The organism is Phycisphaerales bacterium, from assembly GCA_029268515.1.
In the GTDB taxonomy this organism is placed as follows: Bacteria; Planctomycetota; Phycisphaerae; order Phycisphaerales; family SM1A02; genus JAQWNP01.
Genome location: JAQWNP010000011.1, coordinates 1 through 57,671 on the forward strand (window position 1 = coordinate 1; position 57,671 = coordinate 57,671).

The 57,671-nt window shown below is 52.1% G+C and carries 55 protein-coding genes and 1 pseudogene (1 of these 56 running past the window's edge); 26 read left to right on the forward strand and 30 right to left on the reverse strand.

Features of this window, described 5'->3' with window-relative positions:
- The coding region (locus tag P8J86_08245; GenBank protein ID MDG2054684.1) for a tetratricopeptide repeat protein at positions 1 to 2,276 on the forward strand (2,276 nt) is incomplete at its 5' end.
- A gap of 364 nt (positions 2,277 to 2,640) precedes the next feature.
- Entirely contained in the window at positions 2,641 to 3,441 is an 801-nt protein-coding gene (locus P8J86_08250) for a nitrilase-related carbon-nitrogen hydrolase (GenBank protein ID MDG2054685.1), read from the forward strand.
- Here the strand turns inward: P8J86_08250 and P8J86_08255 are convergent.
- Entirely contained in the window at positions 3,392 to 4,153 is a 762-nt protein-coding gene (locus tag P8J86_08255) for a hypothetical protein (GenBank protein MDG2054686.1), read from the reverse strand. The two genes, P8J86_08250 and P8J86_08255, sit on opposite strands and share 50 nt — an antisense overlap.
- Positions 4,154 to 4,269: 116 nt before the next feature.
- Here P8J86_08255 and P8J86_08260 point away from each other — a divergent pair, with 116 nt between their 5' ends.
- The 3 genes from P8J86_08260 (at position 4,270) to P8J86_08270 (ending at position 7,114) form a co-directional block, all read left to right on the forward strand.
- Complete coding sequence (locus tag P8J86_08260) at positions 4,270 to 5,148, forward strand: carbon-nitrogen hydrolase family protein (GenBank protein ID MDG2054687.1); 879 nt, start codon at positions 4,270 to 4,272, stop codon at positions 5,146 to 5,148.
- Between the two features lie 9 nt (positions 5,149 to 5,157).
- On the forward strand, positions 5,158 to 6,465 hold the full coding sequence (locus P8J86_08265) for a hypothetical protein (protein ID MDG2054688.1): 1,308 nt from the start codon (positions 5,158 to 5,160) through the stop codon (positions 6,463 to 6,465).
- A gap of 166 nt (positions 6,466 to 6,631) precedes the next feature.
- A complete protein-coding gene (locus tag P8J86_08270) occupies positions 6,632 to 7,114 on the forward strand; it encodes a hypothetical protein (protein ID MDG2054689.1) in 483 nt (160 codons plus the stop codon).
- Positions 7,115 to 7,121: 7 nt separating this feature from the next.
- On the opposite strand, the gene rnc is transcribed toward P8J86_08270, so the two are convergent.
- Positions 7,122 to 7,850: a ribonuclease III gene (gene rnc, locus P8J86_08275; GenBank protein ID MDG2054690.1), complete on the reverse strand. Its 729-nt coding sequence runs from the start codon at positions 7,848 to 7,850 to the stop codon at positions 7,122 to 7,124.
- Between the two features lie 385 nt (positions 7,851 to 8,235).
- Here rnc and P8J86_08280 point away from each other — a divergent pair, with 385 nt between their 5' ends.
- The gene (locus P8J86_08280; GenBank protein ID MDG2054691.1) at positions 8,236 to 8,364 is read left to right on the forward strand and encodes a 50S ribosomal protein L34; all 129 of its coding nucleotides are present in this window, start codon (positions 8,236 to 8,238) and stop codon (positions 8,362 to 8,364) included.
- 71 nt (positions 8,365 to 8,435) lie between these two features.
- Here the strand turns inward: P8J86_08280 and P8J86_08285 are convergent, their stop codons facing one another.
- Together P8J86_08285 and P8J86_08290 are read right to left on the reverse strand one after the other, a co-directional pair.
- Positions 8,436 to 8,978: a shikimate kinase gene (locus P8J86_08285; GenBank protein MDG2054692.1), complete on the reverse strand. Its 543-nt coding sequence runs from the start codon at positions 8,976 to 8,978 to the stop codon at positions 8,436 to 8,438.
- 39 nt (positions 8,979 to 9,017) lie between these two features.
- Positions 9,018 to 9,473, reverse strand: coding sequence for a transcriptional repressor (locus P8J86_08290; protein ID MDG2054693.1), 456 nt, complete (start codon positions 9,471 to 9,473; stop codon positions 9,018 to 9,020).
- Between the two features lie 126 nt (positions 9,474 to 9,599).
- Here P8J86_08290 and ilvC point away from each other — a divergent pair, with 126 nt between their 5' ends.
- Together ilvC and P8J86_08300 are read left to right on the forward strand one after the other, a co-directional pair.
- Entirely contained in the window at positions 9,600 to 10,616 is a 1,017-nt protein-coding gene (gene ilvC, locus P8J86_08295) for a ketol-acid reductoisomerase (GenBank protein ID MDG2054694.1), read from the forward strand.
- Between the two features lie 67 nt (positions 10,617 to 10,683).
- Positions 10,684 to 11,535: pseudogene (locus P8J86_08300) on the forward strand (undecaprenyl-diphosphate phosphatase).
- A gap of 62 nt (positions 11,536 to 11,597) precedes the next feature.
- Here the strand turns inward: P8J86_08300 and P8J86_08305 are convergent.
- From P8J86_08305 to P8J86_08325, 5 genes are all read right to left on the reverse strand, one after another.
- Positions 11,598 to 12,395 carry a sulfite exporter TauE/SafE family protein gene (locus P8J86_08305; GenBank protein ID MDG2054695.1) on the reverse strand — a complete coding sequence of 266 codons (798 nt, stop codon included), beginning with the start codon at positions 12,393 to 12,395 and terminating at the stop codon, positions 11,598 to 11,600.
- A gap of 76 nt (positions 12,396 to 12,471) precedes the next feature.
- Entirely contained in the window at positions 12,472 to 13,512 is a 1,041-nt protein-coding gene (locus P8J86_08310) for a polysaccharide deacetylase family protein (protein ID MDG2054696.1), read from the reverse strand.
- Positions 13,451 to 14,512 (reverse strand): glycosyltransferase family 4 protein, encoded by a 1,062-nt coding sequence (locus tag P8J86_08315; protein ID MDG2054697.1) that lies wholly within the window; start codon positions 14,510 to 14,512, stop codon positions 13,451 to 13,453. Before P8J86_08315 ends, P8J86_08310 begins: the two co-directional genes overlap by 62 nt.
- A gap of 398 nt (positions 14,513 to 14,910) precedes the next feature.
- Positions 14,911 to 16,944, reverse strand: coding sequence for an NAD-dependent DNA ligase LigA (ligA, locus tag P8J86_08320; protein MDG2054698.1), 2,034 nt, complete (start codon positions 16,942 to 16,944; stop codon positions 14,911 to 14,913).
- A gap of 30 nt (positions 16,945 to 16,974) precedes the next feature.
- The gene (locus P8J86_08325; GenBank protein ID MDG2054699.1) at positions 16,975 to 17,625 is read right to left on the reverse strand and encodes a hypothetical protein; all 651 of its coding nucleotides are present in this window, start codon (positions 17,623 to 17,625) and stop codon (positions 16,975 to 16,977) included.
- Positions 17,626 to 17,890: 265 nt separating this feature from the next.
- On the opposite strand from P8J86_08325, the gene dacB reads away from it, so the two are divergent.
- Positions 17,891 to 19,411 (forward strand): D-alanyl-D-alanine carboxypeptidase/D-alanyl-D-alanine-endopeptidase, encoded by a 1,521-nt coding sequence (gene dacB / locus P8J86_08330; protein ID MDG2054700.1) that lies wholly within the window; start codon positions 17,891 to 17,893, stop codon positions 19,409 to 19,411.
- A gap of 39 nt (positions 19,412 to 19,450) precedes the next feature.
- On the opposite strand, the gene P8J86_08335 is transcribed toward dacB, so the two are convergent.
- The 7 genes from P8J86_08335 to pyrF all read right to left on the reverse strand — a co-directional run bounded on the left by P8J86_08335 (position 19,451) and on the right by pyrF (position 27,820).
- The gene (locus tag P8J86_08335; GenBank protein MDG2054701.1) at positions 19,451 to 20,716 is read right to left on the reverse strand and encodes a TlpA disulfide reductase family protein; all 1,266 of its coding nucleotides are present in this window, start codon (positions 20,714 to 20,716) and stop codon (positions 19,451 to 19,453) included.
- Positions 20,717 to 20,746: 30 nt separating this feature from the next.
- Complete coding sequence (locus tag P8J86_08340) at positions 20,747 to 21,988, reverse strand: TlpA disulfide reductase family protein (protein ID MDG2054702.1); 1,242 nt, start codon at positions 21,986 to 21,988, stop codon at positions 20,747 to 20,749.
- An 83-nt stretch (positions 21,989 to 22,071) separates the two neighbouring features.
- Positions 22,072 to 22,533, reverse strand: coding sequence for a 2-amino-4-hydroxy-6-hydroxymethyldihydropteridine diphosphokinase (gene folK / locus P8J86_08345; GenBank protein MDG2054703.1), 462 nt, complete (start codon positions 22,531 to 22,533; stop codon positions 22,072 to 22,074).
- Positions 22,530 to 23,828, reverse strand: coding sequence for a CinA family nicotinamide mononucleotide deamidase-related protein (locus tag P8J86_08350; GenBank protein ID MDG2054704.1), 1,299 nt, complete (start codon positions 23,826 to 23,828; stop codon positions 22,530 to 22,532). Before P8J86_08350 ends, folK begins: the two co-directional genes overlap by 4 nt.
- A gap of 21 nt (positions 23,829 to 23,849) precedes the next feature.
- Positions 23,850 to 25,340, reverse strand: coding sequence for a pyruvate kinase (gene pyk / locus P8J86_08355; protein MDG2054705.1), 1,491 nt, complete (start codon positions 25,338 to 25,340; stop codon positions 23,850 to 23,852).
- Positions 25,341 to 25,362: 22 nt separating this feature from the next.
- Positions 25,363 to 26,919 carry an extracellular solute-binding protein gene (locus P8J86_08360; protein ID MDG2054706.1) on the reverse strand — a complete coding sequence of 519 codons (1,557 nt, stop codon included), beginning with the start codon at positions 26,917 to 26,919 and terminating at the stop codon, positions 25,363 to 25,365.
- A 19-nt stretch (positions 26,920 to 26,938) separates the two neighbouring features.
- The gene (gene pyrF / locus P8J86_08365; protein ID MDG2054707.1) at positions 26,939 to 27,820 is read right to left on the reverse strand and encodes an orotidine-5'-phosphate decarboxylase; all 882 of its coding nucleotides are present in this window, start codon (positions 27,818 to 27,820) and stop codon (positions 26,939 to 26,941) included.
- 182 nt (positions 27,821 to 28,002) lie between these two features.
- On the opposite strand from pyrF, the gene P8J86_08370 reads away from it, so the two are divergent.
- The 4 genes from P8J86_08370 to P8J86_08385 all read left to right on the forward strand — a co-directional run bounded on the left by P8J86_08370 (position 28,003) and on the right by P8J86_08385 (position 30,740).
- Positions 28,003 to 28,413, forward strand: a complete 411-nt coding sequence (locus P8J86_08370) for a DUF971 domain-containing protein (GenBank protein ID MDG2054708.1) — start codon at positions 28,003 to 28,005, stop codon at positions 28,411 to 28,413.
- Positions 28,410 to 28,955: a thioesterase gene (locus P8J86_08375; GenBank protein ID MDG2054709.1), complete on the forward strand. Its 546-nt coding sequence runs from the start codon at positions 28,410 to 28,412 to the stop codon at positions 28,953 to 28,955. Before P8J86_08370 ends, P8J86_08375 begins: the two co-directional genes overlap by 4 nt.
- 5 nt (positions 28,956 to 28,960) lie before the next feature.
- On the forward strand, positions 28,961 to 30,076 hold the full coding sequence (locus P8J86_08380; protein ID MDG2054710.1) for a glycosyltransferase: 1,116 nt from the start codon (positions 28,961 to 28,963) through the stop codon (positions 30,074 to 30,076).
- A gap of 391 nt (positions 30,077 to 30,467) precedes the next feature.
- The gene (locus P8J86_08385; protein MDG2054711.1) at positions 30,468 to 30,740 is read left to right on the forward strand and encodes a hypothetical protein; all 273 of its coding nucleotides are present in this window, start codon (positions 30,468 to 30,470) and stop codon (positions 30,738 to 30,740) included.
- 113 nt (positions 30,741 to 30,853) lie between these two features.
- Here P8J86_08385 and P8J86_08390 read toward each other — a convergent pair whose 3' ends face one another.
- The 4 genes from P8J86_08390 to acpS form a co-directional block, all read right to left on the reverse strand.
- Positions 30,854 to 32,005, reverse strand: a complete 1,152-nt coding sequence (locus P8J86_08390) for a pyridoxal phosphate-dependent aminotransferase (protein ID MDG2054712.1) — start codon at positions 32,003 to 32,005, stop codon at positions 30,854 to 30,856.
- Positions 32,006 to 32,043: 38 nt separating this feature from the next.
- Positions 32,044 to 32,277, reverse strand: a complete 234-nt coding sequence (locus tag P8J86_08395) for a small basic protein (protein ID MDG2054713.1) — start codon at positions 32,275 to 32,277, stop codon at positions 32,044 to 32,046.
- A gap of 31 nt (positions 32,278 to 32,308) precedes the next feature.
- Entirely contained in the window at positions 32,309 to 33,112 is an 804-nt protein-coding gene (locus tag P8J86_08400) for a hypothetical protein (protein MDG2054714.1), read from the reverse strand.
- Positions 33,113 to 33,233: 121 nt separating this feature from the next.
- On the reverse strand, positions 33,234 to 33,623 hold the full coding sequence (gene acpS / locus P8J86_08405) for a holo-ACP synthase (GenBank protein ID MDG2054715.1): 390 nt from the start codon (positions 33,621 to 33,623) through the stop codon (positions 33,234 to 33,236).
- A 106-nt stretch (positions 33,624 to 33,729) separates the two neighbouring features.
- On the opposite strand from acpS, the gene P8J86_08410 reads away from it, so the two are divergent.
- Positions 33,730 to 34,185 (forward strand): SRPBCC family protein, encoded by a 456-nt coding sequence (locus P8J86_08410; GenBank protein MDG2054716.1) that lies wholly within the window; start codon positions 33,730 to 33,732, stop codon positions 34,183 to 34,185.
- Between the two features lie 25 nt (positions 34,186 to 34,210).
- Here P8J86_08410 and P8J86_08415 read toward each other — a convergent pair whose 3' ends face one another.
- Positions 34,211 to 35,044 carry a hypothetical protein gene (locus P8J86_08415; protein MDG2054717.1) on the reverse strand — a complete coding sequence of 278 codons (834 nt, stop codon included), beginning with the start codon at positions 35,042 to 35,044 and terminating at the stop codon, positions 34,211 to 34,213.
- A gap of 60 nt (positions 35,045 to 35,104) precedes the next feature.
- Between P8J86_08415 and P8J86_08420 the strand changes: the two genes are divergently transcribed.
- From P8J86_08420 to nth, 3 genes are read left to right on the forward strand one after another with little or no spacing between them, the layout of a single operon-like run.
- On the forward strand, positions 35,105 to 35,611 hold the full coding sequence (locus P8J86_08420; GenBank protein ID MDG2054718.1) for a molybdenum cofactor biosynthesis protein MoaE: 507 nt from the start codon (positions 35,105 to 35,107) through the stop codon (positions 35,609 to 35,611).
- A complete protein-coding gene (locus P8J86_08425; protein MDG2054719.1) occupies positions 35,608 to 36,189 on the forward strand; it encodes a hypothetical protein in 582 nt (193 codons plus the stop codon). The genes P8J86_08420 and P8J86_08425 overlap by 4 nt, the downstream gene beginning before the upstream one ends.
- Positions 36,190 to 36,194: 5 nt before the next feature.
- Positions 36,195 to 36,884 (forward strand): endonuclease III, encoded by a 690-nt coding sequence (gene nth, locus P8J86_08430; GenBank protein MDG2054720.1) that lies wholly within the window; start codon positions 36,195 to 36,197, stop codon positions 36,882 to 36,884.
- Here the strand turns inward: nth and P8J86_08435 are convergent.
- On the reverse strand, positions 36,862 to 38,334 hold the full coding sequence (locus P8J86_08435) for a hypothetical protein (protein MDG2054721.1): 1,473 nt from the start codon (positions 38,332 to 38,334) through the stop codon (positions 36,862 to 36,864). The genes nth and P8J86_08435 overlap by 23 nt on opposite strands.
- Positions 38,335 to 38,501: 167 nt before the next feature.
- Between P8J86_08435 and P8J86_08440 the strand changes: the two genes are divergently transcribed.
- The 4 genes from P8J86_08440 (at position 38,502) to P8J86_08455 (ending at position 41,392) form a co-directional block, all read left to right on the forward strand.
- Positions 38,502 to 39,224: a RecX family transcriptional regulator gene (locus P8J86_08440; GenBank protein ID MDG2054722.1), complete on the forward strand. Its 723-nt coding sequence runs from the start codon at positions 38,502 to 38,504 to the stop codon at positions 39,222 to 39,224.
- A gap of 46 nt (positions 39,225 to 39,270) precedes the next feature.
- Positions 39,271 to 39,606: a rhodanese-like domain-containing protein gene (locus P8J86_08445; protein ID MDG2054723.1), complete on the forward strand. Its 336-nt coding sequence runs from the start codon at positions 39,271 to 39,273 to the stop codon at positions 39,604 to 39,606.
- A 41-nt stretch (positions 39,607 to 39,647) separates the two neighbouring features.
- Positions 39,648 to 40,499, forward strand: coding sequence for a phosphatidate cytidylyltransferase (locus P8J86_08450; protein MDG2054724.1), 852 nt, complete (start codon positions 39,648 to 39,650; stop codon positions 40,497 to 40,499).
- A gap of 137 nt (positions 40,500 to 40,636) precedes the next feature.
- Complete coding sequence (locus P8J86_08455) at positions 40,637 to 41,392, forward strand: hypothetical protein (protein ID MDG2054725.1); 756 nt, start codon at positions 40,637 to 40,639, stop codon at positions 41,390 to 41,392.
- An 85-nt stretch (positions 41,393 to 41,477) separates the two neighbouring features.
- Here P8J86_08455 and nrdR read toward each other — a convergent pair whose 3' ends face one another.
- Positions 41,478 to 42,017: a transcriptional regulator NrdR gene (nrdR, locus tag P8J86_08460; GenBank protein MDG2054726.1), complete on the reverse strand. Its 540-nt coding sequence runs from the start codon at positions 42,015 to 42,017 to the stop codon at positions 41,478 to 41,480.
- A gap of 216 nt (positions 42,018 to 42,233) precedes the next feature.
- Between nrdR and thrS the strand changes: the two genes are divergently transcribed.
- The 3 genes from thrS to P8J86_08475 all read left to right on the forward strand — a co-directional run bounded on the left by thrS (position 42,234) and on the right by P8J86_08475 (position 46,359).
- Complete coding sequence (gene thrS / locus P8J86_08465) at positions 42,234 to 44,321, forward strand: threonine--tRNA ligase (GenBank protein MDG2054727.1); 2,088 nt, start codon at positions 42,234 to 42,236, stop codon at positions 44,319 to 44,321.
- A gap of 453 nt (positions 44,322 to 44,774) precedes the next feature.
- On the forward strand, positions 44,775 to 45,500 hold the full coding sequence (gene infC / locus P8J86_08470; protein ID MDG2054728.1) for a translation initiation factor IF-3: 726 nt from the start codon (positions 44,775 to 44,777) through the stop codon (positions 45,498 to 45,500).
- A gap of 94 nt (positions 45,501 to 45,594) precedes the next feature.
- A complete protein-coding gene (locus P8J86_08475) occupies positions 45,595 to 46,359 on the forward strand; it encodes a metallophosphoesterase family protein (protein ID MDG2054729.1) in 765 nt (254 codons plus the stop codon).
- A 7-nt stretch (positions 46,360 to 46,366) separates the two neighbouring features.
- Here the strand turns inward: P8J86_08475 and P8J86_08480 are convergent, their stop codons facing one another.
- The 4 genes from P8J86_08480 to P8J86_08495 are packed head-to-tail and all read right to left on the reverse strand — an operon-like array spanning position 46,367 to position 50,983.
- Positions 46,367 to 47,914, reverse strand: coding sequence for an MATE family efflux transporter (locus P8J86_08480; GenBank protein ID MDG2054730.1), 1,548 nt, complete (start codon positions 47,912 to 47,914; stop codon positions 46,367 to 46,369).
- A gap of 31 nt (positions 47,915 to 47,945) precedes the next feature.
- Positions 47,946 to 48,935: an alcohol dehydrogenase catalytic domain-containing protein gene (locus tag P8J86_08485; protein ID MDG2054731.1), complete on the reverse strand. Its 990-nt coding sequence runs from the start codon at positions 48,933 to 48,935 to the stop codon at positions 47,946 to 47,948.
- Positions 48,916 to 49,824: a HEAT repeat domain-containing protein gene (locus P8J86_08490; protein MDG2054732.1), complete on the reverse strand. Its 909-nt coding sequence runs from the start codon at positions 49,822 to 49,824 to the stop codon at positions 48,916 to 48,918. The genes P8J86_08485 and P8J86_08490 overlap by 20 nt, the downstream gene beginning before the upstream one ends.
- Positions 49,825 to 49,861: 37 nt before the next feature.
- Positions 49,862 to 50,983 (reverse strand): hypothetical protein, encoded by a 1,122-nt coding sequence (locus tag P8J86_08495; protein MDG2054733.1) that lies wholly within the window; start codon positions 50,981 to 50,983, stop codon positions 49,862 to 49,864.
- Between the two features lie 123 nt (positions 50,984 to 51,106).
- Here P8J86_08495 and P8J86_08500 point away from each other — a divergent pair, with 123 nt between their 5' ends.
- Positions 51,107 to 51,769, forward strand: coding sequence for an MBL fold metallo-hydrolase (locus tag P8J86_08500; GenBank protein MDG2054734.1), 663 nt, complete (start codon positions 51,107 to 51,109; stop codon positions 51,767 to 51,769).
- A gap of 83 nt (positions 51,770 to 51,852) precedes the next feature.
- On the opposite strand, the gene P8J86_08505 is transcribed toward P8J86_08500, so the two are convergent.
- A complete protein-coding gene (locus P8J86_08505; protein ID MDG2054735.1) occupies positions 51,853 to 53,712 on the reverse strand; it encodes a DUF885 domain-containing protein in 1,860 nt (619 codons plus the stop codon).
- 48 nt (positions 53,713 to 53,760) lie between these two features.
- A complete protein-coding gene (fusA, locus tag P8J86_08510; GenBank protein ID MDG2054736.1) occupies positions 53,761 to 55,821 on the reverse strand; it encodes an elongation factor G in 2,061 nt (686 codons plus the stop codon).
- Positions 55,822 to 56,125: 304 nt separating this feature from the next.
- Here fusA and P8J86_08515 point away from each other — a divergent pair, with 304 nt between their 5' ends.
- A complete protein-coding gene (locus P8J86_08515; protein ID MDG2054737.1) occupies positions 56,126 to 56,638 on the forward strand; it encodes a tRNA (cytidine(34)-2'-O)-methyltransferase in 513 nt (170 codons plus the stop codon).
- Positions 56,639 to 56,641: 3 nt separating this feature from the next.
- Here P8J86_08515 and glyA read toward each other — a convergent pair whose 3' ends face one another.
- Positions 56,642 to 57,671, reverse strand: partial view of a serine hydroxymethyltransferase gene (glyA, locus tag P8J86_08520; GenBank protein MDG2054738.1) — the 3' portion only. It continues 272 nt past the right edge of the window; the window shows 1,030 of its 1,302 coding nt (coding positions 273–1,302); its start codon lies beyond the right edge, outside the window; the stop codon is at positions 56,642 to 56,644.

A 57,671-nucleotide genomic window follows, 5' to 3' on the forward strand; every position in this document is an offset into this window, starting at 1 on the left:
CGGACGTGGCGGGGGCGGATTTCACGGGCGCAGCGATTGGTCTCCTCAGCGAGCACGTCTTTGAAGGAACGCACACTGCGATCAACGAGCAGTTTGCTGATCAGCCACTGGTACGGGCGCAGTTGCTGCAATCGCTGGCAGACACGCTTCGCGAACTTGGCCTGCTCGAAGAGGCGACTGGTCCACAGGAAACTGCGCTCCAACTACGCAGTGAACACCTGGGCGATGAGCATCCTGAAACGCTGACTTCGATTACCGAAATGGGCAACTTGCTCGGAAACCAAGGCAAGTACGAAGAGGCTTTTGTCTACTACACCGAGGCACTAGAAGGCAAGCGCCGCCTCCTAGGTGACGAGCATCCTGACACACTCACCTCAATCAAAAACATGGGCCACTTGCTTTACTGGCAAGGCTATTACATCGAGGCACTCCCCTATTACATCGAGGCCCTTGAAGGCAGCCGCCGCACGCTGGGTGATGAACATCCCCATACGCTTGGGTCGATCAACGCCATGGGCAACCTGCTCCGGGTACAAGGTAAGTACGACCAGGCAGAGCTGAACTACACTGAGGCGCTTGACGGTCGCCGCCGCCTTCTGGGCAACGAGCATCCGGAAACGCTTGTTTCGATTGACAACATGGGCTCCCTGCTCTTGGAACAAGGCAAGTACGACGAGGCAGAGGTGTACGTTCTCGAGGCACTAGAAGGCAAGCGTCGCGTCCTGGGTAACGAGCATTTTACCACGCTGAACTCGATCAGCGACATGGGCGCTCTGCTCGAAAGACAAGGCAAGTACGACGAGGCGCAGGTGTACTACACCGAGGCGCTAGAAGGCAGTCGTCGCGTCCTGGGTAACGAGCATCCTGACACGCTGAATTCGATCAGCAACATGGGCGCCGTACTCTCTAACCAAGGCAAGTACGACGAGGCAGAGGTGTACGTTCTCGAGGCACTAGAAGGCAAGCGTCGCGTCCTGGGTAACGAGCATTCTGCCACGCTGAACTCGATCAGCAAGATGGGCACCCTACTCTCTGACCAAGGCAAGTACGACGAAGCGGAGGTGTACGTTACCGAGGCGCTAGAAGGCAGTCGTCGCCTCCTAGGCGATGAGCATTCTGCCACGCTGAACTCGATCAGCGACATGGGCGCTCTGCTCGAAAGACAAGGCAAGTACGACGAGGCGATGCCGTACTACGTGGAGGCTCTGGAAACTCGCCGCCGCACCTTGAGTGATGAGCATCCTGAAACGCTGAACTCGATCAACGCCATGGGCAACCTGCTCCGGGTACAAGGCAAGTACGACGAGGCGATGCCGTACTACGTGGAGGCTCTGGAAATTCGCCGCCGCACCTTGGGTGATGAGCATCCTGCCACGCTGAACTCGATCAACAACATGGGTGGGCTGCTCTTGGAACAAGGCAAGTACGACGAGGCACAGGTGTACCTGACCGAGGTGCTAGAAGGCCGTCGTCACGTCCTGGGTGACGAGCATCCTGACACGATTAGCTTGATCGGCAACATGGGCATCCTACTCTACGAACAAGGCAAGTACGACGAGGCAGAGGTGTACTTTCTCGAGGCGCTAGAAGGCCGTCGTCGCCTCCTGGGTAACGAGCATCCTGACACGCTGAGCTCGATCAACAACATGGGCCTCTTCCTCCAATTCCAAGGCAAGTACGACGAGGCAGAGGTGTACTTTCTCGAGGCACTAGAAAGCAAGCGTCGCGTCCTGGGTAACGAGCATCCTGCCACGCTGAACTCGATCAGCAAGATGGGCACCCTACTCTCTGACCAAGGCAAGTACGACGAAGCGGAGGTGTACGTGACCGAGGCGATAGAAGGCATACGTCGCCTCCTAGGCGATGAGCATCCTGCCACGCTGAGCTCGATCAGCAACATGGGCGCCGTACTCTCTGACCAAGGCAAGTACGACGAAGCGGAGGTGTACCTGACCGAGGCGCTAGAAGGTTACCGCCGCGTACTGGGTGATGAGCATTCTGACACGCTGACCTCTATGTACCACATGGGCGTCCTACTCCATGACCAAGGCAAGTACGACGAGGCAGAGGTGTACTACACCGAGGCACTGGAAACTCGCCGCCGCACCCTGGGTGATGAGCATCCCGATACGCTTCTTTCGATCAAGAGCATGATCAAACTCCACGACGCCTGGCATGAAGCAGAGCCAGACGGCGGCCATGACGCCACGGCCGCCCAATATCGAGCCCAGCTTGATGCCATCGAAAACAATTCCAAACAGCCCGAAGCCCCGTAAAGGCTGGCGTATTGGTTACTTTCTTGATTGCTCATAGCCTGCTTGCCGCTGAAAACCACGTTTAAGCCGCTTTCAGAGCCCTGAGACCAGTCACAGAAAATTTATCTCTTTTTTCCAACTAATCGTTTCACCTCCAGCGTGAAACTGACGCTTGTACTAGTGGGTCAGGGAGGCACAACGGTGACTGACTGAGACCCACTTCAAAAGACTTTCTTCTCTCTTCTCGATTCTTCTCTCTTCTCTCTCTGTGCCCCAATGGTCTTCTCAGCCATAGAACAGACAACAACGCCGGCCAAACAGGCTGGCGTTGCTGTTTAACGGAACATCTAAAGCACTTCTGTCTCCAGGCTCTACCATATGAGACATGACGATCGCCGCAGCAGTACAAATGGAACCCGCCTTTGGCCAAAGTCAGCGCAATGTGCAAACAGCACTTGATCTCATCGAGGCCGGCCCCCCAGCCAACCTCTATGTCTTACCTGAGCTTTTTCACTGCGGTTATGTCTTTACCAGCCAGGAAGAAGCCGCCGCCTTGGCCGAGCCTGTCGATGGCCCCACCGTCAGCGCCCTACAGCAAGCGAGCGCCGAAAGGCAATGCACGATCTTTGCAGGTCTTGCTGAACGTGATGATCAGACGATCTACAACAGCTCAGTCTTGATCGATCAAGGCCAGGTGCTCGGCACCTATCGCAAGATTCACCTCTTTGATAAAGAGACGCTCTGGTTCACACCCGGCGCCGCCCCACCGCCGGTCTATCAAACCAGCAGCGGACGACTGGGTCTGATGATCTGCTTTGATTGGATCTTCCCTGAAACAGCTCGCAGCTTAATGCTCAATGGAGCGCAGATTCTTTGCCACAGCGCCAATCTGGTATTGCAATGGTGCCAAAAGGCAACCGTCACCCGATGTGTTGAGAACCATGTGTATACCGTGCTTGCCAACCGCATCGGTACTGAATCACGCGGCGGCGACACCTTGACCTTCACTGGCGCCAGCACCATCGTTGATCCCAACGGACAAGTCCAAGCCGCCGCTCCAGAAGCGAAGGCAACCGTGATTACTGCGGAGATCGATCCTGCTCTTGCCGATGACAAGACCATTGGTCCATCAAAGATCAACAACCTACTGCGTGATCGCAAGCCAGACTTATATTTTCAGCAGTAGCCATTGGCCGATGCGTCTCCGATAACCGAGAACGTAACTGTGCATTTTCACGGGTCGCTGCCACGGCAATATTCGCCAGCATCCGCTGTCGCATGGGCGCTTGGCAAGCAAGTTGCTCCGCAGTCACCCGAAGTACCGGCGCGGGCCAGCTGATAGGACTGCGATCATCAGCAACAGTTTCGCTTAACTCAAACTCCAATAGGCCCCAACCCAGTGGCAGTTCCAGCGGCGCAATCATGCCGGTCGGCGCTGCAATCAAAAGTTGATCCGCTAAGCAATAGCGCGTCATCAAAGCAAATTTAGCATGGCCATAGAGGGCTCGCTCGACCTTCATTAACGCTTGGCGCACATGATCTCGTTGCTTATCTGAAACCCAATGCGAGTGACGGAAGAGCAGCGACTGATCACCCTGGGTTTTGCCAAAGAAGAGTAGCGATTGCCCCGCCTCCATGGCCCGCCCTTCTGCGAGCAACTGCCTTCGCTGGCGAAGCAAGCTTTCGGCGCCACGACGGTCGCGAATAAAGTCAGCCCGCGACTGCTTACATTCGATGATGATGGTCCGACCTGGTTTTGGCCGCCCAGCAAAACCAGCGACATCTGCACGGTAGCGCGAGATCGGACAGCGCACCTCACAGGCCACCGCAGCATAGCCCTGTTGACGTGCGTAGACTGCGGCAGAACGCTTGAGTTGATGATGCTGGTGACTTTCCACAATAAGACCCTCCGAATGGTGTCGCTGATCATCCCCCATCAACTCACTTCGGCAGTTTTGGACCAATCACTCCCAGCTTGGGCGAAAGAGGCGAAAACCGGCTACCTTGATGTTCTATGTCACCACTGCAATTGGCACTGATCGCTGACGTCTTCTATCAAGATGATGGGCAAGAGCGCCTTCTTGCTCGCCTCGAGCAAGCCAAGGCTGCGGGCGCCGACCTAGCGGTGCTTCCTGAGCTTCCCTTGAACCCTTGGTCAGCGGCTACCAAAAACCAAATCGACCATGATGCCGAGCCTCCTTTGGGGCCGCGCCATCAAATTCAAGCAGATGCCGCACGGCAAGTTGGCATTGGCTTGGTGGGCGGCGCTATCGTGCGCGATCCAGAAACTGACAAACGCTACAACACCGCACTTGTGTTTGATCATTCTGGAACGCTTGTGGCGAGCTATCAGAAAGTACATATTCCAGAAGAAGCCGGGTTCTGGGAGTCGAGTCACTATGAATCGGGAACAGCCGCTCCACAACGAATCGATGCCTTTTCGATGCCGCTGGGGATACAGATATGTTCAGACAACAACCGCCCCCAGGGGTGCCAGCTACTGGGCGCCCAAGGCGCTCAGCTCATCGTCTGCCCCCGAGCGACCGAGGCTGCCACGTATTCCATTTGGAGGCCCATCTTTGTGGCAAACGCGCTGACCACCAGCACCTTTGTAGCCTCTGTAAACCGCCCTGCACCTGAACAAGGCGTTCCAATTGGAGGTCCATCAGTCGTGGTCGACCCCAGAGGTCGTATTATTCTTGAATCCCATGAGATGGTCTCAATAATTTCAATTGATCCTGAAGTATGCCAGGAGGCACGGCAAGCCTATCCTGGATACCTTGATATTCGCTGTGATCTCTATGCCGATGCATGGTCAGATCTCGCCAAGACGAAAAACGTCATTAAATCACGCTGGAGCATTCCTTCGCCCCCAGCAAGTTCTGTTTCCTGAGAGGTATTCATGAACACGCACCAGATCCATGAACAAAGAATCGAAGCCCTCGAAAGGCAATTGATCCAATCACGACGGCAACATCGCCTCCTGATTGGCTTGGGTGGAATGGCTCTTGTTGGAATGGCCACCATGGCCGCCACCATGCCTCGCAATGCCGATGTCATTCAGGCTCACCGGCTCGAAATCCTAGACCAAAATGGCGGCTTACTTGCTGCCATTGGGACTGACAAAAATGGTGGCCGACTCGATCTATGGAATAGTTCCGGTGGTAACGTGCTGCGTGCATCCGTTAATGGACATGGCGGTGATTTGGCCATCTGGAACAACCTCGGCGGCACAGCGATGGGCGCATACACCACTGAGTCTGGAGCGACCTTAGGTTTATGGAATGGGCAAGATCAGCGTGCCATTACACTTGCGTCAACCGAATCAAACGCCAGCATCAGCGCCAATGTTGGCGGCCACAGCGCTGAACTGTCCGCCTCGGATCATCTCGCCATGACTTCAATTGCAAATCCCGGTGGCGCCCGGGCAATGCTCGGCGCGAGTGGCGCACTGAATTCTGTCGACATGACACTACAAGGGCCAGGTGGCACAACCGTCTCGATGAGCGCTGCCCATGATCAAGGCACCATTTCACTGGGGCCATCACGATTGAGCCCCGCAGCGGCATTGATCTCAGAAAATGGCACTGCACGGTTTGAAACCCGCCATGAAGATGGTCAGATCACAACCATGCTCGGACATGAAACTGATGGTGGCATTCTGACACTCAATCATACAGACGGACAACACTTAACAGGCATGGCTACTGCTGAGGGTGGCCAACTCCAACTCGGGGCCTCAGACAATTCGGCAGCTGTGGCATTGATTGGCGCTCCTTCGGGCGGACGCATCGACCTGACCAACAGTCAGGGCGATACGGTATCGAGTCTTGGGGTTGATGATACGCAGGGCGGCTTACTGGAGATTCGCAATCAAGGTCAAAAAATTGCTGCTGCAATATCCACCGCCAAAGATGCTGGTGCAATTGCCCTCATGGATAAACGGGGACAAAGAGCTTTTGCTATTGGGGTTGGCCCCGCAGGCGGCATCATGAACCTCATTAATGAACGCGGCGTGCCAGTTGTGCTGCTAGGGCAATCTCCAAATAATCAGGGTGGTGCAATCATCGTCAATAACCAAGGTGGCAACCAGGTCGTTTCGGTGACCTGTGACAGCGATGATGCTGGCGCTATTCGGGTCATGGATGCTGAAGCGAAGAAGTACAACACCGTGCTACCGCGGAGTCGCCCTGGCATGAGTGGCCAATAAGCTCAATACCGGCCTGACAAAAGTAAGAGACCGTACAGATCCTCCCCTCTTTGATCATCAATGGTCAATTTCAAATCCTGCGCGGACAGCTGCCCTGATCTGAGGTACGTTCAAGAGAGCCCACCGGCGCCCCTGGTTGGCGGGCATCGATGGAGGAAATGGAGATATGGAATCTGCAAGGAAGCAACCTGCGCTGCGACTGGTCCGCCCAACTGGATCAGCCGCTATCAGTCAATCCAGCAGTGGCAGACTGAGCGTTGGCGCTGCGCCAGTTGAACACCATGATCCAACCACAGCTGTTGGCCAGGAAAATTGGGCTGCGGCTCAACTATCAGCCAACGACCCCAGATGGGTTCTCGCCCTCCGCACGGTGGCCGAACTCAATGGACCAATCTTGACCAGTGAAGGACGACATCGCGTGCTTCGCAATGCTCAGTCGCTTGGCATTCGCTCTTTTGATGCTAACCTCATTATGGCCTTGGTTCAGGATCGTGCTCGTCGAGGCGAGTCAATTGACCAAACCTGCGGCGCCCTCAAGTTGATTGCAACACCAGCCGCTCAACGGAAACCGCGACTCCCTTGGGTTGCGCTCGTTGGCGTTGTGCTTTCAGTAGAAGCTTTTGGCATCTGGCTGCTCTTAGGCATCTAATCAAACACTATTCTGCTTCGGGGACCAGGTGAACCACGCCTGTTTCGTCACGAGTCGCGGCATCAAGCTCAAGCAAGGTCGCTAAGGCGGCCTCTTGCTCTGCCTGCTTTTTGGATGTTCCCCAGCAGGAAGAAAATCGGCGCGCCCCTATCTCAACCGCAACTTCAAAGGCCTTTGCATGATCGGGGCCTTTTTCATCAAGCACGATATATTGCGGCGTGAGCTCATAAACCCGCTGCGAGAGCTGCTGCAACACAGACTTAAAATTAGACTGATGCCCAGATTCTGCCGCAGCATGAATTCGTTTCTTTAGATTGTTCGTGATCATTTGACGTGCTGGTTCAAGGCCACCATCGATATAGATGGCGCCAATAAGCGACTCATAAACAGCGGCGAGTACTGAGCGAGGCAAGCCACCGCGACCAACCATCCCCTTACCCATACGCAAAAGCTGTTCGAGCCCCATCTCCTCTGCGACATCAGCACACTGATTTCGGCTCACGACTAATGATTTAATTTTGGTCATGTCACCTTCAAGAAGATCAGGGAAGGTCTCATGTAGATACTCGCAGACCACAAGCCCTAGAACAGCATCCCCAAGAAATTCAAGCCGCTCATTACTCTCATGCCTTATGTCAACCAAAGAAGCATGAGTTACCGCACGCTCAAGAAGCGCCTGATCGCGGAATGAATAACCCACTAATTCCTCTGCCGATGAAATATCAGCTTTGTCCATCCAGAATTCCCTTCCAGCAGTCACAGCCATTTCTGACTTGCGACCACTGATTCATTGCGGCCAGATTGCGGCCAGAAATGCCTCAGCAGCATCATATTGGCCCGATTCTAAAGCCTTCTGGATGTGCTCTAGAGACACCCAATGCCTGAAACCCCAAATCCAAAAACGGGGATGCCCCATCGAGGAAGGCTAGGCTTAGGAGGGTCCGAAAAGCTCACTCAGACGACCTTTTCAGTCTATCGACTCGGTCTCCCTATAGGTCTCATGAAATCCTGGGTTCCTCAGCTTTCCTTGACCCAAGAATCCTGTTACCCTGCCACGCCGATTAGAAAGTGCCCCGCGAGCGAGTTGCTCAACTGGCGGGCAGGAGTATTTTGTCATGGCCATGCATTACCCAAGACGAGTGAGCCGCATCAAGAAGGCTCGACAATCCGGTTTCCGGGCACGCATGAAGACCAAGTCTGGCCGTCGCATTATCAATAGTAAACGACGCGTTGGCCGCAAAGTCTCCTAATCGCATTACCAATCGTAAGACCATGCCAGGGCAGGAGCAGCAGAAAACCAGCTGTGTCTGTTCAATAGCGCTCACCATGCCCTCGAAATAATGCACTGAATCACAGATTCAGCCGCCTGAGCCATCGAAGTACCATCAGAACAGAGCTTCCAATCGGCAATCGCTTCGTAGACTGGCTTTCGCTCAGCGAGAACGGCAGCCACCTCCTCAACAACATCAGCCCCAGTCAAACTGGGGCGATCATCTCCCTCAGCCTGCGCCCGCTGGAGCCGAGCGGTTAGCGTCTCCAAAGAGCAATCCAAGTACACCAAAACAGCTTGACCAGCGAGCTGCGCTTCCAAAATGCGCTGCTTTGCTTGTGGAATCATGACGACCCCACCACCGAGCGAGACAATTTGATCGCTGCCCAACAGCACTCTTTTAAGAACCTTCATTTCACCATCACGCCAAGCTTGTTCGCCCAGCTCAGCCCACACCTCTGTCACGGTCGGCTGTTGGAACAAATCAAGAACCAGTGAATCAAGATCGACTAAGGGCCGGCCAAGACTCCGAGCCACAATCCGACCGATTGAAGTCTTACCACTCCCTCTTGAACCTGTGAGCAAAATGTTCATCCCAGTTCCGCTCTCCTCGCGAAAGATAAAACAAACATACTATTCCTGGTCTAATCTAACTTCGTCTTGAACTGTTCGCCCATGCAATTGCACAGAGATAGCATCAATTGACACACCCATCTTGCGTTCAATGCGTTCCAGTACTTCTGACCTAACACGCTCTAACAGAGCGTGCCCAAGATCATCTGGCACATCCTCAAGTGTTGTTTCACGTCCTTCCACTTTGAGGTGCACATGCTCACTAATATTCGCGTCGTAGCGACAGCCACCATCTTTCATTGGCATACGCTGTATTAAACCTGCGTCATGAAGCGCTTCCAACGTGTTATAAACGGTAGCCAGACTCAGACGGGGCATTTCATGCTGAACTTCTGCGTAGAGCTGTTTTGCTGTGGGATGGCTGCGCATCGATCTTAATGTCGAATAGATCGCCTTCCGCTGCCGTGTCCACCGGCCCGCCCCTTCAGGCAGAGAATATTTGTTTGAATGGGCCATCTGCCTCCACACAGGGGTACCAACCAGGCATCACTGCTTCATCGTGACTGAACCACTATTATTGTACTGATCACTCTAACAGGCCAGACCTTTTTCAATGCTAACTTGAAGAGACTCACCTCAACCATGCCTCTAAACACTCTACAAGGCCCCAAACAGATCAATATTGACGCTCTGAAGGGCCAGAAGATAGGCCTCATTGGTTTTGGAAATCAAGGCCGCTCCCATGCGCTCAACCTCCGTGATAGTGGCCTCGAGGTCTGCATTGGCGCCAGAGAAAAATCGATGACGCGAGACGAGGCGGCCGAACTTGGTTTTACCGTCAGTGGTATCTCTGAAACAGTCGCCGCCAGCGATCTTGTCATTCTCTCGCTCCCTGATGAGGTGCACCAAGAAGTATTTACGAACACGATTGAGCCCGCACTCCAAAGTGGCTGCGTCATCGGTTTTCTACATGGATTCTCTGTGCACTTTGGACTCGTTAAGCCACCCAAGGATGTCGGCGTCGTAATGGTGGCGCCTAAAGGACCAGGCATTGCATTACGAATGCGATTTGAAGAAGGCCTTGGGCTACCTTGCCTGCTCGCAGTCCAGCAAGAATCACCCGCTGGCAATGCCAGAGCGATGGCGCTGGCCTGGGCCGCTGGGCTCGGCGCTGCCAATGCGACGGTCGTAGAAACAACATTTGGCATCGAAGCTGAGACGGACCTCTTTGGAGAACAGGGCGTCCTCTGCGGCGGGCTCCTCGCGTTGCTTCAATCTGGCTTCGAAACACTGGTCAAAGCTGGCTATCCACCTGAAATTGCATATCTGGAATGCTGCCAGGAAATCAAGCAAATTGCTGACCTGGTCTTTGAAAAAGGCGTGACCGAGATGCTCAAAGCAATCAGCAACACCGCAGAATTTGGACTCATCAAAGGCCATGAGACGATTAGGTCAGAGCAATTAGCGCCAGGCATGCAAAATCTCCTGGACTCAATCAAAGATGGAAGCTTTGCCCAGGCGATGCAGCAACAACACGCTGATGGAAGCAAGGAAATTCATCGCAATCGCCAGGAGATCGCCGCAAGTGAAATGGAATCTGCTGGCAAAACGGTACGAAGCTGGATGCCATGGCTCAATAATGCAAAGCCATCAGAGTAAACAACGACACCTTCCCTGTTCTAAACTCCCCACTCCAGCAAACAGAACGCTGCGATAGACCAATACTTTGACTGTACTTGATGCCATTATTCTTGGAGTTGTTGAGGGTATTACGGAATACCTACCAATCAGCTCAACTGGCCACCTGATTATTGTCGCCAACCTTTTGGGGCTGGATCAAACCGCCCAAATCAAGGAGGCGGTGGACACCTATCTGATTGCGATTCAGGGCGGCGCGATCTTAGCAGTCGTCCTCCTTTATTGGCCACGGCTCCTTCAAATGCTCAATGGCCTGCGCGGCCGCGATCGCAATGGCCTGAAACTTTTTATCAATCTGGCAATTGCCTTCCTACCTGCTGCCATTATGGGCGTCCTACTCGCAAGTGCGATTGAGTACTGGCTCTTTAGGCCAGTGCCAGTATTACTTGCATTGGGCCTTGGTGGTGTGGCAATGATCATCGTCTCACGCTGGCAAAAGTCTCACTACAAGCTCGTCGATAGCGACAGCGATCAAGCCCAGAATATGTTTACTGAGCTAGACGCACTTTCCTGGAAACAATCGCTCTTCATTGGCCTTTTACAATGCGGCGCCCTTTGGCCTGGAACCAGTCGCTCCATGATGACTATTCTTGGTGGCCTTTTTGTAGGCCTTCGGCCTCGCCATGCTGCTGAATTTAGTTTTCTCTTGGGGCTACCAACGCTGACTGGCGCCTGCGTTTACAAACTCTTCGGCCACTTCTACAAGCCCGGCCCCAGCCTCTTTGAAACCCTGGGCCCGATCGCAGTCATTGTTGGCTTTGTTGCAGCAGGCCTCTCAGCCGCGTTGGCCATTCGATGGCTGGTGGGCTATCTCAACCGCCATAGTTTTGCGATCTTCGGTTGGTATCGAATTGGGCTGACGGTGATTATGACGGGCCTGATACTAGGTGGAATCATTGCCATAGAGCAGCCCGAGGAACAAGCACCCTTCTCACCAGTCGCTCAGGGCAGCACCATGACAATGCCAACACCAATGACCAACAGACCAAACATAATGCGCAGCTGGCGACCGGGCACTTTATTGGCTAACCGAGCGCCCAAGAACGCCCCCAAGATTGAGCCGCCACCTGCAGCTGGAAGTGCTGGCCAGAACACATACCCCAGCGTTCCGGGCACATGAACATCAGACCACCCCGTCATAATAAAAGCAATGGTGCCAACCACAGCAGCACATGGCGTAAAGCTTGAACTAGTGCCACTGACTTTGGCTTGCGGCAATCCCTCGTAGGTCAACCAGGGCACACTGAGCGCGCCACCGCCAACACCAAGTAACCCAGATTTAAACCCTGCGGCAGATCCAATCGACGCGCAAACCTTCCGACTCGGCATCGGTCGCTGGCGTGGTGTCACCTTAAACCCAAAGATCATTAGGTAAGAAACGATAAACATGACGACGCCAAATATTAACTGAAGCACTCGACTGTCTAATTGATCTGAAAGTATTGCTCCAACAATCACCCCAATGCTCATGCCCAAGATAACGCGCCGTGTGATAAGCCACACAATGTTCCCTTGACGTGCATGCGAAATAACGCTGCCAGCCGAAGTCGCGATCATCACACAGAGCGAGGTTCCCGAAGCCACTTGCATCCGTATTTCCTCTGGAATGTCTAAAAGCAGAAAGATCAACAAAAGCGTCGGCACCATGATCATGCCACCACCGATACCAAGCATTGCAGCGATCCCCCCAATCACAATGCCGCTTAGAACCATGAGTGCTAACGCAATACCTAAATCCATTGATAAACGCTTCCTTGATTCAACCTTGCATCAAAATCACGACGAACGTGAAGTGTCGCCAACATAACATAGCTATTTATATACCAACGAGCCGTAACCGAAGACGATCTAAGTGGTCATATCGACCAACCCCAATACGCGGCAGCGCCGTAGCAGGCGCCTCCGGAAACACCAACCGGTCCTCTAGGATCGTTGCAGAAGAAAAGCCCTGTGCCTGTAAAATGTTCATCAGCTCTGGGGTATAATTGCCGTTTGGATAGGCAAAATGATGAACAGGAAGGCCGGTCCAAGACGTCAGTAAATCGCGGGACCGAACAATGCTGGTCTCAGCGTCTTGCAAAGGCAACTGATCAAGCAGCTCATGACCATGGCTATGCGCCCCGATCGTGATCATCGGATGCCGGGCCAAGCTTTGAAGTTGTGGCAAGGTCATCGGCTCAAGGGGCGCAAACCCCGTGGCCTGCGATCCCACTTGGCCCACAACCTGATCGGCCAATGCATCGCGCTGTCTCGTTGGTTGTTCTTTGATTGCCTCCAAGATCGGTCCAATTTGCTGCCAACGCTCTTTGCCCCGTACCGGTCCAACTGTCCAACGACTCAGCCCTTGCGGTGTCAAATCAATCGTTAGCGGGCCCGCGACCTGCAAGGCGTTCATAATCCGGTCAAACCAATATGCGACGCCGGTTTCGATCTGAGATGTCGCCACATAAACCGTAACAGGCAGATTTTCGGCTTCCACCACAGGTAACAAATGATCGTAAAGCCCGCGTTCACCATCATCAAAGGTCAGCACAACACGCGGCCGAGACCCCGAAGCGCGTTCTAAAAGCGCCTGATCAAGCGTGATGATGTCGTAATCTTCTCTCAGCATCGCGATCTGTGCGAGAAAAGCTTCAACCCCTAAAACCGTCCAAGCATCCAGCTGTTCCGCCATCGGCCGCAAGGTGTGGTAACACAGCAGTGTTATTGGATCACCGCGATGGGCCCGGCGCCTGAGGACGCTATAGACCGGCCGGGTTGCCAGACCCCATAGGGCCGCACGCTTCAGCATCACACTAATCACCCAATCTAGTTTGAAATTTTCCCCGCAGCCGCGCCGCTTCTGTTGTGACATCATGCATACGTTGCACGCGATCAAAACCTGCCTCGGCAAACTGACTGATTTCACTTTGAGACATATCGGCACAGGCACACATCGCTTCTACGAGAGGGGCCACCTGCCCAGCTGGAACAAGCCATCCCGTTTCTCCATCTCGGACCAGCTCTGGAATGCCTGCTATATATGTTGAAATCACTGGACGGCGACCTGCCATTGCCTCCATGATCACCACTGGCAATCCTTCGGTGAAGCTTGGATGCACCAAGGCTCGTGCACCTTGCAGTTCCTGTTGCACCTGATCAGACGTCACCCATCCGGCCAGCCGCACAGACTTTGCCAACCCAAATTTCGCAATACGCGCTTCGATTTGGGCGCGCATCGGACCATCCCCCGCCAGCACAAGACGCGCCTCAGGAATGCGCGCATGCACCTCTGCAAAGGCATCCAAGAGAACAAAATGCCCCTTTTCCGGACTGAACCGCCCCACACTCAGAAATACCGGTGCATCTGACGGTGGAGTCGCGGGTGCGGCAAACCGTGATTTTGCCAGCCCGCACCTGACCACTTCGACCTTCTGCCATAGGGCGTAGGGAGTGTGATACATGATCTGGCTGGCAATATACGCGCAAGACGCCGCAACAAATTCTGCATGTTCAACCTTGATCGGAAGGGCTTGATGTTTGGGATCGTCAAGGAACTCTTTCCCATGAATTGTGAAGCTATACCGCGGACCACCAAGCGCCTTGATCAGACAGGCAATCTCGGCAGGATTTGTTCCAAAATGCGCATGGATATGCGTCACATCGCTTTTTTTCAGCCAAGTCAAAATACGGCAGGCGTGTGCTAGATAAATCAGATGGAATGGCCAAGACCTTTCATGGTTTCGTGACATGCGCAGCGCCAATTTTAAGGCCCGCGCAAACGCCCACGGACGGCGCAGCAGCACACGAACCGTTGACATCGCAAGGCCCTTTATACCGTGCCGAAGCGTGTGACGGGTTTTATCAAGCTCTGCCAAGTCAAGCGGGTCAACAAGTTCACTATCCCACCCGCGCAAAGCCAGACGGATTACCTCAACACCTTCGGCTTCCAGTGCGTGAATTTCCCGCCGAATAAACGTGTGACTTACCGTTGGGTAGAGATTGACTAAATAGGCAACATGCATCGTGAAAGCGAGGCTCCTGATTGACGCGAGAAGGTCCAATTGCTAGCGCACATTAAGTCAGATCATGGGCTACTTCGCAACCTAGCACGATGTTCGCTTATGCCACTGCCGCATATGAAAGGGAATCCCCGATACGGCGATCGACGATCTGATTGGGAATATCGCCCCCAAAAACCACTAAGAACTATGAGTGCTAAAGCAATACCTAAATCCATTGAGAAACGCTTCCTTGATTCAACCTTGCATCAAAATCACGACGAAGGTGAACTGTTGCCAAGAGAACCCAGCGCTGAAATTAAATCAGCTTCATCCCAGACCTCAACACCCAAAGATATTGCCTTTTCAAGCTTTGATCCAGGAGATGCGCCAGCAATGACGACATCGGTCTTCTTTGAGACAGAACCTGAAACTTTTGCGCCAAGCGACTCCAGTTTCTCGGCCAGACTGGCTCGAGAAAAACCATCAAGTGAACCGGTTAGCACGAATGCCTTTCCACTAAAGATCGATCCAGCAGCAGACGCTCCATACGAATGGCTACTGAGATCAACACCCAGCTGATCGAGTTGCGTCAAGATATCGCGCCCCTGCTCTGATGAAAGATAGTCATGGAGGACTGCAGCCGTGACATCGCCAAAATCTGGCAGCGCCTTAAGTGACATCTCACTGGCCTGTAACAATGCCTTGGCGTCGACAAAGTGAGAAGCAAGCGCCTTTGCAGCGGTCGCACCGATATGCCGAATACCAAGCCCAGCGATGACTCGAGCCAACCCCCGCCCTTTGCTGGATGCGATACCGGCAAGCAAATTATCAGCACTCTTTTCTGCCATTCTCTCAAGCGACAAGAGATCTTCTTTCTTCAGTCGATAAATATCTGCAAAGTGGGCAATCAGCCCAGCCTCTACTAATTGGTCGACAAGCTTGTCACCCATACCATCAATGTCCATTTGCGAACGGGCAACAAACCACTTGACCTTTTCCCGAAATTGGGCAGGACACTCGGGATTCACGCAATAAAGCTTCGGCCCCTCTTGTTCAACCACACCCTTGCAATCAGGACACTTGCGAGGACCGTTTATTTTTGTTTCTTTTCCACTGCGATGCGACTCTATACTTCGGACAACTTGAGGAATGATCTCGCCAGCTTTTTCAACGACCACTCGATCTCCGACACGGATATCTTTACGATGAATCTCTTCGATGTTATGCAGGGTTGCATGACTCACCGTCGTACCGGCCAAGGAAATCGGCTCCATAGTCGCACGAGGCGTCAATGTACCGCCTTTGCCAACCTGCCATTGCACTTCAAGCAGGGTTGTTTCAGCCTGCTCAGCAGGATACTTAAAAGCAATACACCATCGCGGAGCCTTACTGGTTGAACCCAGTTGCTCTTGCATCGCAAAGCGGTCAACGCGAACGACAACACCATCAATACCGTAACCCAGATCACCACGTTCACTTGCAAACGTATCAATATACTTGGCCACCGCAGCAATATCTTCTACCGGATCTGTTGCTGCGACTGTTGGAAGCCCGTACTGACGACAAGCCACCAGAAACTGGCTGTAGCAAGACATTGCATCGTTTGAATCTGCCTGCCCACGACCATGAACAAGAAAGCGGAGCTTTCTTTTCACAACGACAGCTGGATCAAGGCTCTTCAGTGTTCCAGCAGTTGCATTTCTTGCGTTGGCAAACAATTGCTCACCATCATTCTCTCGCTGCTTATTGATCCTTTCAAATTGCTCATTATCAATAAACAACTCCCCACGAACCTCAAACGAGTCAGGAACGGTGCGCCCCTCAAGCACCAGGGGCACGCTTCGAATCGCCTGCACCTGCCTGGTCACATCATCTCCACGCGTTCCGTCTCCACGCGTCAATGCTTCTGCGAGCTGACCTTCTTCATACCGAAGACTTACCGCGACACCATCAATTTTTGGGTCGCAAACATATTCAATCGCACTTGAATCGCCCAAACCCTTTCGGACACGAAGGTCCCAGGCCTCAACATCATCAATGCTGTATGTATTATCAATAGACCGCATCGGCACCGCGTGCTTCTTAGAAACGAAGCCGGCAATTGGCTCACCACCAACCCGTTGAGTCGGACTGGCAGCATCGTATTGATCTGGATTTTGCGTTTCAAGTTCCTGCAGCTCGCGCATTAATTCGTCGTATGACGAATCAGGCATCAGCATCTCAGCATCGACATAGTATGCACGATCAGCAGCGCGAATTTGCTCACGCAACTCTTTGACACGCCTCTTAACGGCCTGTGTTGTCATTCGCGCCGTCACCTCACACCAATGGTGCGATCATTCATCACCCGGCAGTGGCGTGGCCGAATCTGCACCAACAGGTTGCCACATACCACGAATCCAGGAAACACCATTTTTCAGTGGTGTAAACTCATAAGTCAGAATCACACTGTCGTAGGGCAAACTCACTGCTTGCGGTGACATCACTCTTCGTGTCTCCCCAACTGCAGCATAACCCGACGCAACGATTTCAACTTCCTCGCCTAATTGAATACCGATCATCACCTGGCCACCAGAGATTTCTGCACCGACGTGAGCCATACGGGTTTTTGGTGATATCGGGAATGAAACTTCAAACTGTGCGCCCACCGGAAAATCAGTCACTGCGTAGGCGGTTCCCTTGGGCATATTGCCCACCGGTGATGGACTCTTGTCTCCGCTCGCCTTGGTTGGCACAAAGCTCACATTCATCGTTGGAAAACGAACAACGCTGGATGCACCCGCTTGGCTAATCGTTGCATCCACCAGTGCGGCTCGATCTTGTGCTGACACATCGGTGGAACTCGGCATCGGTGGCGCCTCATAGCCACTGACAACTGGTGAATTGATGGTGACCAGCACCATGACGACAAGCGTGCCCAGGCACACAACAAAGCTCCCAATCCAGGCCAGGATATTGGCTGCACTCAAGTGCGATTTACTGCTCATATGGCATTCCTTTCTACAGCCCGCAATGATCAGACGAGCAGAAGATAGCAGGCACAACGGCTTTCTGTGGGCCACAATTCGATTCCAGGAAACTTCAATTTTTCTCAAATCCAACAACAAGGCCTCCATCTCAACCAATTCGCCCCAATCCGCCGATAGAAGAGCCACCCAGGAGCTGGATCGTCTGGCCCTGGTGATGGGCCCTGAGCTCATCCTCGAAATTCGGGGCAGAACCCTGCCTGGCGAGACTCATTCGGAGGTCATTTTGAGCGTATCGATTGCATTCCAGAGATCTCACAACTCAATCAGCCGCCTTTGGGCTGCCAGTTTCCTATCAATTGCTTTATGTTCAACAGCGTGGGCTGATCTCGCAGGCGAGATCGCCGCTTGCATCGATCGAGCCAACTTGGGCAAAGCAACCATTTCAGTCTCAGTCGTTGATGCCGATACTGGTCGTCGTCGAGCCAGCCACCATGGAAGCAAGAGCATGCTCCCGGCGAGCAATATGAAAATCCTCACCACGGCTGCAGCACTTGACACACTGGGGCCTCAATTCGAATTCCAAACCAAGTTAATCTGGGATGGCAAAAAACTAATGGTGGTCTCAGATGGTGACCCCTCGCTCGCTGATCCCGAACTGGCTGACGAGCTGCGAAGAATCAACTCCAATTGGGGACAACCCGACGCACTGGTCAACGCATGGACTGAGGCAATCAGTAGGCACCAAATTGGCCAAATCGACCAGCTGGTTATCGACGACCGTATCTTTGACCGGCAGCTCAGTCATCCAGACTGGCCTGCCAATCAGCGACTTCGTCATTACCAAGCACAGGTCAGTGGATTCAACTATCACCTCAATGTATTGCACTGCTACCCACGACCTGCTGGCACCGGCAGGAATGATGTATCACATGTTGAACCCAAGAGTCCTTGGCTGAGACACACCGATAAGACAAGAGCAGATCGTTCTTCAGATGCCCCCTCTGGCATTGCGGTCACCCGACCAGACACTTCGAATACGCTCACCTTCACTGGTAATGTCAAGTATGTCCAGCGGGATCCACTGCGTGTCACGATGCATGATCCACCAAACTTCTTCGCTGAGCTACTCGCCCATCGGCTTACCGCCAGTGGCACGACCGTCAAGCAAACAACCACAGCGACAGCTTCACATTTGCCGGCTCGCGGCACCCTCATCGAGCCAATTGCAATGACACCATTGGCGACTGTACTAACACGATGCAACAGGGACAGTGAAAATCTCTACGCTGAGGCATTACTCAAACGCATTGCCTTCGCCACCACCGGCAAACCCGGCACATGGCCAACTGGCTGTGCCGTTATTCGATCCACAATACTCAATCGTATTCCCAGCTACAGCGGCCCTCTCGTTGTCGCAGACGGCTCAGGACTCAGTCGCCGCAATCGCGTATCGGCGCAGCTCATGACCAGCTTGCTTCATTCTATTCATCAAGACGACCGCGTCGCATCAGTGTTTCTTGAAAGCTTAGCGCTGGCTGCCTCAAGTGGCACCATGAAGAAGCGATTCAGAAGCTGTGATCTGCATAGCGCCATGGTACGAGCAAAGTCTGGTTACATCCGAGGCGTCTGCTCACTTTCTGGATATGTCACGGCACCCAACGGTCGCACTTGCTGCTTTAGCATTCTCATTAATGACCTCCAGAAACCACTGGGAACGGCGCAACGTTTTCAGGAGAAAATCGTGGCCCTCATTGCGAAAGATCTGAGTACATCCCAGTCATTGACAGCCGTCGAAGGTGGATGATTTTTCGCCTCCAACACCTCGCATCATAAAACCAACTGTTCAGCCATCCGCTGCAAGCGATTGCTCGACTTCTTGAATAAGCTTCTCACCAATATCAGGCGAAAAGCCGCTGTGATGAGCAATGATTTTTCCTGCACGGTCAATGACGAATGTCGAAGGAATTCCTGAGACACCCCACGCCTGAGCTGTCTGACTTCCTTCATCAAGCAATACCGTGAGATCAAGCCCAAGCTGGTCCCATACCGCATCAATGGCATCACGACGTTGTACGCCACGATGCCGCTCCATGGTATTGACTGCGAGCACCACCAGTGGCTTATCCTCTTGCCTGGCCCATTCAGCAACTTCCTGTAAATGTGGCAAGGCCCGACGGCAAGGTCCGCACCAGGTCGCCCAGAAATCCACGATGACGATTTCACCGCGTAAGTCAGCCAGATTGACGAGCGGACCAGTGAGCATTGGCAATTCCAATGCCGGCGCGGTGTCACCAGCTGCAACAGCCACACCACCATTGACATTCATTTTTGCTCCCGGTCCCAACGAAGCCACCAGATCGGTCCGCTGCCGGCGCTCTGGAGAGAATTGAAGTGCATCATCCAGTACCGTTGAATCCACTGCTTCGACTTGATGACGCTGCCGATAGATCAACACACTATCCGCCGCTACTTGTGGGCCAGCGGACATTCGAAGCGTGCTTTCCTTGAGGAGCCCTGTCTTTGGATCAATGGATAATTCTAAATGCCGACCTATTCCAGTAAAGACAATTGTCTTTTTCGTAATCTCACCCTGTTCATTTGTTTCAATATCAGTCGCATCCAGCTTCATTGCTCCCTGACCAGGCGCCATCCGCGCAAACATATCAGGACTGACCGACTGGGCCAATAACAACTCAACATGGGGATCTGGAATCGAAAGCCACAAGTCTCGCAGTGCCGCCGCGAGCTGGGCACCTTGATCTGCCTGGCTAAGTGAACGCTGATAAAACCGACCTTCAGTATCTTGATGCGTGATGGTGATCTGGCCTGGCTCGACCCGTGTGACGTATCCACCAAAAGTAGCGACCGCCCGACCATGAGCATCACCAATCCAAGTGATTTGCTTCACCTTGGCACGACCCTCTTGGCCCTGTGACTGAACCACCACCTCAATCTCAGTCTGCACCTGCCATGGCCCTTGATCACGATAAGTGGTGACCAACTGCGCAAGGGCAGCATCCATTTGATCTTCCTGTCCAACGGCCGTCTCAACGCCCACGGCGGCAAGAAGGAGCACGGGACCCAACATACATAAGCGGAATATTCGCAACCACAGCCTCCTCATTGGCAATGCCAAAGATTACTTACTTTCTGCAAGAGCCTCACTGATTGCTGTCTTCCAGAGCTTCAAATTATCAGGACTATATCCCTTGTGCCGCCAAGCAACTTTTCCGTCCTTACCAATAATCACCGTGTCGGGAATCGATCGAATGCCCCAGTCACGGCTGACCGGGCTACCCGTTCCCAAAAGAGCGGGCATTGTAAAACCGTTCTTCTTCCAGTACTCCGAAACCGCTTTTTCAGTCGCCGTTGGAGTCATGCGTTCCATAATATCTACGGCATAGACCTCAACAGCACCGCCTTGCGACTGCGCCCATTTCGAAAGCTCTTCGAGCATGGGAAGTCCACGTTTACAGGGGCCACACCATGTTGCCCAGAAGTCCAAAAGAACAACTTTTCCCTTGAGCTCGCTCAAGGTCACTTCATGACCATCGAGTGACTTGAGCTTAAAGTCCGGCGCGACATCATTGACTGCCACAGGCGCCAAGAGCTCTCCAATAGATTCAACGATCCGCTGCTCACTTGTTGCACTCTTGACAAGATCTTGTGGAAGCTTGTCCATGATGGTGGACTTGATCACAAATCGTGTGACATAGTTCGTGTTTTCATCTTGCGTTCGCACGATGATCCCAGTTGGAAGATTGGTCAATGGTGAAATGGTGACCAACATTGAAGCCGGCTTCTGATTCTGCGAGCCCTCACCGGCGAGTTCGACTTCATACTGCATCACCTGCGTGTCGGTACTGGTATCTCCTGAAGCAACAACCTGGAGTTTGTTTATTTGCCCCTGTGACATTGCCTCCAATGCATCACTCATCGGAGCACCCTCATGCATCAGCAACTGAAAGACAACCGGTAGGCCGCCCAAGTCTGCCTGAATCGACTCCATCAATGAGCCCGCCTGTGGTCTCACCAGAATACGGCCAGGTCGACTATCTGCTTTGGCGTGAAGTGTCCCTTGATGAATGCGCACCGCTCCACCATCAAACTCATAGAGAAGATCTTCTTGACCGCCAAAAGCAAAGCGATAAGTCTTGCTATCGATGGTGCCGCCTGTCCTACTCTCTTTTTTGTAAAACTCGTTTGTAACGGTGACCACTTCACTAATGGCAGGCGCTTTTCGATAAGCTTCTTGCATATCATTGAGCCATGCTTCGCCTCGAACAATAGCGGCCTCGGTCTTCTCTCGTTCATCAGCGCTGACCCCACCAGACAACGAGAGAACAAGGACCGTAAAACAAATACCTGACAGTGCTTTCATACCAGACTCCTGAATGCATGATGAGATCGACCTAGGAAAGAAACGTTGCTTCCAGATAGTAGCAACCGACTTCATGGAACACTCTATAGACGCTGAAACAGTTCCTTTATTGCCAGTCCCAGTGTGGGATGTACGAATTCAGGGTCAATTTCATTGAGCGGCCCCAACACAAACAAACGCTGGGCCAATCTGGGATGGGGCAGAGTCAAGGCTGGATCATCCATGACGACTTGACCAAAAAACAAGACGTCTAGATCAATGATTCGAGGCCCATTACGTACATCCGTGGTCCGATCCCGCCCCATCTGATGCTCGATGTCAAGACAGTGCTCCATCAGCTCTAAAGGCTGCAGCTGGGTTTGGACCAGCGCTGCACAATTCAAATAGTTTGGCTGCGGCGGACCTACTGGCTCTGTTTCGATCACCGTGCTGCATCGAATCACATGACAAAGACCGTTGGCTTGGAGTTTTTGAAGAGCCTGTTGAATAACGGCCTCTCGGTCCCCGAGATTACTGCCTAGTGCAATATGCGCCTGGCCTGTCATAGCGAATGCCCCGACACTTCCCAAAGAAGTGGCTCAGCAGGCTCAATACCAAGCAGGTACAAGCGGCAAATCTGCAAAGCCGCATTAACAGTACGCTCACGCACCTGGCTCCGGTGTCCAGAAAAGCAAAACTGCCTCACGGCCACATGTTCAGGATCAGATCGCCGATCACACAATCCAATGAAGACCGTGCCCACTGGCTTGCTTGTCGAACCTCCTGTCGGACCTGCAATACCTGTCACGGACAGCGACAAATCACTTCCTGCCAATTGACAGGCTCCTTTGGCAAGACCAATAGCCACTTCTTGAGAAACGGCACCGGGCCCTCCATCTTGCATGAGCGTTGGATCAACACCTAACTGCGTACATTTCATCTCATTGCGATAAACGACCCACCCACCAACATACCAAGCACTTGAGCCTGCCACATCAACCAGTGATTTACCAATCCAGCCACCTGTACAAGACTCTGCCGTGGATATCGTGAGCTTTTTCTCGTCAAGCAATTCCCCCACGACCTTCGACAATGACCGATCCTCACAACTGAAAGCCCAAGGTGACCACGCCTGCTTAATCCTTTCGACACACGTCTGCACCATCTTTGAAGCGACATCAGCTGAACCCTGCGCTCGCGCCACTGCATGCAAAATCCCATTACGAGCCGTTAGTCCAACACTTGGCATTTGCCCGCGATCCATCAGAGAACCCAGCCGCTCGCCAGCCAATGCCTCCGGCATACCAAAGGCAAAGACGCCGCCCGAAATATTGACCAATGCATCGGCGTCACCACGAAGAATCACATCCCTGACATCGTTGAACATCGTCTGCATTTCAATGGGAGGCCCCGGCAACGCCAGGACTTGAGCACCATTAATCTCTCCGAGCAACCCAGGTGCTGTACCGCAGGTATTGCGAACACATTTCATACCATCTGGGCGCATTGCCTGACTACGGTTGCTGTCAGGCATCTCCGTACCACGATCAGAAAACCACTCTTGGAGCGAAGCCAATGCCTCTTTGTCTTCCTTGAGTGGACCGCCGCCAGCTGCCGCAAGTGCTTCCCGGGTTAAATCATCAGCTGTTGGCCCCAAACCCCCTGTGACAATGACCAAGTCAGACATTGCCGCCAACTGACTGATCGCTGTTGAAATTTGATCTTCGTGATCACCGACAAGGCGGGTCTCATAAACAATCACACCATGCATTGATAGCTCACCAATGAGCCAAGGCGAATGTCTATCTTGAGATGAGCCAGCAAGCAGCTCGTCACCAATAATCAACAATCCCGCCTTCATATCAACACTGCTCCAAGCACTTCAGACTGTCGCATCGCTACCGACCGCATGCACGATGATTCTATTGGTTTTTCCTGACCGCCCCACCGGCTTGCCTGTCATGATGACACAACGGTCGCCAACAGACACCCAACCATGCTCTTGTGCAATTGAATCAACAAGCGCGACGAGCTCATCAACACTCCCTGGCTGGGCAATCCGAATTGGAATCACACCGCGTAACAAACACAATTGCCGCGATACATATTCTTGTGATGTCATCGCAAGAATTGGAACAGAAAGATTGCTTTGACTGAGGCTGAGCGCTGAAAGTCCACGTTCTGACCAGACCGCAACGAGTGACGCACTAATGTCTTGGACAATGGTGTGCACACCATGAGCGAGCCCAACAAGCGTATCTCGCTTACGTAGCACCTGTGGAGCAGCCGATACTGGAGGACATGTTGAAATAAATGCTTCCATTGTTTCAGCAATGCGTCGCATCTGTTCAACCGCCAATGCTGGATACTTTCCCACTGCTGTCTCACCTGACAACATCACCGCATCGGCCAACTGAGCAATAGCATTCGCAACATCGCTCGCTTCAGCTCGAGTTGGTGTGGGATGCTCGATCATCGACTCCAGCATCTGCGTTGCCACAATGCAGGGCTTCCCATTTGCGTGCGATAATTCAAGAAACTGACGTTGCAACACTGGCACTTGCCGACAATCCAATTCAACACCAAGGTCGCCGCGAGCAATCATGATTGAGTCCGTCACTGCGAGAATCTCTTGAAAATTCTCCACCGCCTGCTTGGTTTCGATCTTAGAGACAATGGCCAGTGGTTCTCGAACTGGTTGACAGCACTGCCCCTCTTCTTCTAACAGCGATCGCAGACGGTTCACATCATCTGCATTTCGCACGAAGCTCATGCCAACAAAATCCAGGCCATTTTGCACGGCCCAACTCGCACACTGCCGATCTCGTTCACTCAATGAGTCGACACTCAAGTCTGTATCAGGAAGGTTAATTCCTTTATGCGAAGAAATCCTGCCCCCTGCAGTCACGCGGCAAGAAACCCGATCAGGCGACGTCTCAATAATCAGCATTCGAATTAAGCCATCAGCAACCAGTAGACGATGTCCAACATGAACGTCCTCACCAAGCGGACGATAGGTGGTTGAAAATACATAATCATCGACTGCGGCCGCTGGACCTTTGTGATCACGATCAAAGTGTATTAAGTCACCAATCTCCACGTCAAAACCATCACCTGGCACTTCTCCCACGCGAATCTTAGGGCCTGGAAGGTCACCTAAAATAGCGACAGGGTAACCCATGCTCGCTTCAACTTTTCGTATCGATGAAACGGTCTTGGCATGGTCGTCAAAAGATCCATGACTGAAATTGACACGAAATACTGATACGCCGGCCTCGAGAAGCCGACTGATCATCTCTGGATTGGAAGATGCAGGACCAAGCGTTGAGACGATCTTTGCTAATGGTCGAATGCGTTGTGGTGAGCCACTCATGCCTTTGCTTTACTCCCTCTATTCAGCCCTGCTGCTGAGCCATTTCAATAATCCGCTCACAGTTCTCTCGTACAAAGACACCAAATTGCTGACGAAGCATATCAGCGGGATCTGCATTGAGATTCCACATGCCGTCAGGCCACCAGGCCCCCTTCATAATTAAGCCTGTTGACTCATCCGAAACATTTTTCAGATAACCACGGTTGATGACGGGCAAGTTCGCTGAATCTGCGAGCGACAAGAGCTTGCCATCTGGCGTCAACACGCTTGGCATTGAATCGAATAACTCCAACATCTGCTTGAGTTCGGGATCGCTGACATCGGCTGCCGTTACGAAACCCAATTCCGTCGGAAATCCTGGATGATTAATGATGGCTGCCCACGCCTCTTCAAGTTCGGTACCTGAATCAATGGCCATCGCACCGAAAATGATGGCAATGAATGACCGAGCATCTGAAATTGGATGTTCGATTGGTGTTGCCATTTCAAATGGGTTGACTTGATCGACGAAACGACTCATGTATTGCTGATACATTCCGCGCAGGGCGGGAAGTCGACGCAACTCAAATTGCAGTGGCCCAAGCTCATCACTTGAATCGTCATCAACACGAAACTGCCACATCGCCTGGCCTTGGTCAGAGAGGGCAAACTGCACAAAACGTCTCGCCAGCTCTGGGTGAGGCGGGTTATGAAGCATTGAAATTGGATCTGCATCAATCAGTGTCTTGCCGGCCGGATCGATATAACCAATTCGATCATGACCTGTGGCTTGCCGCACTGCTTGGGCCTCATACCGACCAAAAAAGTCAATACAGACACCCATCGCAGCATCACCCTGACTGACTTCAGTTGGAACTTTCAATGAACTTGCAGCAATACTCCTTGCGTTGGCCGCAGCCCGACGAAGAATTTGCCAGCCACGCAACCACCCCTCACGCTGTAAGATTGCCTCAAAGGCGGTTGTCACTGAGCCTGACTGAGCTGGATTCACAAGAGCAACCCAAGACAGCAGCTCAGGCTGAGCAAGATCAACCCAGGTGGTCGGATCTTTTAGGTTCAATTTCCTTAGAACATCGCGGTTGTACACAATACCGAAGGCAGAGAGCGCCGCTCCAAACCAATAACGCTCAGGATCATAGAGCCGACCGCCACCAATCTCGTTGGGACCGTAAACCGAATCCAGCCAAGATTGTTCAAAGTCGATCGGTGCCGTAATTGATTGGCCAGCAACACCTTTTTTGAGTTTGCTGTGTTCGTAAGAGCCCCCACCAAAAACGAGATCTGCCTCGCCACCAGGCGACTCACCTCGCTCGATCGAACTCGTAAACTGAGACACAAGCATCTTACGAATTTCACTTGTACCACCAGGCACGCTCCATGCAATTCGAGCTGGCGTGCCATAGTGCTCTTGGTGCCACTTTGAAAACCCTTGCTCAAACTCATAACGAATCTGTTCGTTATGGGGTGTCATGATCACCAATGTGGGAATGTTCTCATCGATTTCACCGACTTTGGGCCGGAAGGCAAACGGTACGCCTAACAGCACAAGGAAAACAATAATGACGATGAACTTACTCAAGATAAATACCCAATGCGACTCAACGCAATCCCACCATGCTACCGATCTCATCTGCGAACCGTCGTGCTTCCTGGCCAACTGCTTCCTGCCACGACTGCCCCTGCTGAATATCGGCATAGATCACTGATCGACTTGCTGTCACAACAGCGCCTTTTCCCTCTCTTGTAAAGCAGTTACGAACGGTTTCCGCGCTGCCACCTTGAGCACCATAGCCTGGCACAAGAAATATCTGCTGAGGCATCAGCGCTCGCAGTTTGGCTGCGCTTTCAGGACAGGTCGCCCCAACGACAGCGCCAAGCGCACTAAAACCAGATTGGCCAACATACTTCGCACCCCATTGAGCGACGCAAGTAGCCATGACCTCAGCAATGGTCTGTCCATTGGCCATCGCCGTTTCCTGAAATTCCGTTGCTGATTTATTTGAGGTGCGAACCAATGCAAAACATCCGCCCCCCGTCGCCAGAAAGGGCTCAATACCATCCAAACCCAGATAGGCATTGGCAGTGATCCAATCTGCATGCATCACACCGAAGGCAGCATGTGCATAGTGCTCTGCTGAGATACCGATATCGCCCCGCTTGGCATCCAAAATGACAATCAGATGACGCTCCCGAGCTGCGGCAACCATTTGTTCCAAGATATCAACGCCGGGCGCACCATACCTTTCGAAGCAAGCCGCTTGAAATTTGACCGCAGGAACAACGCCTGCCACTGCATCCAATACGCCTTGACAAAAGTGCCCTATTGCTGCAACCGGAGAACGATCCTGGAGCGACTTTGGCAAACGCTCCAAGACAGGATCGATCCCAACGCAAACTGGAGCAGCTAATGTCGTTATGGCATCAGTCATTGCATCACTGTGATGCATCTGCTGTGAACTTGAAGTGCCATTTGTTTGCATCAAAGAGTCCTTCCTCACTGCGCCTGCCAACCGAGGTCCACGCGCCGGCTGTCGCTGGGACATAGCCTACATGATGCGAACCATGGTCAGTGCTGAGATTTCCAGTAGTGATGGTTGGTATTGCATGTTTTGTGGCCATGCTGGGCAGACCATGATCTGAAGAGCACTTGATTCCCAAGAAAATGAGTCCAGATGACCGTGTCCAGGCTCCTAAATTGCCAATCAGCCATCTCAGCCAGCGTGATAGCAATCCCCACCGATACAATAAGTTCGTGAAAGAAGCACCAATACACCTCGACCTGAATCGCCAGCAAGGCCTGACCATTTCTTGGCCTGATGGCCATGACTCGTTCTACCCCATCGCCTATCTCAGACGCATGTCACCCTCAGCTGACGCCAAACAAATTCGTGAAGAGCTGAAGCAGAATCCATTGACGGTGCTGCCTGCCACCAACAGCCAGGAACCACTGACCGCAGAGACTGCCGAACTGGTTGGCAACTACGCCGTTCGAATTCGATTTTCTGATGGCCACGATACGGGCCTCTTCTCATGGCGATACCTTCGCCAAATTGATCCGGACACAAACTCATGAGTCAACATCTGACCCATGCACTTCGACCTATCACCAAACCGATCGATTTGACCGGCCTCGATATTCCTCATCCCGCTCCCTTTCTTTGCTCAATGACGGTCAATGCCAAACTACTCTCGGAAACAATCGCCCATCTTTCAAATATTCAATATGTTTCACTCATTGATCGCGCCGCAGAATTGGCCGCAGACGCCGCCGGCTTCTGCCGAACGAGACTCCTCGAGGAAGATCGAATGTGGTTTGTTGCACGCCATGAAATCGATTACATCAAAGAAGTCATCGGTGGCCAAGAACTGTTTATTGCGACATGGGTTCGCAATGTCCGGCGTGTCAAGAGTTGGCGCCAAACCCTCATGTTCATCGCTTCTCCAGATACTACTGATGCGAGAGAGAAGCCAAATATAATCGTCTGTCGGGCGGCCACGCTCTGGGTCCTCGTCAACCTCTCTTCACGCAAACCGATGTCAATGGATCAAGAGATGATTGATCGCTTTGCACCTGTTGAGATGGATACCAGAAGAACTTTACTTGAACTTGAGTGAGCCTTATGCACGTTGCGATGCTCATGGATCCCGAACGTATCTTGGCTGAGTATCCGATGCTCAATCGCCTCTGTATCGGAATGATTGACCAGGGCGTGCGCGTGACAAGAGTGATTCCAGATGATCCAATGACGCCTGCAATCATTGCAAGCGAGCGACGCATTGCACTGGCACCTCGTATTGAAGTACCAATACCAATTGCACCCTGGATGCGCCGCAATCGTGCCGCTCGAGTCACAGCAGCGCTCGAACGTCAACCGCCCGATCTCATCTATGCCATCGGCGAGCAAGTCACTGGCCTGGCAATGGACATTGGCCAGAACCTTGAACGACCTGTGGTGCTCGACATTTGGAGCTCGCGCGTTGCCGCTCGTATTCCAAGGGGCAGGTCTGCCCGGCCCTTGGCGGCCTGTGTTGCTGCCACCGAACCATTGCTCAACCTGGCAGCTCAACGATTCGATGGACATCATGTCCACCTGGTACCAATGGGCATACCCATGAGTAGTGATTCTGGCCCCGGTTCCCAACTGCCAAATGCTCGCAAGAATTGTCCAGGCATGACGCCGATTGCTGTGATGGGTACGGCCCACAACGATATTCCAGCCTATCGCGCCATGCTAGGCGCCGTGAGGCGATTGCTTGATGAGTATCCAGATCTCCACCTCTTTCTCGAACTTCGTGGACCGCGCGCCCATGGCATCTGGCAGATTGTGCAACAGCTAGATTTGCTATCCCACGTATCCACGCTGCCCGACGCACAACTCTACCGGGCCCTCCTCACACAGTCAGCAGTTCTCCTGATGCCCGATCCAGCTGGTGAAGTGCGCACACTGATGCTTGAAGCCATGTGGCAAGGTGTTCCAATCGTGACACGCGAAGATCCCTATCTTGACATGCTCCAGGAAGATGTTTCCGCCTTACTCTGCCAAGCTGGAGATATTGAACATTGGACACGACAGATCAAACGACTGTTGAGTGACGATGTGCTTCGCACCCGACTGACTTCAACCGCACGGGCCATGGTCAGCCAACAAAATCGAACGACAGATCAAGTGATGACCCTCATTGAGTGCTTGGATCTCGCAGCACATGGCGGCGTCCATCAGTTCCCAGGCAGCTAGCCATACGCAATAAACGGCCCTTTGGAGCAAGCTATCCCGAAGCTTGCCCCCATATTTGCGCCAAAAATAGCGCTCCACTGGGCTAGGTCAATTGCGGAGAAAAAATATGGCGAGATGGAGGCCTGTGGTCCGACACCATTCCAGGTCACTGCAAGGGCCCATAACTTGATCTTTCTCCCCTCCGCCCCGTTGGTGCATCTGTACCAACGGGGTTTTTCTAGCAAACGACGCCCCGCTCAGAGCAGGACCAAGCATGTTTTAGTCCCCAAGTTGCCCTGATACTAATGCGATTGCTACACTTTTAGTGCTTGAAATGCAGGGAGCCCAATAGCAGTAGCGCCCTTGCTCATCTTATGACGGATACTCTTCCTTCTTGATCCAGGAGACCCTTATGATCACACGAAAGTCCACAGGACTCTTTATTCTTACTCTCTCAGCAGCGCTCGCTGTTGGCCTCACTGGCTGCGGCAAAGGCAAGGGAACGGGCGGGTCAACACCCCCACCAGGCACAACCACATCGCCAAATGGAGGCTCCGCTTCTTCAGGTGGAACGCCAACCAGAAACCCCAATGCTGCACCAGTCGCACCAGTTGGAACGTCGAGCAACGCGAATACCCAATCACCCCCTCCAGGAATGACTGGCGGCGCTGGACGAGGCAACTAATTAAGCTGACTCTTCACGCGCAAGCATTATTCTTATTTGAATAAAGCAATGAATTGGCCGGTTTCGACCGGCCAATTTTTTGCGCGGCTGCGACGCACTGAAGATCCAGCTGCCTAGCGCTTCAACATTAAACGTCGCAAGATTTCAAGCCCTTGCGCCAGACGCTCGTCATCGATCGCAAAGCTGATTCGAAAGTGTGTGTCTCGATGGCTAAAGATATGACCTGGAATCACGATCACATTTTCTGCCATGGCCCGATCTGTAAACTCGGTTGCAGTCTCACCAAGTTCAGGTGGCACCTCAACAAAGGCATAAAATGCACCACTGGGATGAGTCAGATTGGTCACAGATGACAGAGCCTCAACAACCATATCTCGCTTTTTCTCATACGCCGTGATGAATGGCGCAAGATCAACTGATCCAATGGCACTGATACTGGCCTGCACAATCGACGGGGTACACACAAAGGTGTACTGCTGAAGCTTCGCCATCTCATCAATTAAGACCTTGGGCCCAGCAGCATATCCCAGGCGCCATCCAGTACACCCGTACGTTTTTCCCATACCGCGAATCAACAACATCTCTTGCGTACGATGCGCGGGCGTGGGAAAGCGACCATTCTCCAAGCCATCGCTAAAAGTGAAGGCGTCATAGATCTCATCCGAGATCAGAACGAGGTTATGAGCACGGCATAACTCTTCAAGATCGATGAGCTCAGCTTCGCTAAGCACCACACCACTGGGATTCCCCGGGGAATTAACAATGACCAATTTGGTACGGTCGGTAATGAGCGGCTCAACACGATCAGCCGTCATACGAAAATCGGGGTAGGTATCCACATAAACTGGCTTACCACCCATCATCTCTGCCAGTGCAGGATAAATAACGAAGTAGGGATCAGGCATGATCGCCTCATCACCTTCATCGAGTAGCGCCATAAAAGCCAAGGAAATGGCCCCAGTCGTACCGCTTGTGAGTATCAGCTCTGTCGTTTCACTTGGGATCTCCCATCCAATGTCTGAACGCAGATGGGCTGCAAGCAAAGCTGTTGGTGCATCAGCACCTTGGGTCATCGTGTAACCATTTTGACCATTATCAATAGCCGCTTTGACCGCTTCTCGCATCGGCGCTGCCACCTCAAAGTCTGGCTGGCCAATCGAAAGATTAATTGGATCAAACAGTCGAGCAGAGCGCTCAAAGGCGCGGCGTATCCCCGAAGCATCAAGCGAGCGCGCCCGCTTGCTGATAAGACCTTGCAAATCCATTGTTCACCTTCTCGCCTACTGAATCAGCGTAAGAGCAATCAGCTCTTTTCCTCGCCACCCTCAGCTGGGGCATCCTCATCATCGGTCGTCTTCTTTTTCTTTGCCGTTACGACAAGACGATGTGCCACCTTAGGAAGATTCAGCGGTGAGTCTGAGGTTGCATCGAAGCTCCCCTCGCTGGTTAGCTGCGCAATGCGCTCAGCCCGCGTTAAAACATTTCGATGCTGGTTTAAGCCCGAGGGCTTTGTCTTGAGACTTCGATCAAGGCTCATGGCTGTCAATTCCCTTCACATGCACCTGGTATCAACTCGCCGAGCGATAAAGGCTCGGGTATGCATCACTCAGATCACGCCCGCCGCCCGCACGCTTCCACGCACGCCCGGCTTTATGAATGTCGCTCTCGAGTTCGAGCACCCAGGGGTCATTTCGCTGAGTCGACTCGAAGCCCGGCACCGCGATCACACGGTGGAACCGATCATTCTTGCCTGGAACGACGTAGGTTTCAAGCCCCCTGGTGCGACAGAATTCAGCGAGAGCCACCATTTCTTCTCCATGCCACTCAGCGAGGACAAAGTAGTTCAGCCCTGAAACCCTTAAATCGCTCTCAATGGGCCCCCAAGCCGCCTCAATGTTGCCATTGTCCCCAAGACTCTCATCTCCTGCAGCCCCAGGCAGTGGTGGCACCAATATTGAGTTTGTTGTTGTGGCCAATGGATCAACGACTGAAAGCTGACCACCAGCTGCGATCATCTGGCCTGAATCAGAAGCAGTCCCTGTCATCTGTGCAATAGCAACATCGCGGCCGCGACGGTGACCAATCATGTAACTCATCAAGACAACCACCAAAACAAGTACCGCGACTGCCACCACAATACCTGATGGCACACGAAGCGCTGAACCGGCCATCAACCAGCTTGAACCACCATTTGATGACGATCCTTGGGTCGTTACAGAAGGTTTTGATTGCACCGGCCGCACTTGTTTATGCACCGCTCGATGACCTTTGCGGCGTGCTGGAGGCGCGGGCATGCTCTGCCCCCCATTACCTGCGGAACGCTTGCCTATGACCTCATAGAGTGCCGGACCTCTTGATTTCTTACGTGTCATCGGAGTCCTCCTGACGACTTAAAACTGCATCCATGCGTTCGATTACATCTTACAAAGACTAGTCTACCGCGATAAATCGAGACAAGTACCAGTCAATTCAACCTGATCATTGGGCTTCAGTTTACTGATCCGAGGTCGCAATAGCACTCGCCACTGCATACATCGGCGTATGACTCAAGCTAACTAACCATTTTGAGATACCGCGTTCTTGAGCAATCTCTAAACAGCGTCCATGCAGCTCTACGCTGGGTGCACCGCTGATCGCACGCTGAACGCCGATATCCGTCCAGAGCATCCCAGAAACAAGGCCTGTGCCCAATGCTTTGAGGACCGCCTCTTTGCAGGCAAAACGCACGGCATACCTTTCAGCCCGCCTTCGCTGAGCATGATCTGCATGAATACGCTCTTCTTGGGTGAAACAGCGGTGGGTAAAACGCGTTCCATGGGCGTCTAAAAGCCCTTGGATTCGCTCTACCTCAACACAATCGATGCCATGTCCGACAACTGCCATCGCTGCATCCTACCCCCCTTAGAGCAATGACGTCACGAAGCAATGGCATCACTTGCTCTCAGCAGACGGCACCGCAAAAAGGGCCCCTTCCACATACAATGAGCTGGTGAAAGCAATTGCTCTAGAGATTGAGATTAATGCTCCCATCGAACAGGTGTTTGCCATCTTCACAGATATTCAACGATGGCCAGAGATGATCCAGAGCATGACCAAAATCGAACTGCTCACCGCTGGGCCCGTCGGCCGAGGAACGCGTTTCCGAGAAACACGACAGCTGTTCAAGAAAGAGGCTCACGAAGATATGGAGTTCACTGAGTTTCAGCCGCCAAACAGATACGTCCTTGAAGCAACTTCACACAGCACCCATTACATCTCTACCTTTACATTCAGAAAGAACGATGATGGGGCCACCTCTCTGCGCATGACCTTTGTAGGCAAGCCACAGACACTGATAGCCAAAACCGTTGGAAGCTTCTTATTTTTCTTCTTCGCAGGCATGACCAGAAAGATACTGGCGGCCGACCTCAATGCGATCAAAACAACCATTGAACAAGACTGCTAACGACGAGCCTCAACGAACGACTGTTCTACCCCGCGTGTGAGGCCCATGCTTGCTGGGTCTGAATCAAGCCCGCCCAAGGATCTGGCCAGCCCCGTGCGCTGACAACCACTGGGCGCTCAAACCCATTGACAGCCAAGGCCACCTTCAGCGCCAGTAAGTCGAAGCAGCGGGCGCCATCTTCCAGTGGACGGGTAGTGCCATCTGGATTCTGATCTCCCAGACGCAGTCCCAGTAGTCGGTCACCAGCGGAGTGAACTGCTTTCACAGGATCTCCACCGTTTTGCAAGACGGCCAGACAATCGACACCTCGCATCACCAGATCACGCTCAGCCCACAAGCCATCAGTGCGAAAGTCAATCAAGGGCACACCGCGATGAGCAGCCCTTTCGATCACTGCAACAACACTCGAAAGCTCCTGAGCGGAGTCCTCCGACACGGCAGTACCATCGCTTGCTGGTTCATGCTTGCCTTGAACTTTGCCAAGAGCTGGAAAGTGAACGCCTAAACCCACAGCACCAAAACCTCCAGATGCTGTGGACAGATCGCCTGCCAAGTCAATCGCATCCATCAGGTTTGAGACCACCTGATCTACATGAACAGGGTCGTGGAACAATGCAGGGGGAAAAAATGCATCCAGACCCGCCAAGACCAGGCCGCGTTGGCGCAGCAATGAAATCAAACCACGCCGTGATGACGAGTCGAGTGCTCTTGGATAAAAAGCAGGCTGGTCAATTCCCAATTCAAGCGCTGAAAACCCCGCTTCTGCCAATCGATCTATGACCGCACGTGGCGAACGCCCCAAGGTACTCAGGGTTGGGGCTAATGGGATAGCGTTGGCGATGTCATCGAAACCTGACACACCAAGCACCCTAACGGATCAAGCGTCACTTCGCTCTAGGCATGGTCGTTTGGGAGAGCCATGCCTGGTCGGATACGATCTCGTGACCAACCCATGACCAGTCACACCAATATCTCCCCTTCGCCAGATGATGTCGCACTGATTCAAGGACCACTCTGCGCGAATATTGACTCGGCCGGTGAGCCCAATCTTGGTGGTGAAGTCATTTTTCTTGGTCGCACGCGACATGAAGTACATCCAACCCACGGAACACTCAAGGCGCTGACCTACAGCGCCTATGAATCAATGGCGATCTCACAACTCAATGAACTCGCCGCCCAAGCCAAACAACATCACGGAGCCACTTCAGTGCGAATCCATCATGCCTTGGGGCATGTCGCACCCGGAGAAATCAGTGTGTATATACAAGTTCGATCTGGACATCGAGCAGAAGCATTCACCGCCTGTCGCTGGCTTATTGATGAATTAAAACAACGCGTCCCAATTTGGAAGCAGGAAATCTGGGAGGCGAAACAGACATGGGTAACTGGCACACCGCCTGCACAACCGGAGGCTCCCACAAAATGAATGCGTTTCTTGCATCTTGTTACTGGTTAGCACTGACGATCTGGATTGCGGCGATCCTCGCTCCTGCCGCCGCTGGCATGGCGGTCTTTCGTGTGCTCCCACAACTCAATGGCACCTTCCCTGAATTCACCGCTCTAGCGACTGCCAATCAAGCGGCGATTGCCGGAGGGCATATTGTCAATCCACTTTTCATTTTCTCTAATGTTGTACAACTTATTTGCGCAGCTATCGCAATATTTTCACTTGGCATTGAACAACTTTACTGGCGACCAGCCCACCACTCCCGCGCCGACTACGTTCGCATTCCAACACTGCTCACGGCAACCGTTTTGATACTGGTTGAAATATGCATTTTGGGACCAATCGCCAGAGAACATCTCTATGCCTACTGGAATGCAGTCCAAAGTCATTCGATGGACCTTGCCAATCAGGCAAAAAGTGCATTTGATGCCTTACATCCCGTCGGAACAACGCTCTACGCAATTACCTTTGGCCTCCTACTGATAACAGTTGTGGCCTCGGCCGTGGCATACACGCCTTCACACTCAAGCCTCCTGGGCACCGGAAACAATTCCTAAACGCCATGCCAAATCAACGTCGCCCTCGATCTTCTGAGCCTCCGACAGTCACCACTGCCCAGAAAGCTCGGGCCAAACGCATCCTCCAGGCACTCCGCAAAAGATATCCAGATGCCCATTGTGAACTGACTTACACAACAGCCCATGAACTGCTCGTGGCAACAATACTGTCCGCCCAATCGACTGATCGTGCCGTTAACAAAGTGACGCCAACACTTTTCAGTGCCTTTCCTAGCCCCCTTGACTATGCGAAAACAACACCTGAGAAAATTCAACCCTTGATCAAGACGATTGGTCTTTTTCGCAACAAAGCCAAGTCTATTCACGCCTCTATGACACGCATACAGGAAGTATTCGATGGGCAGGTACCGAATAATATGCAAGACCTTCTCACACTACGCGGCGTCGCTCGCAAGACTGCCAACGTGGTCCTAGGAAATGCTTACGACATCAACGTTGGCGTCGTTGTTGACACGCATGTTTCTCGTCTGGCCAATCGATTTAACCTGTCGCAACAGAGTCGCCCTGATTTAATTGAGCAAGATCTCATGGCACTTTTCCGGCGCGATGACTGGACCGACCTCAGCCATTTGTTAATTTTTCATGGACGCCAGGTCTGCAAAGCTCGAGGCGCCACCTGTCGGGATGACGCCATCTGTAAGCACTACTGCTCTAACGCTTCGTCTTCGTGTTGACCCACTCCACCGTGCCAAATCCTGCAGGGCTTGCGTAGGCCGCCCCGCGCCCAGAAAGAAGCGGCTGCAACGCATGAATTGGACCAGGCAATGGCATTGACTCAACCTCAACAAGCGAAAGGGATGTTCCTGCTAATTGAGGCGCCTCCTCGTCGATACTGGCTGCATCCGGAGTGTCCCTTGAGGAAACCCCACCGGTGTCTTGGACCTGAAGCACGATAATCCCATCATCATGCCCGACCCAAAAGTCGCCTTCGACAGAAACAACCGTCGACAACGTACTGCCTGACGGCGCCGCCCAAACATACTGGCGTTGAGCATCTTCGAGGACTGCTGTCTTTCCATCAGCAGCCAGCTTGAGCCGCATCTCATTGATCACTGCTTCACGTACGGGCCCATACAACTCTTCTTTGGGCTCAGGCCATGGCACTGCATCATTGGTTGATGCTTTATAGAGCCAATATCCCTGCCCAGAACCAGCAAGAATGTGACGCCCATCGGCGACCGCATAAGCAAGGCCTCCAGGCGAACGCACCACATTGAAAAAAGTATCTCCAGGGCCAAGCTCATCGGTACCAAAGCGATAAAGGCTTCGACCAAACGAACCAACCACCGCAATATAATTATCTGCAACCGGCATGATGTCTCGCGCGCCACGGACAGGTATATGGCTCTGACGGATTAAGTTGTCACCTCGCAAACGAAAAACGTCAATACCACCATCGCCAACCACCCAAATGGAGTTATCAAAGAACCGAACTGAGTAAACTCGGCCGAGATGAAACAACGTTGCATTACCGCTTGTCGATAGATCTCCGCTACCAGGCACACCGCCAGCATCGTGTACTTCTCGCATGCCCTCAGACATCACTCCAACAAGGCTTCCTTGACGACCTTCACGAACAAAAAGGAAACGGCGCTTTGGATCAAGAACGCCTGGCAGACGATACAGCTGAGTCGCGGATCCGAGGTAGGTCCCATTTTCTGCATCAACAATACGACGGCCAACACAGACCACTGCCCGACCATCCACAAAAACCATCCTGCTTGAGCAACCCTCTAGCGACTGCACCTGACTACCACTGGCAGCTTCATCAATTCGACGGACGCCTTCGTCCCCCGAAACCCACACTTGATTGCCGCGCGTTGTGAGGTAGCGAGGCCTCAAACCCAACTTTTCTTTATCAATCCGCGTCAAAATTTTTGCTTTACGAGGGTTGGCGACATCAACCTCAATCACCGATACGCCATCCATGACCACCCACAATCGATCATCGACAATGACCATATCCACTGCCTGCGACCACAAACCTGGCTCAGATAATGAGATTGTTGCAATTTTCACTGCTGTCACAGGATCAATGATCAACAAATCACTACCTGCCAACTGGAGCCAAAACGCGCGATGCATTTCTGCACGATGGTGGTTACCACCTGCAGTATTTGTCACATGAAGGTCTCTACCTTGATCAAGGTTGTTCCTGGAGGTCTGTGCACAACCCATCACCAGCAAGAACACCAAAAGAGTTACGATATGGGCTGCCCTATTCATCATCTCAGGATACCATCATCAACACGTCCTGATCTAATTGCACATACTTCAATCTGGAGATCTCAATGACAATCCCCTCTCACCGACTATCTCCATCAGATTCTATCGGTGCTCAAGACATGCCAGAGGTCACGCTGGTCTTTAGTCGCCATCGCAATGACCCTGCTTTTTTAAAGGTCCAACTGGGAGATCTCAAACTGGGGAAAGTACACGAGAGCGAAATCGCTGACATGAATTTGACCAACCGAACGGTCTACAAAGGCGAAGAATTCGAAAAGATCAAGCTCTTGATTACGCGTCGCCAAGTTCGGCACAAGTCCATGGCACTACTCGCAAGAAAACCATGGTCAACCAATGCTTTGAGTGACAGGCTGAAAGAGAATTCCTTTGATCCACAAGCAGTCGAAATGGAGATCGCCTACCTCTCTGAAGAGGGTTGGCTCGATGATCAGAAATCTGCTGGACTGATACTCGAATCGCTCACCGAAAAGAATCCGACGAGTCGCACATTGGCTGAAAAGAAACTTAAAGAAAAGGGGTTTGATGAAGAGGCAATCTCTACCGCCCTTGATCATTACTACGCCAAAGTTGATCTTCCCGAAATACTGAAGAATATGGCCATTGAGCGACGAGCATTATTACTTAAGACACACCCCGACTTGTCGGCACAAAAACAAGCGCAACGCATCGCCAGCCAAATCGAAAGGCGTGGGTTCGACGCAGAAAGCATACAAACCGCAATGTCACAAGCTGGGTTTGAACTCGAAGAGCCAATGAGCGACGCTTAAGAAAAATAAAACAGGACACTTTCAAAAGTGATATAGGCCCTTGGAAATGTCAGCAAAACCACTGGAAATAATACCTTCTGATGTAGCTCGATTGATACAAGATGACACCACACTGGTCATGCTTGATTGCCGGACCGACGAAGAACGCCGTATTGCAACCATTGATCAGAGCACCCATATCCCCATGAACGAGATACCGGATCGTATTGATGAGCTGAGTCCATACATGGATGCGCCAATGATTGTGTATTGCCATGGCGGCAAGCGATCATTGGCAGTCACCGCTCTACTCCGCACCAAGGGTTTCAAGAACGCCCAGTCACTTTGTGGAGGCATCGATCGCTGGTCACAAGAAGTTGATTCCTCGATCCCTCAATACTGACCACTCGATAGCAAGATCGCTGCGACAGAGAATCAATCACCATGCTTCGCTACCGACTCATCACTGGACCAATCCTGATTATTGCGTTGCTTGGCGTTGTTTGGTTTGACTGGGCCATGCAGTGCCAAAACGCACCTCCAGGGCTTGTGCTGTATCTGCTTGCGGTGCTCGTGACACCTCTTGCAGCCCATGAATTCACAACCTTGCTCCGCGCGACTGGACTAAAAGCTCAAACCTGGCTGAATACCACCGTGGCATGGATGGGCCTCAGCCTCACTTTCTGGTGGCCCCACGGCATTGATTCGGCCAATGGTGTCGCCCTCATTGTGTCCATCATGGCATTGATTTCTGTCGTGAGCGCGATCACCTTTACAAGAGGACAAACGACCGAAGGTGTCATTGCGAGCATTGGCGGAACATTATTCGTATTTGCCTACCTTGGCTGTCTCGCTGGGCTTCTGCTGGCAATTGCACACGGACACTCCGCCTGGTGGGTTGCTGGCGTGGTAGCCATTACCAAAGCATGTGACTCAGGGGCCTACTTCACGGGCCGAGCCCTTGGAAGACACAAAATGATCCCCTGGCTAAGTCCTGGTAAGACCTGGGAAGGCGCCATTGGCGGCGTCTTGGCGGCGATTGGCGTTGCAGCACTCCTGATCGCGGCCAATGATGCCTGGCTGGATACCCCACTGCCTTGGTGGATGATTCCTGCACTTGGCTTGGGGCTTGCTATCTCTGGACAACTTGGCGATCTCATGATGAGCCTCCTAAAGCGAGGGGCGAGGCTCAAGGACAGCTCGAACATTCTGCCCGGACTTGGTGGACTGCTCGATGTCCTCGATTCACCCTTACTCGTTGCTCCAGTGGCCTATTGGCTTCTGACCGGCTTTTAGATTTCTCCTAAAAACTTTCTTGGCGCGTTCTTGACACGCCTTGTATTGTCCCCATGGCATCTAGGATGCTAGACTTATGGGTCTACACGCAGCGTGCGTGGTATTTGTTTTGACGCCGCTCACAACTGGAGCTCTACATGCCACTGATGGAAGATCTGCTGAAGCTCAACGATGTTGATCGAGAGATGCGACAACTGCAGGGGCAACTTAATACCGCAACACGCTACTTCAATACCCAACAGCAAAAAGTAGACGAACTTGAGCAACGCATCCAGGAACTAAAAACACGATGCAAACAGCACCAGGCATCTGCAGGTAATTTTGAGATTGAAGTCCAGGCAATCAATGAGCGGATGGACAAGCTTCGTGAAGAGCTCAATAGCGCCGTCACAAATAAACAATACACAGCATTGCTTGCCGAACTCAACACCATCAAGCTGCAACGCAGTGAAGTTGAAGATCAGATTCTCAAAGAGATGAATGCCATCGAAGAGGCGAATTCTGAAATAGCAGTGCTCAATGAGCAGGCCACAGAACGAACGACTGTACGTGATCGTGCGAAAGACCAACTTGATACACGCAACGATCAACTAAAGTCAGGAATTGATGATCTGAAAACGCGACGAGCAGAAGCAGCCGAAGGCATTGATCCAAAGGCCATTTCCGTCTTCGATGAAGTTGCAGACATGTACGAGGGCGAGGCGATTTCAGAAGTCGCTGAACTCAATCGCCGCCATCGCGAGTATGCGTGTGGCGAATGCAACATCCAAGTACCGTTCGAACAAGTATCACTGCTTCTCAGTGGAAGCAATAGTCTCGTGCGATGCCCTGCATGCTTTCGTATCTTGAGTATTCACGAAGATCTTCGAGTTGGACTCGTTGGCAAGAAGTAGCTCAAGCACGCTCACCATTAATGAACCTAAATGAGCCTTGCGCCGCACATGCGTCTGTCGTGGCTGATATGAATCTGCCTATTTCTCAGGATGCCTCATCTTTGGAACCATCGTCTTGGCGAAGATGCTTTGCCGAAGGAAAAAGATCTGTTTGATTTGGCAGATTTCGTGGCCGGCTCTTGAGCTCTGAGAGCTCTTCTGCAAATTCATCGAGTGAATGAAAGGCGTGATACTCGCTGGCATACCGGATATAGGCGATCTCATCGAGCTCGCGAAGGCGAGCCGCCACCCGTTGACCAATTTCGTCACTTGGCACCTCTTGAGAAAACTCCCTGTGCACAGCCTCCTCGACCGCTTGTGCCAGCGCCTGTTTATCTGCCTCAGGAATAGGCCGCTTGCCGCAGGCTGCCTGGATACCCCCAAGAATGCTCTGCATCTCAAATGGCACGCGAGATCCATCACGCTTGATCACCATCAGTCGGGCAGTCTTCTCTACCCGCTCATAAGTCGTGTACCTCTTGGCACACCCCTCACACTGGCGGCGGCGGCGTACCGTCACGCCTCCATCAGAAGCACGAGAGTCGATGACTCGATCATTATCCTCACCGCAATATGGGCAGATCACAATCGCATCTCCGTTAAAGGACCTTATTCTCTATCCGCTGGCTGGCGTCAATCTCGCCCACTGCTTGCCACCGGGTATGCCATACACTGAACGTCTGTGGTATCTTCAGATCCCAAGAACAGAACGTCAATGGGTAGTATCGACCAATATCGACCCAATCTGATGGTAATCGCCAATACAGCCACTTAACCCTCCTATTACAGTGCCCTAATACCCATGCCAGTCATCACACTGCCAGACGGATCCGAAAGAAGCTTCGATAGCACCACCACCCCATTAGCGGTGGCGGCCGATATTTCGCCCAACCTCGCCAAGGCGAGTATGGGCGCCCGCATTGACGGTGCCCTGTGCGAAGTGAATACACCCATCGAACAAGATGCCAAAATTGAACTCATCACGCTACCAAGAGGCAAGGCGCCACCGAGCGATGATTTGCTCTACCTCATACGCCATAGCTGCGCCCATGTCATGGCGGAAGCAATTGAAAAACTATATCCCGGTGTTCAGTTGGTTTACGGGCCGCCTCTTGACAACGGCTTTTACTACGACATTTCAGTACCACCTGGAACCACAATCAGCAGCGACGACTTTGAAAAGATCGAAAAAGAGATGGCCAAGATCATTGCTGAAGATCGTCCATTTACACGGGTAGAGATGGCCGTTGATGCTGGCATCGAGAAGCTCACTGGGGAGAAAAATAAGTTCAAGCTTGATAATGCCCAAAGAGCGATCGAGGCAGGTTCTGATGAACTGACCTGGTACGTCACAGGAGAGCCTGATCAAAACTGGGAAGATCTCTGCCGAGGGCCGCATGTTCCGACAACTGGAGCCATTGGCGCTTTCAAGATCATGTCATTGGCATCAAGCTACTGGAAGGGCGATGCCAATTCAGACAAACTGACACGGGTCTATGGCACCGCCTTTGCCAATCAAAAGCAGCTCGAAGCACATCTTGAAATGCTTGAAGAAGCAAAACGGCGTGACCACCGTGTATTGGGTCGGCAGCTGGGACTTTTTCAGATCGATGAAATGGTTGGCCAAGGCCTTGTTCTTTGGACACCGAAAGGTGCGGTTCTCCGCAATGAGCTCCAGCGTTTTATTGGCGAGGAACTCAGACGCCAAGGCTATCAAGAGGTCTTCACGCCCCATATTGGAAAACTTGATCTCTACCGCACTTCAGGACACTTCCCCTACTACCAAGATAGCCAGTACCCACCACTGATCGATCAAGAACAGTTAGAGCAACTTGCTGAAGAAGGTTGCTCCTGTGCTGAACTGGCCAACCGAATGCGTGATGGCGATATCGATGGATACTTGCTCAAGCCAATGAACTGCCCCCACCATATTCGCATTTTTGCAGGTGAGCCACGAAGCTATCGTGACCTACCGCTTCGGCTCAACGAGTTCGGAACAGTCTACCGATGGGAACAGTCCGGCGAACTTGGCGGCATGACGCGCGTACGCGGCTTTACCCAAGATGATGCACACCTATTTTGTACTGAAGAACAAGTTGCCGAAGAAGTAGCCGGCTGCCTAGAGATTGTAAAAATCATCTTCGCTACGTTAGACATGACTGACTACCGAGTACGCGTAGGCTTACGTGACCCCGACAGTGACAAGTATGTCGGCGATCCCGCCAACTGGGAAAAGGCCGAGCAAGCATGTCGGGAAGCAGCCGCTTCTCTGGGCGTCCCCTTCTCAGAGGAGTTCGGCGAAGCAGCCTTCTATGGCCCCAAAATCGACTTTGTCGTACGTGATGTGATTGGTCGCCAGTGGCAGCTGGGCACCATTCAGGTTGACTACAACCTCCCCGAGCGTTTTGATCTCTCCTACATCGGTGCCGACAATGCCAAGCATCGCCCGGTCATGATTCACCGTGCACCATTTGGCTCTTGGGAGCGATTTATAGGCGTGCTGATCGAACACTTTGCGGGCTCTTTTCCAACTTGGCTCTCACCGGAGCAAGTGCGCGTTTTGCCGATTTCTGACAAATCTAGCGAATACGCACAGACCATTTATGCAGCGCTCAAGAACCATGGTGTGAGGTCCACGATCGATGAAAGTGCTGAACGCATCCAGGCCAAAATCCGCAATGGTATTGATAAGCGGATCCCTTATCTGCTCATTGTGGGGCCTCGCGACCAAGCTGCTGGAACCGTCAGTGTCAGAGCCAGGGGGCAACAAGGCGATCTCGGCAGTATCCCAAGCGAGACGTTTTTGACCAATATCAGAAAAGAAATCGAATCTCGCGGCCAAAGCGATGTCATCTCATCATGCTTCAGTAAGGCATCCAAAGGCGACTGATGCCAGAAAAAAACCCACTACTTGCCGGATCTTGCCAGAAGCTGTTTGAATGGCTGCAATAGGCAAGCTAGTCTATCCGCTGTGGCATTGGGACGAAATGACGACTCAAGCCAGTAGGCAGTATCAACGCACCGCGCGAAGATCTGCATTTTTTTGCCAAGTACAGGATCATGCATCGATGCACATCGAGGCAATGACAGGGACAATCATGAGCCATCTCAAAGTATGAGACCGTTTTTGACTGATTGTCTTTTGGGCCAACTTCACATTGAACCTTGGGGCGTGAACGCACCAGGTCCCGGTCACGTGACCACGTCATCCATATTTTGGAACGACGCTTCTTGTGATTGCGCTGTACTGATTACTTGCAGAACCACTTCTTAGAAAAGGACCCTGACTATCGCTCGCCGACGCTACTTTAGACCCAACGAAAACTTCCGAAGCGCCCCGACCATTAACGATCGAATCCGCGCTTCCCATGTCCGACTCATTGACGAAAACAACCAGATGTTTGGTGTCGTCCCTATTGCAGAAGCACTCCAGCTCGCGCAGCAAGCTGGGCTCGATCTTGTGCAAGTCTCTGGGGAATCAGATCCACCCGTTTGCCGCATTCTCGACTTTGGCAAATACCGCTATGAGCAATCAAAGAAAGAAAAGGCCAATCGCGCCCGCTCTAAAGCGCTCGAGCTCAAAGAGGTTCGCCTCGGCCGTTCAATGAAGATTGATCCCCATGATCTTGAGATCCGTCTCAATCAAGCTCGCAGATTCCTGGTCGATGGACACAAGGTACAAATCGTTCAAAATTTTAAGGGCCGTGAGGTCATGCACCGAGATCGTGGGCATGAGCGCATGAAGTACGTCATGGAGAGCCTTGAGGACATTTCCAAGGTTGAGTCAACACCGAAGATGGCTGGCCGCCGCATGATGATCATGCTGGCACCAGACAAGACCAAAATCCAACGCTACAAGCAGGCTCAAGACGCGAAGGCCGATGCAGCCGCGCTCTCTGACCCCAAGAAGAAAAAACGAGAAAAGAACGCCTCGGCGACAGAACCTCATAAATCCACTGCAGAAGTTGTTGTTGAACCCCCTGCCGAAGTTGCTCCTGAGGTCCCTACTGAGGTCCCTGCTGAGGTTGCAAAGGATGGGGACACAATCGCTACAACTGCAGACAAATAGCTTCTACAGAAATTTCTTGCTGCAGAAGAGTCTCAACAAATTGCCTTTTTCAGTTTGACCTGAACATTCCACCACCGAGCGCATTAGAGTCTGCATGACCAGATACGCACTCATCTCGGATATCCACGGGAACAGCAGCGCCTTACTTGCGGTGCTCAACCGTATCGCGACCCTGAACGTAGATCAAATCATCTGCCTTGGCGATGTCGTCGGCTACGGTCCAGAGCCAGAACGTTGTATGGATCTCGTAACGACCACTTGTGACGTCTGCGTCCGAGGCAACCATGATCATGGCATCATCGACCCTGAAGTATCAATGGCCTTCAATGAAGTCGCACAGTGCGCGTTGGATATGTCCAGAGAGTGCCTTCAGTCTTTACATATTCAAGCAATCATCGATATGCCCGAGTTTGTTGAGCTAGAGCATGGCATCTTGTGTACACATGAAACACCATCACTAGGTGAACACAGTTACATTCAAGATGCCGCGAGTGCTGCCAATGCATTTCAGCAATCTGATTGTCGAATTGCACTTGTAGGCCATACCCACGTTCCAATGCTTTTCTCATATGACACAACCCTGAGCGACAAGACAGTCTCTCCAAGTGACATTATCGCCCATCTCCCTCGCCCACACACACCATTAGAGTTGAGCCCTGACCTTCGCTACATCGCGAACCCGGGCTCAGTTGGACAACCACGTGATTGTGATCCGCGAGCTTGCTTTGGTGTACTGGATAGCGATGAGTGGACCTTCACAATTCACCGTGAAGAATATGACATAGCAGCCACGCAACGCATCTTTCATTCAGCGGGCCTGCCCAGCATCTTGGCCGATCGCTTGGCTGTTGGCGCCTGATCAATCTCTACAACTTGCGATTGGCCCAACCACCATTGAGAAATCTCGCACCGAAGAGCACGGCTCGAACAGCCATTTCACCACACAAGGCATACCACACGCCTTGAATGCCCAGGCCCATCGCCACCCCCAAAATCCAGGCGGCAGGCAAACGCACCAGATAACTTGAGAAGGTTGTAATCAGGAATGTCCACAGCGTGTCACCACACCCACGCAAGGCTTGCCTGACCACCATCGAAATGGCGAAGAAGATCTGGGTTGCACCTGCAATTTTTAGCAATTCAGGGGTGTATTCAAGAAAGACTGGCTCATTTGATACTAACTTGGTCAACATGGTTCCACAGAAAAAGAAGACCACGCCTAGCGCACACATAATGATGGCGCCAATGATGACGCATGCAATCGTGGCACGTTTCGCCATGGCTGCATTTTGAGCGCCTAAGTACTGACCAGCCAAAGCACCCGCGGCAACACCCAAGGCGAAGCCAGGCAAAAAGCTAAATGACTCCCATTGCACCGCAATAATGTGAGCGCCCTGTAGGCCCTCCATCGGCTTGCCGTCTTCACCTTGTTTGATTGCAATTTCACCAAGGAAACCAAGGATAAAGAGGTTGGCAGTCCACATTGCCAAGCCTTCAAAAAACATTGGAATTCCAACCCGTGCGACGCGTCCCAACATCGAAGGATCAAACGACATATCACTGGATTTCAATCGCAGGTCTCTGATGCCTCGCTTCAGCACGATCAGTGTAAAAATACCACCAAACACATAAGCGACTGTTGTCCCCAAGGCGATACCAGCAACACCAAGATCCCATCCCAACGGGCTGACAAAGTCTTGCCCTATCGTGGCCCCTGAGAACAACCAGGACAAAACGACGTTGATGATGTTGACCAGCACCATGACCAAGAGAGGCCACAGTGCTTCACCCGCACCATGCATGCACATACCGCCGACCATCAGTATGCCTGTGAGTGGCATCACATAAGCAAGAATACGAATGTACTCGGTACAAAATTCTGACGCCCGACCTTCAAGCCCCGAAGCGGAAGCAATCATTGGCGCCCCAAGCCACATCACCACCGCAACCACCAGCCCCCAGAGCATGCTCAATAAGATTGCCTGGCCTAAGGCACGATGTGCCATTGCTCCATCGCCGCCACCAATACCTCGCGCAATCAAGGCCTGACCACCAATACCCAGGCCACCCATTGCAATACCAATAAACCAACCGATATAAGACGCGACACCGAGACCATCCATCGATTCCACTACGATTTCTGGCGCCAACCTGCCCGCAAGTAACTTATCTACCAAACCCACGACTGCTGCCATTAAATTCTGAAGAAGTACAGGCGTGGCCAAGATCCAGATGGCGTTTGGCAAACTTCGGCCAGCCAAACGCCCTGAGGCTATTCGACCAACGGTATCAGCCACCGCTTCTGCTTCAGCCACAGGAAGATCGCTGGCAGGCAAATCATCACAATCAGCTAATGGCGGCTGCCACTGCTGCGGGTTTGGATCATCATCAAAATCGCTTGGAGGTTGAGTCACTTCAATGATTGTAGGGACTCAGATCAATTATTCATGGCGTGACAAGAACCTTGCCAGATTCACCCGAAGCCGCCATCTGGAGAATTTTAGAACCATCGTTCAATCGCATGCGGCGTCCGATCAAACTAATCACATCAAACCGCTCTTCAAGGAGCGATCGCAACGCTTCACCGAGTGGACCTTGGTCAGACCCAATGGCATGAATTTCTTTCCTAACCATCAAGCCCAAATCAATACCGCGAGCCCCAGCGACTTGAGCCTTAAGCACCAGTTGCCCACGTGGGCGAAGGAGCGCCATGCTGAGTCCAAACCCCGCAGATGTTCCTGAGCAGTCCACAACAACATCCTGATCAGATCGGCGACCAATTTCACCGATCGGCCGGTGCTTAATACCCCAACGTTCACAAAGTGCCATGCGCTCTGGATTTTGACCCACGACACGTACCGAAGCATTCAGTGGCTCTAAGGCTTGAGCCACAAGCAATCCGCTCGTCCCATCCCCGACCACTGTGATGTAGGGTCGATCTTGTACAGTGATTTGCCGGGCCACTTGCAGCGCTTCTGCCACACTAATCGCGAAGACTGCCCGGTCATCATCAAGACCCTCTGGCACCACACGGCAATTGCTTCCCGGCAATACAAACCAATCAGCGAGACAACCATTTCGACCTCGCGATCCCATGACCGTTCGGTTTTGACAATGCCCCGCAATGCCACCTCGACACAATTCACATTTTCCACAACGCGTTGCGATCTCACAAACCACGCGCTGCCCAATGAGGTTTTTATCTCCATTTGGGCCAACCGCCTCAACACGCCCAACACATTCTCGACCAATCACACCTTCGAAGGGCAACTCGCCACGTGCAATACAGAGATCTGTCCAACTCACGCCCACCACAATCGGTGCGATCAATACTTCATCACCCGTTGGTTCAGGACAAACAAGCTTCGGATCAAGGCGCACCCCGTCCTCTCCAGAGAAAAGTGCACGCATGGTCTTATTTGCTACTGGCGTCATCTTCGTTCCCGTCTTGGCCCTGCTGCTCTTGCTCTTCATAAGTTGAACGAGTGCTACTGGGCTTCAAACCCGCTGGTGATGCAGGCTTTTCTTCGTAGCGTGAATACCAGAATGCCAGTGTTTCCAGGAAGGAATCATCACGCGTATAAGTGGGATAAAGGTAATCCACCCTGTTTTCAAAGGGATCTTTACCGGCTTGACTATTCGCTGCTTCATACCAACTCAGCCATGCAGAAGAGTCCATGCCGAAGTCTTGTCCCGTGATGGATCCAAGCGACTTAATAGCTGCTAGGTTCACCGCCAATTCAGGTGCGTCAAGCGCTCGAACCAGCCCATGGAACACGCGTGTCTGTGGATATTGCCCAAGGGCCAATGCGGCCTCGGTGCGGACATCACTCTGTGACTCCTCTTCATTATTCAACGTGACTAAAAGAGGCCCAACAACAGATTCATTATGGAGACGCTGGAGTCCTTTCGCCGCCTCCCATCGCACATGTAACTGATCGCTCTTTAAATAGGGCGCTATCAAGAGCGCATCCTCTGAAGAGCCATGCCTGGCAAGGGCTTTGATTGCGACCGCTAACACGATGGGATCCTGCTCAGTGCGAACGCGTTCTCTATACAACTTCACGTAGAGTTCCGAGCCGCCGAATGGTGCATTGGCAAGGTCGAGCGTGCCTATCCGGCGCTTATCTGGATCATGCGGATCCATCGCCTCCATCGCCGCCTGGGTAGGCGACTTAGGGGTCAGCACACCTTGGATACTGTTGACGTCATTGATACAGCCCACCAGGCTCCCAACGAATAGTCCAAACCCGCAGGAGACGCCAATCAATCGACCAAATCGTCTCGCGTGCACACGCTGTCGAACGAGTCTGCATTGCATCATCAATATCCCTTTCAAACCGCAATCCACATACTTCGTCCTAAGAAAGATCAAGTGCTGGGTGCGGCGAACCTGTTCCAGATTCGCCCTCCTCTGCTCGAACCCGCAAGACTTCAGCCATGGCACGAACCTCATTGGCCATCTTGGAATTTGGAAACTCTAACGTGATTTGCTCACCAATCTCCAAAGCCCGCGACCACTGTTTATCACTCACCGACATCTTGAACTGAAGAGAGAGGTTCTCCCGATGCTTATCGACCACTGCCCGAGCAATCTCTTGTAATCTCTGAGCATCTTCTTTACTGACAAAATGATCGAGTTGACGCAAAATCGCCATGGCCTCCGAAACCTCTTGGCGGTCAAGGGCGATGTCGAGCTGCTGCTCAAGTTCGCGTTGATAATGCTGCCTGGCAGCAAGGACACGTAGATCCAGTTCTGGAAGCAGGTGAGACTCTGGGTACAAACGTCGAATTCGATTCGCCTGCATATCGGCTTCATGCCATTGCTGACGATTTAAGAACGCATCTAATTCTGCAAAAGCCGCCTCAATCTCTTGCTCTTGAACTTGATGACGATGCTCGAGAATAGCGGTGCGAAAGGACTCTGCCTCTTGGATAAAACCAAACAAACTCGCCATATCATCACACAGAATCAATGCTGCGTTGTAGGCGCCACGTGAGATATCTTCCCGAATAGTACGCCGTAGCAGATCGATCTCTCGTTCTCGATACAAGGCTCTCTTCGTCGAATCAGATAGCATTGCGTTCTCATGAATATGAGAGAGTAGTTCCATTGCCTGGGCACTCATAACCGAGCTGCCTTCAAACGTTGCATCTGCTTTGACACTTTTAATTTCAGTCGCCATCAACATCGAAAATGCTGAAAGTGCCGCAACTAAAATACCTGCTCCGATATAAATTGGCGTCCCAAGCATGCCACCCACGACCAAGAGCACGGCTGCTGTCAACCACAATCCAACTAATGTTGCTGCATGCGGACAACCAGCCAGCAGCGATAAGGGGCTGATGACAACCAAGATGACACCACCAATAATCAGGGGCAGCCCCCATTCAACTGGGCTGGTTTCACTCGGTAGTATGGCAAGGGCAACAATGAGTGCTGCAAGACCACAAATGCAAGGCATCACCCACAGCAGATGCATGTGAAAGTGATTCCCCCGCCGCGATTGGGTCTTACGTGCCATCATTGGCTACTGTACCCATACTCATGGCTCACCGCACCCCGAACTCGCTCAAATCCACCAACCAGCACCGAAAAGAACACTATGCCTGGACCAATTCTTACAACCTTCACACTTGGCCCCTTTCAAACCAACTGTTTTATCGTGACCCCTCCCCAGGAAAGCAAGCCAACCAAGAAGTGCTGGATTTTCGACTGTGGGTTTGATCCTCAGCCCATGCTCGAGCATATTAAAGATAGGCAACTCGAACCTGAGGCCGTCTTCCTCACCCACTGTCATAGCGATCATATTGCTGGACTCGACTTACTTCGCAGCCAGTGCGGGGACCTCCCCGTTTGGTGCCATCCAGCCGAAGCCCAGTGGTGCACCGACCCGATGCTGAATCTATCTGGTTTCATTGATCAACCAATCACAGTAGCGGCCCCCACCGACATGCTGACACCAGGCCAAGATCTGATACTGGACGGTGAAACGTGGAACGTCTTGCATACCCCAGGGCATAGCCCAGGAAGTGTGACATTTGTCCATTCGGAGAGCCAACAAGCAATTGTTGGTGACACACTGTTTGCTCAGAGCATCGGCCGCTTTGATTTTCCAACCTCAGATCCAACCGATCTCAAAGCAAGCTTGTTTGATGTCTTGATGAAATTACCTGATGAAATCGCCATTCACCCAGGGCATGGCCCGTCAACAACGATCGGCATTGAGCGAGCCACCAATCCATTTCTCAAGAATGCTGGTTGGTAAGCAACGAAGTCACAGCCTGCGATTCCGAATAAGGGCTTTTGTTAAGTCACGCTCTGTGACAACCACTCCTCACCGACAGTCCATTATTGAACTTCACTGTCCGAATGATCTACTGAGACCGATCGCATCTGTTGTTCAATCCACTGGTCAATGCGTTCTTCAAGAACCCAAAGTGGTACCCCTCCATCACGCAACACAGCATCATGGAAGTGCCGCACATCGAAGTCGCTCCCTAAACGGGCCTCAGCCTTGTCACGCAAGTTACGAATGGCAATCTCGCCAATCTTGTAACTCGTCGCTTGGGCTGGCCAAGTGATATACCGATCGACTTCCACTTCTATATTGTGCTCACTGAGCGCTGTATGCTCAGCCATAAAGTCAATTGCTTCCTGACGTGTCCATCCAAAAGCGTGCAAACCAGGATCAACCACAAGCCGACATGCCCGCCACATCTCATAGGTGAGCTGCCCGAAGCGAGCATAAGGATCTTCATACAATCCCATCGGCTCTCCCATTCGTTCTGCATAAAGCGCCCACCCTTCACCAAAGGCGTTAAACCATGCATCCGTTCGGAATTCTGGAACGTCCTGCATCTCCTGCGCCAAAGCTATTTGATGATGATGGCCAGGCACCGCTTCATGTAAAGCAAGTGCGACCATCTCGTAGGTTGGCCGCTGCTTAAGATCCCATGTATTGGCATAGAAGTTTCCCGCAAAACCATTCGCTGGCGAACCAGGCTGGTAATAGGCGGTGGTTTGAGTTGGTGCCGCAAAATCAGGAATTGGCAACACGCCGTACGAAAGCCGGGGCAAGGTCGCAAAGAGCTCCGGCATCTTTCCATCAATCTGCTTACAGATATCGCGATATCGCATCAGCAATTGCTCGGGTGTCTCACAGTAAAAACGGGGATCCGTACGAAGGTAGGCGATGAACTGCTTAAGACGATCCTTATCACTCAATTGAGATGCTTCTGGATAGCGTTCTATAAAATCACTACTTGCAATGACCTTTAACATTTCTTGCCGGATACGTTGCACTTCAGACTGGCCGATCTCGTAAATTTCTTGAGCCGTCAGATCTGTCGTCGTCATTGCCCTGAGCTGCTGTTGATACCACGCTGCTCCATCTGGCAATTCATGAGCCCCCAAAGAATCCCGACAAGCAGGCAAATACGATTGGCCAACAAAGTCTTCCAATCGCTGCACCGCCAACTGCGCTGCTGGCAATGAAGTACTTTCAAAGCGATCGCGTAGCCGCTGTGATGTTGCTTCATCCATCCATTCTGGAACTTCTTGGAGCGGCAAACGAAGCGAATCAAATCCGCCGGGTTCTAAAACACGTCTTATCTGGGCATGAATATCAATCATGTTGGCCTTGGTGACCGTGCGACCAGAGGCCATCCCCTGTCGCATTCGCTCGATCAACGCATCGACCTGCCGAGGCTGTTGTTCAAGCCGAGCAAGATACCCTTCATAATCCTCAAGCATTTCAAACGGCGTATTGATTGCCATCATTGGTATCTGTTGATGAATGCCCGATCGAGCATTGAGAGGCACCTCATACATTTTGAATGGATGGGCCTTTAGTCGAGAGGTTAAGAGCGCCTCAAATACCTGATAGTTGATGCGGTCTTGCTCTGAAAGCGTGTCTATATCAATCATCTTAAGTTGATCGTAGAACGCCTGCCTTTTTAAATGCCGGGCCTCAAGACCTGCGATGCTGAGATCGGTCACACGATCAACACCAGACCGATCACCCTCCGACAAAGCTGACTCCGGAAAAACTTCGAAGGACCAAGCTCGCTCAGCTGCAAACAATTCTGCAAGGCGCTCAGCATTGTTCTTTTGTGCCACCGATACAGGATCAGGGGCCAAAGAAACAAATGAGAAGGTGCTATCACAACAAAGGCTGCACAACAGTATTAACACGACACCCATCGACATAAACAATGCCTCTCCTATCAAAGCTGTAAGGACTGAGAATCGCTGCCGCTAGTCGTCTGTGTGATCGGGCTTGTACAAAGCGACAACCTCAGCCTGCACATTTGGAGGCGTCTGTTCATCATGGCTGTATTCCATGGTGTAGCTCCCTGCGCCAGCGGTCATACTTTTGAGCTGACTGCTATAAGTCATCACTTCAGCAAGCGGAACTTCAACCTGCACACAGGCAACATTGCCAGGCAACATGTCAGTACCTTGAATACGCCCACGCCGCCCTGAGATATCCGAGGCAATATCGCCAATCTGTTCTGCTGGCACTGTAATTTCCATCTTGACAAAGGGCTCAAGCAAGACCGGATTCGCTTGCTGAATCGCATCAATAAAGGCGCGCTTACCAGCGGTCACAAATGCAACCTCTTTAGAATCGACCGCGTGAAACTTACCGTCGTAAACACTGACAGAGATATTGGTCATTGGATAGCCCGCCACCGCACCATCAGTCATACACTGCCGCACGCCCTTCTCAACAGCTGGCAGAAACTGTTTCGGAATTGATCCACCAAATGTGTTGTCAAGAAAGATCAGGCCCCGATCGATTCCATCCTCTTCACCCGTCAATGGCGAAACACGCAAATAGACTTCACCGAACTGCCCAGAACCACCGGTTTGCTTCTTGTGACGGTGATGGCCCTCAGCTTTGCCATAAATCGTCTCTTTGTACGCAACCTTCGGCATACGGGTTTGGACCTCAACGCCGTAATGATCTTTGAGCATTCGCAGCTTAATGCGCATGTGCTGCTCGCCAATACCTCGAAGCACGGTCTCTCGCGTTGCTTGAACTCGATCAAGCGCCAGCATCGGGTCTTCCGCCAGCATTTTTGCCAGCGCATCACCCAATTTACCTTCGGCGCCCTTACTAGAAACTTCAATTGCCTGGCCAAACATCGGCTCTGGCAACTCAAGCGGGCGCAAATGTAAATCCGTTCCAATTGTTCCATCATGCATCACAGAGTTGAACTTCAGCTCCTCTATTTTTGCAAGCACCCCAATGTCACCTGCGATGATCTTAGCGGTCTCAGAGCTTTCTTTTCCTTGAGCCTTCAGAACATGTGCGGTCCGGATTGGCTTTCGCTGATCATCAACGTGGGGTGAAACATTTGAACTAATCTCACCTTGATGCACCTTGAAATAAGCAAGCCGACCGACGTATGGATCCGATGAGACTTTGAAGACATGAGCAATCAGCTGCTTACTCGCGTCTGCCTCCGCCACAATATCTGCTCGCTCACCATCTTCACCTGTGCATTCAAATGAACGGGGGTTTCCTTGCAGTGGGCTCGGACATAGCGTGGCAAAGACATCAAGAAGCTCTTTGACACCAACGTTTTCTCGAGCACTCACAAATACAACCGGAATCAATGTTGCCTCGCGCATGGCCTGCTCGAACCCAGCATGAAGGTCTTCCATGCTGACCTCACCCTGCTCCAGATACTTCTCCATCAAGGCCTCATCACATTCAACCACCTGCTCGATCAAGTTGGTGTGAAACTTAGATATCTCACCGAGATCGCTATCGCCACTATCGTTGGTCAAGCAATTAATCACTTCCGTCCCACCCGATGCAGGCACATTAATCGGCTGACATGCCATGCCATACGTCTCACGGATTGCTGCCAGCACTTGACCAAGATCATCACCCTGATCAATTTTATTAATAATGATCAGCCGAGGCATATTGCGCTGCTCACAGACTTTCATGATGCGCCTTGTAATTGAATCGACACTCTTGCCGGGATCAATCATGATGGCAACGGTCTCTACCGCTGGAACAGAACTAATGGCTTTGCCAATGAAGTCGGGACGGCCAGGCGTATCAATCAAATTAATATGAGCGTTACCATGACTGAAGTGGACCAACGACGTGTCTAACGAGCATTCGAATTCATGCTCAAGATCACTGAAGTCGGAAACTGTATTTCCTTCTTCGATTTTTCCGATACGACCAATGACCCCCACCTCGCCAAGCAATGCCTCTGTCAGCGTCGTCTTACCAGCTGTGCTGGTTCCGGTGAGAGCGATGTTGCGAATATCTGCGGTTGTATAACTGGCCATGAAAGTGATCTCTCCTCAATTCATCCTGCACCAGCGGATGAGTTCGTGAACACTGTGGCAGCCGACCAGACAAGCCGGCCGATTCTGCTGTGGAGGTAGAGCGGTATGAGCCTTGAGTCCCACCTTGGCTCACCTCATGATCGGTTTGGTCAATATACCAAGGGCTCTGAACTCTCACTCGATAATGCGACATAAACCAATCAATGATGCCAGCATCGCACCACAATTCATGATAGAAAATCAAATCCTTACACAAAGAAGGCCCTAAACCACTCGCCCCTACAAAGAAGTACTGCCATCGCCCATGACTCAAACCTGGCTCAATATTGTCCTTTTGAATCCAGAAATTCCCAACAATACGGGAAACATTGGGAGAACTTGTGCTGCCACAGGTTGCCGGCTGCATCTGATTCATCCTCTGGGCTTCGATCTCTCTGAGAAGGCGCGCCGCCGCGCTGGCCTCGATTATTGGCCACTCGTTGACTGTATCGAGCATGCCAGTTTCAATGCCTATCTTGAACACGAGCAACCGAAACGGCTGTGGCTTTTGACCACACATGCAACGCGCCCACTATGGGAAGCAAAGATCGATGCCGGAGATCACTTTCTCTTCGGCAAAGAAACAGCAGGCGTACCGCAAGAGATTCATGATCTTGTCAAAAACAAATGGGGCGAGAATGCTCGCCTCACGCTACCAATGGTGAATGATCCACGTGCTCGAAGCTTAAACCTTGCAACGACCGTTTGTGGCGTCGTGTACGAAGCAATGCGTCAGATTCAACCTGATATCACAACACCACCACACTCGTCACATTAAATTTCAGTGAGGCAATGGAAATGTGTCACACAACGCATGCACTTCGTCGCGCACTTCTTTCGTAAGCTTTTCATCGCCACTTGCCAGCATGACGCGATCAAGTAGATCTGCAACAATCTCCATCTCTTTGACACCCATGCCACGCGTCGTGAGCGCTGGTGTTCCAAGACGGAGACCACTGGTCACCATTGGTGGCCTCGGATCATTTGGAATGCCATTTTTGTTCACAATGATGCCCGCATCCTCAAGCCATTGCTCAGCATCAGCACCAGTCAACGTAGCGCTTCTTGGCTGAAGATCAACCAACATCAGGTGATTATCTGTACCACCACTACAAAGGCGATAGCCGCGCTGGACCAGCGCTGCCGCCAACGCTTGCGCATTTTCAACGACCTGCTTGCTATAGGTCTTGAAAGAATGATCAAGGGCTTCCTTGAACGCGACTGCTTTTGCTGCAATGACATGCATCAGCGGCCCACCTTGCGAGCCAGGAAAGACCTTTCGATCAACCTTTTTAGCAATTTCCTCATCATCACAGAGCACCAAGCCACCGCGCGGGCCTCGTAACGTCTTGTGGGTTGTTGTTGTCACAATATGTGCATGCGGAAACGGTGATGGGTGCACACCAGCGGCCACCAAACCTGCAATGTGCGCGATGTCTGCCATCAACACTGCTCCAACCTCATCGGCAATCTCACGGAATCGAGCAAAGTCAATCACACGGGAGTAAGCAGAGTAACCACAGATAATCATCTGAGGTTTACATTCGCGCGCCTTGGCAGCAATGACATCGTAGTCGAGACATTCTGATTTTGGATCAAGGTCATAGTCAACGATGTTATAAAAGGTGCCCGAGAAATTCGGCTTGAGCCCATGACTAAGATGACCACCAGACTTAATCGGTAAGCTCAATATGGTGTCACCCGGTGCGCACATTGCCATGAATGCTGCGACATTCGCATTGGCTCCACTATGTGGCTGAACATTTGCATAACCGCAGCCAAAGAGCTGTTTCGCTCGCTCTCTTGCAAGA

Excerpts from the sequence above, each read along its gene's own strand:
- P8J86_08450 (MDG2054724.1), top strand. The coding sequence starts at position 39,648 with ATGCTTCGCTACCGACTCATCACTGGACCAATCCTGATTATTGCGTTG.
- ligA (MDG2054698.1), bottom strand. The coding sequence starts at position 16,944 with ATGACAACACAGGCCGTTAAGAGGCGTGTCAAAGAGTTGCGTGAGCAA.
- P8J86_08440 (MDG2054722.1), top strand. The coding sequence starts at position 38,502 with ATGACAATCCCCTCTCACCGACTATCTCCATCAGATTCTATCGGTGCT.
- P8J86_08325 (MDG2054699.1), bottom strand. The coding sequence starts at position 17,625 with ATGAGCAGTAAATCGCACTTGAGTGCAGCCAATATCCTGGCCTGGATT.
- P8J86_08375 (MDG2054709.1), top strand. The coding sequence starts at position 28,410 with ATGAGTCAACATCTGACCCATGCACTTCGACCTATCACCAAACCGATC.
- fusA (MDG2054736.1), bottom strand. The coding sequence starts at position 55,821 with ATGGCCAGTTATACAACCGCAGATATTCGCAACATCGCTCTCACCGGA.
- P8J86_08420 (MDG2054718.1), top strand. The coding sequence starts at position 35,105 with ATGCCTGGTCGGATACGATCTCGTGACCAACCCATGACCAGTCACACC.
- P8J86_08310 (MDG2054696.1), bottom strand. The coding sequence starts at position 13,512 with ATGATGTCACAACAGAAGCGGCGCGGCTGCGGGGAAAATTTCAAACTA.
- P8J86_08445 (MDG2054723.1), top strand. The coding sequence starts at position 39,271 with ATGTCAGCAAAACCACTGGAAATAATACCTTCTGATGTAGCTCGATTG.
- ilvC (MDG2054694.1), top strand. The coding sequence starts at position 9,600 with ATGCCTCTAAACACTCTACAAGGCCCCAAACAGATCAATATTGACGCT.
- P8J86_08495 (MDG2054733.1), bottom strand. The coding sequence starts at position 50,983 with ATGCATCTGCTGTGGGTGATGCCTTGCATTTGTGGTCTTGCAGCACTC.
- pyrF (MDG2054707.1), bottom strand. The coding sequence starts at position 27,820 with ATGCAAACAAATGGCACTTCAAGTTCACAGCAGATGCATCACAGTGAT.
- P8J86_08280 (MDG2054691.1), top strand. The coding sequence starts at position 8,236 with ATGCATTACCCAAGACGAGTGAGCCGCATCAAGAAGGCTCGACAATCC.
- P8J86_08390 (MDG2054712.1), bottom strand. The coding sequence starts at position 32,005 with ATGGATTTGCAAGGTCTTATCAGCAAGCGGGCGCGCTCGCTTGATGCT.
- P8J86_08250 (MDG2054685.1), top strand. The coding sequence starts at position 2,641 with ATGACGATCGCCGCAGCAGTACAAATGGAACCCGCCTTTGGCCAAAGT.
- P8J86_08265 (MDG2054688.1), top strand. The coding sequence starts at position 5,158 with ATGAACACGCACCAGATCCATGAACAAAGAATCGAAGCCCTCGAAAGG.
- P8J86_08380 (MDG2054710.1), top strand. The coding sequence starts at position 28,961 with ATGCACGTTGCGATGCTCATGGATCCCGAACGTATCTTGGCTGAGTAT.
- P8J86_08370 (MDG2054708.1), top strand. The coding sequence starts at position 28,003 with ATGAGTCCAGATGACCGTGTCCAGGCTCCTAAATTGCCAATCAGCCAT.
- folK (MDG2054703.1), bottom strand. The coding sequence starts at position 22,533 with ATGACAGGCCAGGCGCATATTGCACTAGGCAGTAATCTCGGGGACCGA.
- P8J86_08425 (MDG2054719.1), top strand. The coding sequence starts at position 35,608 with ATGAATGCGTTTCTTGCATCTTGTTACTGGTTAGCACTGACGATCTGG.
- P8J86_08475 (MDG2054729.1), top strand. The coding sequence starts at position 45,595 with ATGACCAGATACGCACTCATCTCGGATATCCACGGGAACAGCAGCGCC.
- P8J86_08400 (MDG2054714.1), bottom strand. The coding sequence starts at position 33,112 with ATGACACGTAAGAAATCAAGAGGTCCGGCACTCTATGAGGTCATAGGC.
- P8J86_08490 (MDG2054732.1), bottom strand. The coding sequence starts at position 49,824 with ATGATGCAATGCAGACTCGTTCGACAGCGTGTGCACGCGAGACGATTT.
- P8J86_08395 (MDG2054713.1), bottom strand. The coding sequence starts at position 32,277 with ATGAGCCTTGATCGAAGTCTCAAGACAAAGCCCTCGGGCTTAAACCAG.
- P8J86_08290 (MDG2054693.1), bottom strand. The coding sequence starts at position 9,473 with ATGGCCCATTCAAACAAATATTCTCTGCCTGAAGGGGCGGGCCGGTGG.
- P8J86_08515 (MDG2054737.1), top strand. The coding sequence starts at position 56,126 with ATGACTCAAACCTGGCTCAATATTGTCCTTTTGAATCCAGAAATTCCC.
- P8J86_08350 (MDG2054704.1), bottom strand. The coding sequence starts at position 23,828 with ATGAAGGCGGGATTGTTGATTATTGGTGACGAGCTGCTTGCTGGCTCA.
- rnc (MDG2054690.1), bottom strand. The coding sequence starts at position 7,850 with ATGGACAAAGCTGATATTTCATCGGCAGAGGAATTAGTGGGTTATTCA.
- P8J86_08340 (MDG2054702.1), bottom strand. The coding sequence starts at position 21,988 with ATGAAAGCACTGTCAGGTATTTGTTTTACGGTCCTTGTTCTCTCGTTG.
- P8J86_08270 (MDG2054689.1), top strand. The coding sequence starts at position 6,632 with ATGGAATCTGCAAGGAAGCAACCTGCGCTGCGACTGGTCCGCCCAACT.
- thrS (MDG2054727.1), top strand. The coding sequence starts at position 42,234 with ATGCCAGTCATCACACTGCCAGACGGATCCGAAAGAAGCTTCGATAGC.
- P8J86_08285 (MDG2054692.1), bottom strand. The coding sequence starts at position 8,978 with ATGAACATTTTGCTCACAGGTTCAAGAGGGAGTGGTAAGACTTCAATC.
- nth (MDG2054720.1), top strand. The coding sequence starts at position 36,195 with ATGCCAAATCAACGTCGCCCTCGATCTTCTGAGCCTCCGACAGTCACC.
- P8J86_08500 (MDG2054734.1), top strand. The coding sequence starts at position 51,107 with ATGCCTGGACCAATTCTTACAACCTTCACACTTGGCCCCTTTCAAACC.
- P8J86_08505 (MDG2054735.1), bottom strand. The coding sequence starts at position 53,712 with ATGTCGATGGGTGTCGTGTTAATACTGTTGTGCAGCCTTTGTTGTGAT.
- acpS (MDG2054715.1), bottom strand. The coding sequence starts at position 33,623 with ATGGCAGTTGTCGGACATGGCATCGATTGTGTTGAGGTAGAGCGAATC.
- P8J86_08260 (MDG2054687.1), top strand. The coding sequence starts at position 4,270 with ATGTCACCACTGCAATTGGCACTGATCGCTGACGTCTTCTATCAAGAT.
- P8J86_08305 (MDG2054695.1), bottom strand. The coding sequence starts at position 12,395 with ATGGATTTAGGTATTGCGTTAGCACTCATGGTTCTAAGCGGCATTGTG.
- P8J86_08455 (MDG2054725.1), top strand. The coding sequence starts at position 40,637 with ATGCCACTGATGGAAGATCTGCTGAAGCTCAACGATGTTGATCGAGAG.
- P8J86_08385 (MDG2054711.1), top strand. The coding sequence starts at position 30,468 with ATGATCACACGAAAGTCCACAGGACTCTTTATTCTTACTCTCTCAGCA.
- P8J86_08485 (MDG2054731.1), bottom strand. The coding sequence starts at position 48,935 with ATGACGCCAGTAGCAAATAAGACCATGCGTGCACTTTTCTCTGGAGAG.
- pyk (MDG2054705.1), bottom strand. The coding sequence starts at position 25,340 with ATGAGTGGCTCACCACAACGCATTCGACCATTAGCAAAGATCGTCTCA.